Source organism: Bacteroides sp. D1 (assembly GCF_000157095.2).
GTDB lineage: Bacteria > Bacteroidota > Bacteroidia > Bacteroidales > Bacteroidaceae > Bacteroides > Bacteroides xylanisolvens.
Genome location: NZ_JH114343.1, coordinates 69,625 through 127,295 on the forward strand (window position 1 = coordinate 69,625; position 57,671 = coordinate 127,295).

The 57,671-nt window shown below is 42.8% G+C and carries 51 protein-coding genes (2 of these 51 only partly in view); 32 read left to right on the forward strand and 19 right to left on the reverse strand.

Annotation, left to right across the window (positions count from 1 at the left end; all coding sequences use genetic code 11):
* The 3 genes in view from BSAG_RS10565 to BSAG_RS10555 are tightly spaced (at most 38 nt apart) and all read left to right on the forward strand, a layout consistent with a single transcriptional unit that may run on beyond the window.
* On the forward strand, window positions 1-551 hold the 3' portion of the coding sequence (locus BSAG_RS10565) for a fumarylacetoacetate hydrolase family protein (RefSeq protein ID WP_004314720.1). Its footprint begins 64 nt before the window's first position; 551 of the gene's 615 nt are visible here — the last part of the coding sequence; its start codon lies beyond the left edge, outside the window; its stop codon occupies window positions 549-551.
* A gap of 38 nt (window positions 552-589) precedes the next feature.
* Window positions 590-1,072: a 2-C-methyl-D-erythritol 2,4-cyclodiphosphate synthase gene (ispF, locus tag BSAG_RS10560; protein ID WP_004308656.1), complete on the forward strand. Its 483-nt coding sequence runs from the start codon at window positions 590-592 to the stop codon at window positions 1,070-1,072.
* Between the two features lie 18 nt (window positions 1,073-1,090).
* Complete coding sequence (locus tag BSAG_RS10555; RefSeq protein ID WP_008771059.1) at window positions 1,091-2,098, forward strand: metallophosphoesterase family protein; 1,008 nt, start codon at window positions 1,091-1,093, stop codon at window positions 2,096-2,098.
* Here the strand turns inward: BSAG_RS10555 and BSAG_RS10550 are convergent.
* Window positions 2,088-2,951, reverse strand: a complete 864-nt coding sequence (locus BSAG_RS10550) for a hypothetical protein (protein WP_004314722.1) — start codon at window positions 2,949-2,951, stop codon at window positions 2,088-2,090. The two genes, BSAG_RS10555 and BSAG_RS10550, sit on opposite strands and share 11 nt — an antisense overlap.
* A gap of 110 nt (window positions 2,952-3,061) precedes the next feature.
* Here BSAG_RS10550 and mnmA point away from each other — a divergent pair, with 110 nt between their 5' ends.
* The 8 genes from mnmA (at window position 3,062) to BSAG_RS10510 (ending at window position 10,848) form a co-directional block, all read left to right on the forward strand.
* On the forward strand, window positions 3,062-4,147 hold the full coding sequence (gene mnmA, locus BSAG_RS10545; RefSeq protein WP_008016520.1) for a tRNA 2-thiouridine(34) synthase MnmA: 1,086 nt from the start codon (window positions 3,062-3,064) through the stop codon (window positions 4,145-4,147).
* Window positions 4,148-4,171: 24 nt separating this feature from the next.
* A complete protein-coding gene (locus BSAG_RS10540; RefSeq protein WP_004314725.1) occupies window positions 4,172-5,527 on the forward strand; it encodes a S8 family peptidase in 1,356 nt (451 codons plus the stop codon).
* A 12-nt stretch (window positions 5,528-5,539) separates the two neighbouring features.
* Window positions 5,540-6,772 carry an exodeoxyribonuclease VII large subunit gene (gene xseA, locus BSAG_RS10535; RefSeq protein ID WP_004314726.1) on the forward strand — a complete coding sequence of 411 codons (1,233 nt, stop codon included), beginning with the start codon at window positions 5,540-5,542 and terminating at the stop codon, window positions 6,770-6,772.
* A gap of 60 nt (window positions 6,773-6,832) precedes the next feature.
* Window positions 6,833-7,042: an exodeoxyribonuclease VII small subunit gene (gene xseB / locus BSAG_RS10530; RefSeq protein WP_004314727.1), complete on the forward strand. Its 210-nt coding sequence runs from the start codon at window positions 6,833-6,835 to the stop codon at window positions 7,040-7,042.
* A 39-nt stretch (window positions 7,043-7,081) separates the two neighbouring features.
* Entirely contained in the window at window positions 7,082-8,113 is a 1,032-nt protein-coding gene (locus BSAG_RS10525; RefSeq protein WP_255344345.1) for a branched-chain amino acid aminotransferase, read from the forward strand.
* 45 nt (window positions 8,114-8,158) lie between these two features.
* Window positions 8,159-8,782, forward strand: a complete 624-nt coding sequence (locus BSAG_RS10520; protein ID WP_004314729.1) for a DUF975 family protein — start codon at window positions 8,159-8,161, stop codon at window positions 8,780-8,782.
* A 112-nt stretch (window positions 8,783-8,894) separates the two neighbouring features.
* Window positions 8,895-9,653 (forward strand): tRNA (guanosine(46)-N7)-methyltransferase TrmB, encoded by a 759-nt coding sequence (trmB, locus tag BSAG_RS10515; protein ID WP_004314730.1) that lies wholly within the window; start codon window positions 8,895-8,897, stop codon window positions 9,651-9,653.
* A 94-nt stretch (window positions 9,654-9,747) separates the two neighbouring features.
* Window positions 9,748-10,848 (forward strand): Mrp/NBP35 family ATP-binding protein, encoded by a 1,101-nt coding sequence (locus tag BSAG_RS10510; RefSeq protein WP_004309381.1) that lies wholly within the window; start codon window positions 9,748-9,750, stop codon window positions 10,846-10,848.
* Window positions 10,849-11,179: 331 nt separating this feature from the next.
* Here BSAG_RS10510 and BSAG_RS10505 read toward each other — a convergent pair whose 3' ends face one another.
* The 3 genes from BSAG_RS10505 to BSAG_RS10495 all read right to left on the reverse strand — a co-directional run bounded on the left by BSAG_RS10505 (window position 11,180) and on the right by BSAG_RS10495 (window position 15,485).
* Entirely contained in the window at window positions 11,180-13,093 is a 1,914-nt protein-coding gene (locus BSAG_RS10505; RefSeq protein ID WP_004314731.1) for a redoxin family protein, read from the reverse strand.
* A gap of 190 nt (window positions 13,094-13,283) precedes the next feature.
* Complete coding sequence (locus tag BSAG_RS10500) at window positions 13,284-15,101, reverse strand: M56 family metallopeptidase (protein ID WP_004314732.1); 1,818 nt, start codon at window positions 15,099-15,101, stop codon at window positions 13,284-13,286.
* Window positions 15,102-15,119: 18 nt separating this feature from the next.
* Window positions 15,120-15,485 carry a BlaI/MecI/CopY family transcriptional regulator gene (locus tag BSAG_RS10495; protein ID WP_004305524.1) on the reverse strand — a complete coding sequence of 122 codons (366 nt, stop codon included), beginning with the start codon at window positions 15,483-15,485 and terminating at the stop codon, window positions 15,120-15,122.
* Between the two features lie 398 nt (window positions 15,486-15,883).
* On the opposite strand from BSAG_RS10495, the gene BSAG_RS10490 reads away from it, so the two are divergent.
* A complete protein-coding gene (locus BSAG_RS10490) occupies window positions 15,884-16,453 on the forward strand; it encodes a porin family protein (protein WP_004314733.1) in 570 nt (189 codons plus the stop codon).
* A 147-nt stretch (window positions 16,454-16,600) separates the two neighbouring features.
* Here BSAG_RS10490 and BSAG_RS10485 read toward each other — a convergent pair whose 3' ends face one another.
* The 5 genes from BSAG_RS10485 to mdh form a co-directional block, all read right to left on the reverse strand.
* Window positions 16,601-17,860 carry an ABC transporter permease gene (locus BSAG_RS10485; protein WP_008016531.1) on the reverse strand — a complete coding sequence of 420 codons (1,260 nt, stop codon included), beginning with the start codon at window positions 17,858-17,860 and terminating at the stop codon, window positions 16,601-16,603.
* Window positions 17,861-19,042 carry an ABC transporter permease gene (locus BSAG_RS10480; RefSeq protein ID WP_004315461.1) on the reverse strand — a complete coding sequence of 394 codons (1,182 nt, stop codon included), beginning with the start codon at window positions 19,040-19,042 and terminating at the stop codon, window positions 17,861-17,863.
* Between the two features lie 2 nt (window positions 19,043-19,044).
* Window positions 19,045-20,037 carry an HlyD family secretion protein gene (locus BSAG_RS10475; RefSeq protein WP_004315462.1) on the reverse strand — a complete coding sequence of 331 codons (993 nt, stop codon included), beginning with the start codon at window positions 20,035-20,037 and terminating at the stop codon, window positions 19,045-19,047.
* A gap of 106 nt (window positions 20,038-20,143) precedes the next feature.
* On the reverse strand, window positions 20,144-21,607 hold the full coding sequence (locus BSAG_RS10470; protein ID WP_008997570.1) for a TolC family protein: 1,464 nt from the start codon (window positions 21,605-21,607) through the stop codon (window positions 20,144-20,146).
* Window positions 21,608-21,876: 269 nt separating this feature from the next.
* Window positions 21,877-22,818, reverse strand: coding sequence for a malate dehydrogenase (gene mdh, locus BSAG_RS10465; protein WP_004297234.1), 942 nt, complete (start codon window positions 22,816-22,818; stop codon window positions 21,877-21,879).
* An 885-nt stretch (window positions 22,819-23,703) separates the two neighbouring features.
* Here mdh and BSAG_RS10455 point away from each other — a divergent pair.
* Window positions 23,704-24,576, forward strand: a complete 873-nt coding sequence (locus BSAG_RS10455) for a hypothetical protein (protein ID WP_004315464.1) — start codon at window positions 23,704-23,706, stop codon at window positions 24,574-24,576.
* 633 nt (window positions 24,577-25,209) lie between these two features.
* Here the strand turns inward: BSAG_RS10455 and BSAG_RS10450 are convergent.
* Window positions 25,210-26,079 (reverse strand): NAD kinase, encoded by an 870-nt coding sequence (locus BSAG_RS10450; protein WP_004305502.1) that lies wholly within the window; start codon window positions 26,077-26,079, stop codon window positions 25,210-25,212.
* Window positions 26,080-26,227: 148 nt separating this feature from the next.
* Here BSAG_RS10450 and BSAG_RS10445 point away from each other — a divergent pair, with 148 nt between their 5' ends.
* The 14 genes from BSAG_RS10445 to folE all read left to right on the forward strand — a co-directional run bounded on the left by BSAG_RS10445 (window position 26,228) and on the right by folE (window position 37,959).
* Window positions 26,228-26,944 (forward strand): pyridoxine 5'-phosphate synthase, encoded by a 717-nt coding sequence (locus BSAG_RS10445; protein WP_004297247.1) that lies wholly within the window; start codon window positions 26,228-26,230, stop codon window positions 26,942-26,944.
* Window positions 26,941-27,657: a MotA/TolQ/ExbB proton channel family protein gene (locus BSAG_RS10440; protein WP_004315465.1), complete on the forward strand. Its 717-nt coding sequence runs from the start codon at window positions 26,941-26,943 to the stop codon at window positions 27,655-27,657. The genes BSAG_RS10445 and BSAG_RS10440 overlap by 4 nt, the downstream gene beginning before the upstream one ends.
* Window positions 27,658-27,664: 7 nt before the next feature.
* Entirely contained in the window at window positions 27,665-28,081 is a 417-nt protein-coding gene (locus BSAG_RS10435) for an ExbD/TolR family protein (protein ID WP_004305499.1), read from the forward strand.
* Between the two features lie 6 nt (window positions 28,082-28,087).
* Complete coding sequence (locus tag BSAG_RS10430) at window positions 28,088-28,963, forward strand: cell envelope integrity protein TolA (RefSeq protein ID WP_004315466.1); 876 nt, start codon at window positions 28,088-28,090, stop codon at window positions 28,961-28,963.
* Window positions 28,964-28,990: 27 nt separating this feature from the next.
* On the forward strand, window positions 28,991-29,542 hold the full coding sequence (locus BSAG_RS10425; RefSeq protein WP_004297251.1) for a DJ-1 family glyoxalase III: 552 nt from the start codon (window positions 28,991-28,993) through the stop codon (window positions 29,540-29,542).
* A 7-nt stretch (window positions 29,543-29,549) separates the two neighbouring features.
* Window positions 29,550-30,209 carry a 2-C-methyl-D-erythritol 4-phosphate cytidylyltransferase gene (locus BSAG_RS10420; RefSeq protein ID WP_004297252.1) on the forward strand — a complete coding sequence of 220 codons (660 nt, stop codon included), beginning with the start codon at window positions 29,550-29,552 and terminating at the stop codon, window positions 30,207-30,209.
* Window positions 30,210-32,306: an ATP-dependent DNA helicase RecG gene (recG, locus tag BSAG_RS10415; protein WP_004315467.1), complete on the forward strand. Its 2,097-nt coding sequence runs from the start codon at window positions 30,210-30,212 to the stop codon at window positions 32,304-32,306.
* Between the two features lie 223 nt (window positions 32,307-32,529).
* A complete protein-coding gene (ndk, locus tag BSAG_RS10410) occupies window positions 32,530-32,994 on the forward strand; it encodes a nucleoside-diphosphate kinase (RefSeq protein WP_004305483.1) in 465 nt (154 codons plus the stop codon).
* A gap of 20 nt (window positions 32,995-33,014) precedes the next feature.
* Window positions 33,015-33,887, forward strand: a complete 873-nt coding sequence (locus BSAG_RS10405) for a peptidoglycan DD-metalloendopeptidase family protein (protein ID WP_004297256.1) — start codon at window positions 33,015-33,017, stop codon at window positions 33,885-33,887.
* A 122-nt stretch (window positions 33,888-34,009) separates the two neighbouring features.
* On the forward strand, window positions 34,010-34,552 hold the full coding sequence (locus BSAG_RS10400) for a DUF1599 domain-containing protein (RefSeq protein WP_004297257.1): 543 nt from the start codon (window positions 34,010-34,012) through the stop codon (window positions 34,550-34,552).
* Window positions 34,542-35,900 (forward strand): BT_3928 family protein, encoded by a 1,359-nt coding sequence (locus BSAG_RS10395; RefSeq protein ID WP_004315468.1) that lies wholly within the window; start codon window positions 34,542-34,544, stop codon window positions 35,898-35,900. Before BSAG_RS10400 ends, BSAG_RS10395 begins: the two co-directional genes overlap by 11 nt.
* Before the next feature lie 107 nt (window positions 35,901-36,007).
* Window positions 36,008-36,763, forward strand: a complete 756-nt coding sequence (gene tpiA / locus BSAG_RS10390; protein WP_004297259.1) for a triose-phosphate isomerase — start codon at window positions 36,008-36,010, stop codon at window positions 36,761-36,763.
* Window positions 36,764-36,917: 154 nt separating this feature from the next.
* Window positions 36,918-37,361 carry an SPOR domain-containing protein gene (locus BSAG_RS10385; RefSeq protein WP_004297260.1) on the forward strand — a complete coding sequence of 148 codons (444 nt, stop codon included), beginning with the start codon at window positions 36,918-36,920 and terminating at the stop codon, window positions 37,359-37,361.
* Window positions 37,362-37,368: 7 nt separating this feature from the next.
* Window positions 37,369-37,959 (forward strand): GTP cyclohydrolase I FolE, encoded by a 591-nt coding sequence (folE, locus tag BSAG_RS10380; protein ID WP_004297261.1) that lies wholly within the window; start codon window positions 37,369-37,371, stop codon window positions 37,957-37,959.
* Window positions 37,960-37,988: 29 nt separating this feature from the next.
* Here folE and dnaG read toward each other — a convergent pair whose 3' ends face one another.
* The 9 genes from dnaG to recJ all read right to left on the reverse strand — a co-directional run bounded on the left by dnaG (window position 37,989) and on the right by recJ (window position 50,187).
* Window positions 37,989-40,070 (reverse strand): DNA primase, encoded by a 2,082-nt coding sequence (dnaG, locus tag BSAG_RS10375; protein WP_004315469.1) that lies wholly within the window; start codon window positions 40,068-40,070, stop codon window positions 37,989-37,991.
* A gap of 106 nt (window positions 40,071-40,176) precedes the next feature.
* Window positions 40,177-40,950 (reverse strand): prephenate dehydrogenase, encoded by a 774-nt coding sequence (locus BSAG_RS10370; RefSeq protein WP_004297263.1) that lies wholly within the window; start codon window positions 40,948-40,950, stop codon window positions 40,177-40,179.
* A 57-nt stretch (window positions 40,951-41,007) separates the two neighbouring features.
* A complete protein-coding gene (locus BSAG_RS10365) occupies window positions 41,008-42,069 on the reverse strand; it encodes a bifunctional 3-deoxy-7-phosphoheptulonate synthase/chorismate mutase type II (RefSeq protein WP_004297264.1) in 1,062 nt (353 codons plus the stop codon).
* A gap of 87 nt (window positions 42,070-42,156) precedes the next feature.
* On the reverse strand, window positions 42,157-43,335 hold the full coding sequence (locus BSAG_RS10360; RefSeq protein WP_004307853.1) for a pyridoxal phosphate-dependent aminotransferase: 1,179 nt from the start codon (window positions 43,333-43,335) through the stop codon (window positions 42,157-42,159).
* On the reverse strand, window positions 43,310-44,158 hold the full coding sequence (locus BSAG_RS10355) for a prephenate dehydratase (protein WP_004315471.1): 849 nt from the start codon (window positions 44,156-44,158) through the stop codon (window positions 43,310-43,312). Before BSAG_RS10355 ends, BSAG_RS10360 begins: the two co-directional genes overlap by 26 nt.
* Window positions 44,159-44,635: 477 nt before the next feature.
* Entirely contained in the window at window positions 44,636-45,082 is a 447-nt protein-coding gene (locus BSAG_RS10350; RefSeq protein WP_004307855.1) for a transposase, read from the reverse strand.
* Window positions 45,083-45,569: 487 nt separating this feature from the next.
* Complete coding sequence (locus BSAG_RS10345; RefSeq protein ID WP_004314619.1) at window positions 45,570-46,532, reverse strand: tetratricopeptide repeat protein; 963 nt, start codon at window positions 46,530-46,532, stop codon at window positions 45,570-45,572.
* A 39-nt stretch (window positions 46,533-46,571) separates the two neighbouring features.
* Window positions 46,572-48,476 carry an ATP-dependent DNA helicase RecQ gene (locus BSAG_RS10340; protein WP_004314618.1) on the reverse strand — a complete coding sequence of 635 codons (1,905 nt, stop codon included), beginning with the start codon at window positions 48,474-48,476 and terminating at the stop codon, window positions 46,572-46,574.
* Window positions 48,469-50,187 carry a single-stranded-DNA-specific exonuclease RecJ gene (gene recJ, locus BSAG_RS10335; RefSeq protein ID WP_008016000.1) on the reverse strand — a complete coding sequence of 573 codons (1,719 nt, stop codon included), beginning with the start codon at window positions 50,185-50,187 and terminating at the stop codon, window positions 48,469-48,471. Before recJ ends, BSAG_RS10340 begins: the two co-directional genes overlap by 8 nt.
* A gap of 313 nt (window positions 50,188-50,500) precedes the next feature.
* On the opposite strand from recJ, the gene BSAG_RS10330 reads away from it, so the two are divergent.
* The 5 genes from BSAG_RS10330 to BSAG_RS10310 form a co-directional block, all read left to right on the forward strand.
* Window positions 50,501-51,031, forward strand: coding sequence for an RNA polymerase sigma-70 factor (locus BSAG_RS10330; protein WP_008016003.1), 531 nt, complete (start codon window positions 50,501-50,503; stop codon window positions 51,029-51,031).
* 179 nt (window positions 51,032-51,210) lie between these two features.
* Window positions 51,211-52,146, forward strand: a complete 936-nt coding sequence (locus BSAG_RS10325; protein WP_004314615.1) for a FecR family protein — start codon at window positions 51,211-51,213, stop codon at window positions 52,144-52,146.
* Between the two features lie 334 nt (window positions 52,147-52,480).
* Window positions 52,481-55,693, forward strand: coding sequence for a TonB-dependent receptor (locus BSAG_RS10320; protein ID WP_004314614.1), 3,213 nt, complete (start codon window positions 52,481-52,483; stop codon window positions 55,691-55,693).
* Window positions 55,694-55,708: 15 nt separating this feature from the next.
* Window positions 55,709-56,977 carry a RagB/SusD family nutrient uptake outer membrane protein gene (locus BSAG_RS10315; protein ID WP_004314613.1) on the forward strand — a complete coding sequence of 423 codons (1,269 nt, stop codon included), beginning with the start codon at window positions 55,709-55,711 and terminating at the stop codon, window positions 56,975-56,977.
* 37 nt (window positions 56,978-57,014) lie between these two features.
* Window positions 57,015-57,671, forward strand: the 5' portion of a protein-coding gene (locus BSAG_RS10310) for a phosphodiester glycosidase family protein (RefSeq protein ID WP_008997574.1). It continues 276 nt past the right edge of the window; the window shows 657 of its 933 coding nt (coding positions 1-657); its start codon is at window positions 57,015-57,017; the stop codon falls past the right edge of the window.

The following is a 57,671-nucleotide window of genomic DNA, read 5'->3' on the forward strand; positions in this document are numbered from 1 at the left end:
TAAATACGGAGCCGGTGATTTTTATGAAGCCTGATTCTGCTATTCTGAAAGATGGCAAACCGTTTTTCATCCCCGACTTTTCCAACGAGATACATTATGAAACGGAATTGGTAGTCCGTATCAACCGATTGGGGAAAAATATCGCTCCCCGTTTTGCTAACCGCTATTATGATGCTGTGACAGTCGGTATCGACTTTACAGCCCGTGACCTTCAACGAAAGTTCCGTGAACAGGGGAATCCCTGGGAGCTTTGTAAAGGTTTTGACTCATCGGCTGCTATTGGGACTTTTGTTCCGGTAGAGCATTATAAAGATATTCAAAATTTGAACTTCAATCTGTTGATCGACAGTAAAGAAGTACAGCGTGGCTGTACAGCAGATATGCTTTTCAAGATAGATGATATTATCGCTTATGTCAGTCGGTTTGTAACGTTGAAAATCGGTGATCTACTCTTTACGGGGACTCCTGTCGGTGTAGGTCCTGTTAGTATCGGACAGCGTTTGCAAGGTTATCTGGAAGAGGAAAAACTGCTGGATTTCTATATCCGTTGATCTTTTTTATTCATTAGTGCTCATTTGTTATACGAAATATGAAGATAAGAGTAGGCTTTGGCTTCGACGTACATCAGCTGGTCGAAGGGCGTGAATTGTGGCTGGGCGGTATTCTTTTGGAACATACCAAAGGATTGTTGGGACATTCGGATGCTGATGTATTGTTGCATGCGGTTTGCGATGCTTTGTTAGGGGCAGCGAATATGCGTGATATCGGCTATCACTTTCCCGATACGGCTGGAGAATTTAAAAACATAGATAGCAAAATACTGCTGAAGAAAACAGTGGAATTGATTGCTACCAAAGGATATAAAGTGGGTAATATCGATGCAACCATTTGTGCCGAACGCCCGAAGTTAAAGGCACATATTCCTTTGATGCAAGAGACGATGGCAACTGTCATGGGAATTGATGCGGATGATATTTCCATTAAGGCGACTACTACCGAGAAACTCGGTTTTACGGGTCGTGAAGAAGGTATATCAGCCTATGCTACCGTATTGATAGAGAAGATTTCTTAACCCCTAAAACAAATAAATATGATTCGGCTCTTAAAAATTTACTTAACACTTACCTTTTTGTTGGTAACAACTTTTGGTATGGCTCAAAAGAGTGAACTGAAATTTAGTAAAGATGGTAAATTCAAAATTGTGCAATTTACCGATGTGCATTTTAAATACGGCAACCGGGCTTCTGATATCGCTTTGGAACGCATAAATCAGGTGCTTGATGATGAACGCCCGGATTTGGTGATTTTTACCGGCGATGTTGTTTATTCTGCTCCGGCAGATTCCGGAATGTTGCAGGTATTGGAACCGGTAGTTAAACGCAAACTGCCTTTCGTGGTCACTTTTGGTAATCATGACAATGAACAGGGAATGACACGGGAACAGTTATATGATATTATCCGTAAAGTTCCCGGAAATTTATTGCCAGACCGGGGAACAGTCTTATCGCCGGACTATGTATTAACCGTGAAATCGTCTTCTAATGTAAAGAAGGATGCAGCTTTGCTTTATTGCATGGATTCTCATTCCTATTCTCCTTTGAAAGATGTGAAGGGATATGCATGGCTTACATTCGATCAGATAAACTGGTATCGCCAGCAGAGTGCAGCTTATAAAGCGCAAAATGGTGGACAGCCTTTGCCGGCTCTTGCCTTTTTCCATATTCCTCTTCCTGAATACAATGAAGCTGCCCGTACCGAAAACGCGATTCTTCGCGGAACTCGTATGGAGGAAGCTTGTGCACCTAAATTGAATACGGGAATGTTTGCGGCAATGAAAGAAGCGGGTGATGTGATGGGTATGTTTGTAGGACACGATCATGATAATGATTATGCAGTGATGTGGAAAGGTATTCTTCTGGCTTATGGACGCTTCACCGGTGGAAATACGGAATATAATCATTTGCCTAACGGGGCCCGTATCATCGTATTAGATGAGGGTGCTCGTACATTTACGTCCTGGATTCGTCAGAAAGACGGAGTGGTGGATAAAATTTCCTATCCGGCAAGTTTTGTCAAGGACGATTGGACTAAACGTTGAGGCTTGCGAACTTCACATGGCTAAGGCGCGTGTATTTTGAACCATAACTTTCGTATTGGCGTGATACTTTCGCCGATGCAATGTAGATAATATCTCCCAGTCGGTACTCATGTTCTATCCCTGATAGAGTGCATGAAACCGCACTGGGATTTTTTGATGGAATACTTATAATAACCAGGTTTCCACTGGCATCGGTTAAAGTCAGTATCTGCTTGACAAAAAACTGTGGGGTAGTGCCGTTCACTCTTGTTTTGTACGGATCGTCTTCCAGTCGTACGCGTGTGACTTTTAATTTTAAGTCAGTCAGTTTTTCCCCTAATTCTCCTAGATAGCGGCTTGATGAACGTTTCTCTCTCGACTTTCTGATCATGATATCCAAATGTATGGAATGATAAGCCTGTGCTATTTGGACGAAGCGTTCCTGTTTAGGTATTTTTGGGGTGAACTTGTAAGCTACCCAACTTAAATAGGCAGGATCTATCTTCAAAATTTCATGAAGAAAATGTCCCCGGTATTTTCCGAAGAAGATGAGGTCGTCACCGTTACTCTGCATTCTTTTTTCATTGTAATCCATGAGAATAAGACAACGCCTTGAATAGTAAAACATTGTACTGGCCATCCGGAGAGATTCGTTAATGTCCGGTGACAGGTCATGTATATAAAGAATAGATTGCTTTTCGGGCAGGGGAGAGTACAGCCAAAGGGAATAGTTTGGTTTCCCCGGTCGGGGCAACACCACCAAGTAGACTCCTGCCTCTTTAAAAGAGGCTCTGCCTCGGTTGTACTCATTCAATTTGGCATACAATAAGGCTTCTTCGTTTTCGGAAATGCCCGGTAATCTAGGGTTAGCCATAATTGTTCTCGCTTTTGGTATATTTCAAATATAAGGATTTTCTTTCAGAAAAGCAACTTTTCTCTTTGAAATCTCGTACATTTGTAACCATGTAAATTTTCAAAATTCGAATGGAAGAACGAAACAAGAGAGTATTGGTAGGTATGAGCGGTGGCATAGACAGCACCGCTACTTGCTTGATGCTGCAAGAACAAGGATATGAGATTGTAGGAGTTACCATGCGTGTGTGGGGAGATGAACCGCAGGACGCCAGGGAGTTAGCTGAACGAATGGGGATTGAACATTATGTGGCAGATGAGCGTATTCCTTTTAAAGAGACCATCGTAAAAAACTTCATAGATGAATATAAGCAGGGGCGTACACCGAATCCGTGTGTGATGTGCAATCCGTTGTTTAAGTTCCGTGTTCTGACGGAGTGGGCGGATAAGTTGAATTGTGCATGGGTAGCTACCGGACATTATTCGCGATTGGAAGAGAAAAACGGAAACATTTATATAGTAGCCGGAGACGATGATAAGAAAGACCAGTCGTATTTTCTCTGGAGATTGGGGCAGGATGTGCTGAAACGTTGCATTTTCCCGTTGGGAGATTATACGAAAGTAAAGGTTCGTGAGTATCTTGCGGAGAAAGGGTATGAAGCAAAGTCGAAAGAAGGAGAAAGTATGGAAGTCTGCTTTATTAAAGGAGATTATCGTGATTTTCTTCGTGAACAGTGCCCCGAACTGGATAGTGAAATCGGATCGGGATGGTTTGTTAACTCTGAAGGAGTAAAACTGGGGAAACATAAAGGAGCACCTTATTATACGATTGGCCAACGAAAAGGACTGGAGATCGCTTTAGGAAAGCCTGCTTATGTGTTGAAAATCAATCCGCAGAAAAATACAGTGATGCTTGGAGATGCCGACCAATTGGAAACTGAATACATGTTGGCGGAGCAGGATAAGATTGTAGATGAACGGGAACTGTTCGGGTGTGAGAATCTGACAGTGCGGATTCGTTATCGCAGTCGTCCGATTCCCTGCCGGGTGAAAAGATTGGAAGACGGACGTTTGTTGGTCCGTTTCCTCGAAACGGCTTCAGCCATTGCTCCCGGACAATCTGCTGTGTTTTATGATGGAAGACGGGTGCTGGGAGGAGCTTTTATCGCTTCCCAAAGAGGAATCGGGCTGGTGATTATAGAAAATGAAGAATTATGATTGATTAAAATAGAAAGATAACTTATGAAGAAGTTTATAGTATTGATTCTCGCTCTAAATATGTATCTGGGGGTATCTGCCCAATTTACTCCGGGAGATACCTTAAAATACCGGATTAGTCTGAAAGACAAAGCGGCTACGGACTATTCTTTGCAGAAACCGGAAAAGTATTTGTCTAAGAAATCTATTGAGCGGAGAAAAAAACAGGGATTGCCCATTGATTCTACCGATTTACCGGTTTGCAGGACGTATGTAGATGCCATACGAAAAACTGGTGTTCATGTACTTGTGACCGGGAAATGGGATAATTTCGTTACTGTTTCTTGTAATGACAGTACCTTAATCAGCGAAATAGCTCAACTGCCTTTTGTACGTTCTACAGAAAGAGTGTGGAAAGGTATCACGCAAAAAGCATTTCAAAGAGACTCATTGATAAATAAACCGTTGCGCACTGATAGTCTTTACGGTCCTGCAATCACGCAAGCGGCTATGAGCCGCGTCGATCTCCTGCATGATGCAGGCTTTAAGGGACAGGGAATGACCATTGCCGTGATTGATGCCGGCTTCCATAATGTGGATAAGATTGATGCCATGAAAAATATCCGTATTCTCGGTGTGCGTGACTTTGTGAATCCGGAGGCAGATATTTATGCAGAAAGCAGTCATGGAATGTCTGTATTGTCCTGTATGGCTATGAACCAGCCGCATGTGATGATTGGCACTGCTCCTGAAGCTTCTTATTGGTTGCTGCGTAGTGAAGACGAATATTCGGAAAATTTGGTAGAGCAGGATTATTGGGCGGCAGCCATCGAGTTTGCCGATAGTGTAGGAGTGGATTTAGTGAATACATCGCTTGGTTACTACTCATTTGATGATCCTACGAAGAATTATAGATACCGTGACTTGAATGGGCATTATGCATTGATGTCCCGTGAAGCTGCGAAGGCTGCCGATAAAGGAATGGTAGTTGTGTGCAGTGCCGGAAATTCGGGCGCGGGTTCGTGGAAGAAGATTACTCCTCCGGGAGATGCGGAGAATATCATAACTGTAGGAGCTGTAACAAAAAGAGGAGAACTGGCGCCGTTTTCTTCTGTAGGAAATACGGCTGACGGACGTGTGAAGCCGGACGTAGTGGCTGTCGGTTTAAATTCGGATGTGATGGGAACGGATGGAAATCTTCGTCGCGCCAATGGAACCTCTTTTGCTTCTCCGATTATGTGCGGTATGGTAGCTTGCTTGTGGCAGGCTTGTCCGAAGCTGACGGCAAAACAGATTATTGATTTGGTGCGTCAGTCAGGTGACAGAGCTGATTTCCCGGATAATATATATGGATATGGTATTCCCGATTTGTGGAAGGCATATCAATCAACTCAACGTTAACTGTTCTTTTTTATGGATTCTCTTTCCCTTTTAGAACTGAATTCACTTGTCCGCCGTAGTCTGGAGCAATGCCTGCCCGATGAATATTGGATACAGGCAGAGTTGAGCGATGTCCGTTCCAATACGACAGGGCATTGTTATCTGGAATTTGTGCAGAAAGATCCTCGTAGTAATAATCTCGTAGCCAAAGCACGGGGGATGATTTGGAATAATATCTACCGTTTGCTGAAACCCTATTTTGAGGAAAGCACCGGACAACTATTTACCTCCGGTATTAAAGTGCTGGTGAAAGTAACTGTTCAGTTTCATGAGTTATACGGTTACAGTCTGACGGTGCTTGATATTGATCCAGCTTACACGTTGGGAGATATGGCTCTCCGTCGTCGGGAAATATTATTGCAGTTGGAAGAGGAGGGAGTCTTGACGTTGAATAAAGAACTTGAAATGCCGGTTCTTCCCCAACGTGTTGCCGTCATTTCTTCGGCTACCGCAGCTGGATATGGAGATTTCTGCCATCAGTTACAGCACAATCCGGGGGGATTCTATTTTTATACAGAACTTTTTCCGGCTTTAATGCAGGGCAATCAAGTTGAAGAGTCTGTATTGGCGGCTTTAGACCGTATCAATGCCCGCATCAATGAATTTGACGTAGTGGTCATTATTCGTGGCGGTGGGGCTACTTCCGATTTATCCGGTTTTGATACTTATCTACTAGCAGCTGCATGTGCGCAATTTCCATTACCTATCATTACCGGTATTGGTCATGAACGCGATGATACAGTCCTTGACTCTGTAGCTCATACCCGGGTAAAGACTCCTACGGCTGCTGCCGAACTTCTGATTCATCAGGTAACGGAAGTCGCAGAGCATCTGGAAGAATTATCTGTACGTCTTCAACAGGGAGCTTATATGCTTCTTGAGCAGGAACAACGAAGGTTGGAGGCGCTCCAAATCCGTATTCCCAATCTTGTTCACCGCAAACTTGCGGATGCTCGTTTTTCTTTGCTGGCAGCAAAGAAGGATTTATCACAAGTGGCGAAAGCATTGTTGGCCCGTCAGTCTCACCGGTTGGAACTTTTGCAACAGCGGATAGCAGACGCCTCTCCGGATAAACTCTTGAGCCGGGGATACAGTATTACAATCAAAGACGGGAAAGCGGTGACGGACGCATCTTCGCTGAAACCGGGAGATCGCTTGACAACCCGGTTGCTGAAAGGAGAAGTGCAATCTGTGGTGGAAAAGTAACTATCCGTCGACTGTGTATTTGTAAGAACATTCATCATTAACCATTAAATATCAATCATCGTGGCAGCAAAAAAAGAAACATATTCCCAAGCAATGGAACGTCTCGAAAAGATCGTTCGCCAGATAGATAATAACGAACTGGATATCGACATTTTGAGTGAGAAAATAAAAGAAGCCAATGAGATTATTGCTTTTTGCAAGGATAAACTGACAAAAGCCGACCGGGAAGTCGAAAAATTATTGCAAGAAAAGAGGCTATCTGAAGAATAAAAGTTATTTTTGCGTTTCAATGCAATAGAAAATAAACTAATACATAACAATATGAAAGAAATAGACTGGGCGAATCTGTCATTCGGATACATGAAGACAGATTACAATGTGAGAATCAACTTCCGTAATGGTGCATGGGGAGAATTAGAGGTTAGTAGTGACGAACACCTCAATTTGCACATGGCGGCAACCTGTTTGCACTATGGTCAGGAAGCCTTTGAAGGGCTGAAAGCATTTCGTGGAAAGGATGGTAAAGTACGTATTTTCCGTTTGGAAGAAAACGCTGCCCGTCTGCAATCTACTTGCCAGGGAATTCTGATGGCAGAACTTCCGACAGAACGGTTTAAAGAAGCAATTTTGAAAGTCGTAAAACTGAATGAACGTTTTATCCCTCCTTATGAAACCGGTGCTTCTCTTTACATTCGTCCGCTGTTGATCGGAACAAGTGCCCAAGTAGGTGTACATCCTGCTGAAGAGTATATGTTTGTAGTGTTCGTAACTCCGGTAGGTCCATATTTCAAAGGTGGTTTCTCTACCAATCCGTACGTTATCATTCGTGAGTTCGATCGTGCCGCTCCTCATGGAACAGGTATTTATAAAGTAGGTGGCAACTATGCAGCCAGCCTTCGTGCTAACAAGAAAGCACACGATCTGGGTTATTCCTGCGAGTTCTATCTTGATGCGAAAGAAAAGAAATATATCGATGAATGTGGTGCTGCCAATTTCTTCGGTATTAAAGATAATACTTATATCACTCCGAAATCATCTTCTATCCTGCCTTCTATTACCAATAAGAGTTTGATGCAGTTGGCAGAAGATATGGGTATCAAGGTGGAACGCCGTCCGATACCGGAAGAAGAACTGGAAACGTTTGAAGAAGCAGGTGCTTGTGGTACTGCCGCAGTAATCAGCCCGATTCAGCGTATCGATGATTTGGAAAACGGAAAATCATACGTTATCTCTAAAGACGGTAAGCCGGGACCTATCTGTACAAAATTGTACAATAAGCTGCGTGGAATTCAGTATGGCGATGAGCCGGATACACATGGCTGGGTGACAATTGTGGAATAACTGTATATAATGAAATAACACATTTATCAATTAATATTATTCACTATGTTAAAACTAAACTCAGAACTGCGTGCTCAGGCGCGTGAGGCACTTCGAGGAAAGTGGCCTATGGCAGCCGTTGCTGCACTTATTTATTCAGTTATTGCCGGTGGATTATCTGCTATTCCTGTGATTGGCGGATTATGTTCATTGTTTGTCGGACTTCCGGTTGCATACGGTTTTACTATTGTAATGCTTGGTGTATGTAGAGGCAAAGACATTGACTTTGGTGTTTTGTTCGAAGGTTTCCAGGATTATGGGCGTATTTTTGTAACTATGTTGCTTCAGACTGTCTATACAGTTTTGTGGTCATTATTGCTGGTTATACCGGGTATCATTAAGTCTTATTCTTATGCAATGACATCTTTTATCTTGAAAGATGAACCGGAAATGAAAAACAATGCAGCTATTGAGAAAAGTATGGCTATGATGGAAGGGAACAAGATGAAGTTGTTCATGCTTGATTTAAGCTTCATTGGTTGGGCTATCCTTTGTATTTTTACTTTTGGTATCGGATTTCTTTTCCTGCAACCGTATGTTGCTATTTCCCGTGCAGCTTTCTATGAAGATTTGAAAGCACAACAAGGTGGAAATGTAGAAGTAAACGTTGAAGTGAATGTTGAGATTTAATAACACGAATCATTCAATATTATAGAAGAATGGAGCATAGAGAAATCTGTGCTCCATTTCTTTTTGTCGGTTGCGTCAAAATCAGTACCTTTGCGGCCTAATCAGGATTGATATGGGAAAGAATAAATTAGAAAAGTTTGCCGATATGGCGAGTTATCCACACGTGTTCGAATATCCTTATTCGGCGGTAGATAACGTGCCTTTTGACATGAAGGGAAAATGGCATGAGGAGTTTTTTAAAAACGATCATCCGATTGTGCTCGAACTAGGCTGCGGACGTGGTGAGTACACCGTCGGCTTGGGTAAAATGTTTCCCGAAAAGAACTTTATAGCAGTTGATATAAAAGGTGCCCGTATGTGGACGGGAGCAACGGAATCATTACAGGCCGGAATGAAGAATGTCGCTTTTCTGCGTACCAATATTGAAATCATTGAACGTTTTTTTGCCGAAGGCGAAGTAAGTGAAATATGGCTTACCTTCTCTGACCCGCAAATGAAGAAAGCAACCAAGCGGTTGACTTCTACCTATTTTATGGAACGGTATCGTAAATTCTTGCAGCCGAATGGTATTATCCACCTGAAAACGGACAGCAACTTCATGTTTACCTATACAAAATACATGATTGAAGCAAATCGTCTTCCCGTTGAGTTTATGACCGAAGATTTATATCATTCCGATTTGGTAGATGATATTCTCGGTATCAAGACTTATTATGAACAACAATGGCTCGATCGTGGTTTAGCTATTAAGTATATCAAATTCCGGCTTCCGCAGGAAGGTCAATTGCAAGAACCGGATGTAGAAATAGAACTTGATCCTTATCGTAGTTATAATCGTAGCAAACGTAGCGGATTAAGTACAAGTAAATAGTTTTGTGCAGTAACAATCGCCCTAAAAGTGAACAGACACTTAATCGAATGGTGATTTTAAATTGTAAATAGTAAATCGTCAAATAGTAAATAAAATGACTCTCTATCCTAAATTGATATTAGATGCATTGGCAACGGTGCGTTATCCCGGTACGGGAAAGAATCTGGTGGAAGCGGAGATGGTTGCCGATAATCTCCGTATTGATGGCATGACTGTCAGCTTCTCATTGATCTTTGAGAAACCAACTGATCCGTTTATGAAATCAATGTTGAAGGCTGCGGAAACAGCTATTCATACGTATGTTTCTCCTGATGTGCAGGTAACGATCACAGCGGAAAGTAAACAAGCTGCCCGCCCGGAAGTTGGCAAGCTCCTTCCGCAGGTGAAGAATATAGTCGGCATATCTTCCGGTAAAGGTGGAGTAGGCAAGTCTACGGTGTCTGCGAATCTGGCTGTTGCTTTGGCTAAATTAGGTTATAAAGTCGGTTTGCTTGATGCTGATATTTTTGGTCCTTCTATGCCGAAGATGTTTCAGGTGGAAGATGCACGCCCTTATGCTGAACGTATCGACGGTCGTGACATGATTATTCCGGTAGAAAAATATGGAGTGAAATTATTATCTATCGGCTTCTTTGTCGATCCGGATCAGGCAACTTTGTGGCGTGGTGGAATGGCTAGTAATGCGTTGAAACAGTTGATTGCTGATGCAGCTTGGGGAGAGTTGGATTATTTTCTGATAGACCTTCCTCCCGGAACCAGTGATATTCATTTGACAGTTGTTCAAACGCTGGCCATGACAGGGGCGATTGTTGTCAGCACTCCGCAGGCAGTGGCTTTGGCAGATGCCCGTAAGGGAATCAATATGTTTACCAATGATAAGGTAAATGTACCTATCCTTGGTTTGGTTGAAAATATGGCTTGGTTTACTCCTGCCGAACTTCCCGAAAATAAATACTATATCTTCGGAAAAGAAGGCGCAAAGAAACTGGCTGAAGAGATGAATGTTCCTTTGTTGGGACAGATACCTATCGTACAAAGCATTTGCGAAGGGGGAGATAATGGTACACCTGTTGCGTTGGATGAAGATTCCGTAACCGGACGTGCTTTCTTATCCCTGGCTGCCAGTGTCGTTCGCCAAGTAGATCGACGGAATGTAGAGATGGCTCCGACTCAAATCGTGGAAATGCATAAATAAGTGGAATCTGGAGTTGGATAGCTTTGTAGTAAGTTATCCATAGGATATAAAACGAGCCTCTGTAGTCTTTTCAAAGACTATGGAGGCTCGTTTATTTATTGATTTTTAGGATTGCGTATTCTTGCAAAATAATCTTATATTATAATCCGCGTAATCCATGCCTAAATATATTATATAAACTAATTATGATGACATACTTATATAGCAATTGTTGTTGGCGGATTTTCCTCTACAAGATAGTGACGCTATCCGATAGAAATAGTGACGGTATCATTATCATATACCGTCACTATCCTAAGCATATACCGTCACTATCTTTTTAACGTTCGAATTACTTATTCAAAGCTTTCATAAGCTCTTTTTTCATGGTGTCTACTCCGGGAAATCCAGTTTGCTTGAAAGTAATATTACCCTCCGGATCAACAACAAAATAAGTGGGAACTCCCCGGATATTGAAGCTGGACATCAGAAAACTCCATTGTTCATTTGTCACACGGAAATGCTCACCATGAATGTCGGTAATCATATTTTCCCAAGTGCCTTTGGGTGAAGTTTCGCCTGTGATGTAGAGGTAGATAATATCCTTGTCTTTTAATTCCTCTTTCATTGGAGTAATGGCTTTATTGGCTGTGCGACAAGGGCCACACCAAGTTGCCCAAAAATCGACTAACAACGTGTGTCCACGGAATTTAGAGATAATGGATGGGAATAAGTCCTCATTGGAGACTTGTCCCGTCTCGTTTACAGTGAAGCCTGTCTTTCTTTTGTTTAATTCTATTTTCTTTATTATTTCTTTGTTCGTTTGAGTAAGCATCTCTGCGTATGCCGGGGAAGAAAAAGTTTTTAGTTCGGCATTCTGCTCTGCTGTTAACGGGGTAAAATCCTTTATGGATTGATACAGTTTATTAAATTTAATGTTATCGAATAAGGGGCCCTGTCCCGTTCCCAGTGTCTCTTTAAGTACATCTAAAGAATTTGGCAGAAAACTTATCAAGTATATTGTTGATGCGTAATATTTACCGTATAGCGCTTTCAGAGTGTTGATAGAAGTGAACTCTTTCAATATGTCATAGTATCCTGTAGGAATGTCAATGCGGGTATTGTAGAAATAGTCGTCGGTCTGTTCTTTATTCAGTTTATTAACAGCGATATATGCTGATTTTAGTTCTCTCTCCGTCATGGCGATTTTACCAGTCGCTGCCAGATCTACCTGAATATTTAATAGCTCTTTACACGCATTGCTGTATGGGGATTGTGCAATTTCTTTTCGAATGGATGGAAGACGCTCCAATACATAAGCCTTGTATTCATCTGCGCTTTTCCCGGCAATGTCGTTATACATATCCATGTAATAAACGCTTTTCAATACAATATCTATATCTACGGAAGCTAATTCTTGTTGCAAGCTGGCCAGATAACCATTAAAGTATACAGGCTCTCCATACGTTTTATCCTTTCTTTGCAGATGCGCCTGTCTACGGCATAGTTCCTTTGTATTGATGATGAGCGATGTCTCTTCGTTGGGGGCTATCAGACACTCGATCCAACCAAAAGGTAGTTCTAATGCTACACTTGTAACGGACGCTACTTTGACCTCCGCCTGAAAAGTGCCGTCTTCTTTGATCTTTATGATATTCTGTTCATTGTGGATATTCAATGCAGGACTTTCTATATGCATCTTCATTTGTTGCATCATCTCTTTTTGATAGTCCAGTATTTTTCCTTTGAGTGTAGCGGTTCCAAAAGCCAACTGAGGAGTAGGCAATATCGCTTTCTTATTTATTTTGTGTATGACTGCTTCTTTGGGAAGTTTTTGTTTATAGGATGTCTCTTTGTCTAATTGTATTCCCCATATCTTATAGGCCCCGTCGAAGTCTCCTTCCGAGAAATCCAGACTGGTTACATTTTCAGGTATTGGGGGAAATAAGAGTTGAAACTCCGCTTCTCCCGATTCCGGCATCCAGAATTCCTTATCCAATGTGATTCCAACTCCCTTTCGGATAGGATAAAGCATTCCGTTATTATCTTTCAGAAAACTGCCCGTTGCTATTTTAATCCAGTATTTCGGGCGATAAAAAGCTTTTATATACACTGTTGTCACGGTATCACTCATGACAATTTTATCAATCTCAATACTATTGGAGCTCCATGCTAGAAAAGGAGGCCGTTCGATAACTCTGTCTTTGGCTTGTATGGTGCAGATTGTGCAGAATATTAAACCGATAATCCATGCGAATCTTTTCATGTGAATAATGTTTTATTACACGAACAAATATAAGGATCTTTTTATAACTATCCTTGTAAAAAACGGAAAAAGAAATGACTTTTTTCAGCACCGGGGAAAGATACGTCCGGCACCGGGAGGAGAGAGTTCCCCACCGATGAGCGCCCCTTTCCTCACCGATGAGGAAAGGGAGCGGTATCGGGGAAGTTATTTATTGTAACCGGAACGTGATAGGGAGGGTATACTTAACAGGAACAGCCTGTCCTTTTTGCATTCCCGGTTCCCATTTAGGCATGTTGCCCACTACACGGATGGCTTCTGCATCCAGTGACGGAGATACGCTACGTAATACTTTTACGTTTGACAAACTACCGTCGGTTCCGATAATCATTTGTATGATTACCCTGCCTTGTTCTTTGTTTTTTTGAGCAATGACAGGATATTTGATACTTCTAGCAAGATAACGCATCAACCCGGCTTGTCCCTCCGGGAATTTGGGCATTGTTTCTACTACAGTGAAAGCCTGAACTGCGTTTTCTCCTTTCACACCTACTGCACCGGGAGTTGAATCTTCCTGTGGACCGTATCCCACTACAACTACTTCGTCCAGATCAGACTGCTTGATCTCTTCCGCTTTGGGGGTGGGGGGATCGGATAGTCTGAAAGCAACGGGAACTGTAAATTTTACATTTACTGCTTCCCCTCTTTGTTTGCCAGGTTGCCATTTAGGCATGGCAGCAATGACACGCATGGCTTCTTTGTCGAGATACGGATTGACACTTCGTTCTACTTTTGTGTCGGCTATACTTCCGTCCTTTTTAACAGTAAAGCTTACAATTACACGTCCTTGTGCACCGATTGCATGTGCTTCAGCCGGATATTTGACATTTTTCGACAAGTAATCCATCAATGCCTTCATCCCTCCCGGAAAATCCGGCATTTCTTCTACAACCTGAAAAACAACAGAATCCGGTACACTCTTGATTTGTGTTTCCGTTACTTCCTTTTCTTTTGTACCTTGCGGAAGGCTGATTTCTTGAATTTCTCTTGTAGAAAGTTCGGGAATATTTGTGGTTTCAGCTTGCATGGCAACTTCTTCCGTTACTTGTCCCATCATTTCTTTTGCAAATTTTTCAGTAGTACGTGCTACCATTTCGATGTTACTGACAATCATCAAGATGCCAGCTAAGGGAAGAAACATCAGATATTTGGTTCTTCCTATTTCTTTCGTTCTTCGTTTATTCATCATTTTAATACGATTTTTGAGTGGTAAAACATTGAAACTATTTGATAAATTTGCTGCAGCCTTGTGATGTGCCAGTCCCAATAAGTGGTACTGGTATGATTTACTATCATGTCCCGTTTCTAATACACGATGGTCTGCCATGTATTCGAGGTTTCCTCTGACCTCCCGTTTCATTAACCAGATAAATGGGTTGAACCAGCAGAATATACACATTATTTCGCTGAAAAGCACATCCACCGAGTGGTATTGTCGGGCATGGGTCTCTTCATGCGTAATGATTTCACTGATTTCAGATTCCGTATGTGATTGCGGGTGTATGAATATCCAGTGGAAGAAAGAAAAAGGACCTGTTTCTTTTTTTAATAGATGTACGCGTACTCCTTGTATATTGCTTTTTGAGCATTGGAAATGCAATCGGATGATGCTACCCAGTTGTACGAAGAAACGTGCGGTAAGTAATAACATTCCGCTCCAATAAATAATTTTAGCGAACTGCGTGATAACCTCTTGCCAATTTATGACAGTCGCTTGTGTAGGAGTCACAACTTGCTCCGGAAGCAGGATGGTTGCATAAAGATCTGCCATTGCCACCATCGGTTCGTGAGCTTTTATCCATCCCTGAATATTCAATAGGGGATAAAGCATGGAGATGGCAAAGAAACATAGCAAAGCCATCCTACGCCAATGGAAGAAGGTGTCTTTATGGAAAAACAACCGATAGAATGCATAGAACAGAGCTATCGCTACATTTATCTTTAGAAAATAAGCTAGTTCCGGAGTCATGGTGATGAATGTTTTCTATTAATTTTCTTTTCCTTTTTCAATGAGTTCGATAATATCTTTGAGATCATCGGTCGAAATTTTCTGGTCTTTGGCAAAGAAAGAAACCATTTCTTTGTAAGAGTTCTCAAAGTAGTTACGAACTACGCCACTCATAAAATGGCGTTTATATTCATTTTCGCGAATGGCAGGAGTATATTGGTAGGTATTACCCACACGTTTCGGTGTGACATATCCTTTCCGCTCGAGGTTCTTTACGATAGATGCTACTGTGGTATAAGGAGGTGCCGGTTGCGTATACTTTGCAACAATGTCTTTTACGAAACAGCATTGTAACTCCCAAATGTAGATCATTACTTCTTCTTCTTGTATAGTTAACTTTTCCATGGAGATGTTGTTTAATTACGAATACTTCGCAAATCTACGAATATTTCGTAAACAAGCAATAGCTAGTCGGTTAATAATTGTAAATGTATAAATCTTGCAAGAATATTTTAATTGCATTGTTATTCGGAAATTATTTAAGCATAAAAAAAGACCGGATGAACATTATTTTTTTCTATATAGTCACTCTTTAATAACCTTTATGCAAAAAATAGACTATCAAGGATTTTTTTATATAAAATAAATGAAATATATTTGCGGCTACAAAACATACGTTAAATACGGAAGGGTGTGTTTCAATACTTTAACCGGTTGCGAATAATTCCCCACACTTCAAACAGAACTATTAACTAACAATGCCAACCAAAGGGAAGAGGAAGGCAAACTAAAAAATGAATGATATGAAAAAAGGTTTGATTTTTGTGCTATTTGCACTTGTTTCTATCGTTTCTTATTCTCAGATTTCTTGGAATGCCAAAGTTGGTATGAACATGAGTAACTTTACTGGGGATATGGATACTGACATGAGGATTGGATTCAATGTAGGCGTTGGCATGGAATATCAGTTCTCTGATATGTGGTCTATTCAACCTTCGTTGATGTTCACTCAAAAAGGTGCTAAACAGGATGAAGTGAAAATGAATCCAATGTATTTGGAGATTCCGGTATTGGCTGCTGCAAGATTTGCAATTGCTGATAACCAGAATATTGTAGTGAAAGCTGGTCCTTATTTTGCATTTGGTATTGCTGGTAAGTGTAAAATTGGTGATGAAAAAATTGATTTCTTTGGTGACGGTGATGATCAATTTGGAGCAAAAAGATTTGATGCAGGTCTCGGTGTAGGCGTTGCTTATGAAATTAATAAATTCTTTATTGACTTATCAGGAGAATTTGGTTTGGCTAAATTGGCTGATGGTGACGGTGCACCGAAGAACATGAACTTCTCTATCGGTGTAGGTTACAAGTTCTAAACTTATTATACTCTCTTTATAATATCTCTAAAATCCCTCGTTCTATACTCTCTTGGAACGGGGGATTTTCATGTTCTTATTTGAAAAAAACGGCATATCCCATTGAAAGGATACACCGTTAATTCTCTCTCTTGTAATTCTTACTCATTAATCACTTATCTGCTTGGATAAGTTTGCTTTCTCTTTTAATTCTTTGTATCTCTCTATTGCATGTTTGCGACTCATCAGTATTTGCCAGCGGTATACCCAACAGGTGGTCAGGAAATAAATGCCGGCTTGCAACCACAAAGCCTTATATTCAAAAGCTACTTCACTAAGAGTGGCTCCCATATTGTTGATTTTTACAAAGCCGTTAATTCCAAACGTTGAGGGGAAGATGTAGGATACATACTTCCAAAACGGAGGAATAGCTGCTCCCGGCCAGGAAATTCCTGAAATAAATAACAGGGGGACTGATGTGAATACAAAAATCAGCATACACGTTTCCCGATTGCGAATGGCAATAGAAGCTGTCATCGCAAAGAAGATACAAGCCGCAAGATAGGGGACAACGAATAATATTAATGAACTGGGTTGCCCAATTTGGTTGAGGCTAAACAATCTTGGAACGACATAAAGTACGTAGAAAGCTACCAATATATAAACTAGGAAATAACTCAATCCTTTTCCTAATACAATTCGTAACGTCCCGTTATAGTGACGATTAATAGGTACAAGATCCTTAAATCTGTTGTTCTCACGAGCAGTTCCTGCAGCGAGACCGATGCCGAGCAATAATGTCTGTTGGATAATCAATACCAATACAGCAGGAATCAGGAAAGCGGCGAATCCGGCAGTCGGGTTGAAAATGGAAATCTCTTCATATTCGATCGGATAAGCGGTGATTTCATCTTGACGGTCGGTCGTGTTTCCGCTACGTGCAATCTTGATATCCTTATTCATATTCAGAGAAACCGCTGTGTTGGCAAGAAGCATCGATTTATAATACAACAATCCGCTCATGTCGCAATAGATGCTCACTTGTGTCTGTTTTCCTTTGGCAATATTGTCACTAAAATCCGAAGGGATATAAATGATACCGTATGCACGCCGGTTTTTCAGCATTTGTTTGGCCTCTTCCATATCGGCACAGTAAGAGACGATTTTAATATCGGGCGTAGCATCTACCTTGCGGAGATATTCGCGGCTAAGAGATGAATGTGAATCATCTACAACAACAGCAGGAACTTCACGCACTACTTCGTTATCATAGATGAAACTATATAGCAACGGATAACCTAACGGGACGAGTATAAAGAATATTAGTACCCCCTGGTCGCGGAAAGTTGTCTGAAACTCCCGTTTCCAGATATAAAACAGGTCATTGATGCCTTGAGCTATCTTATCTTTTAATTTTATATCTTTCATTTAGGGTATATATTTATAGTAAACCAATGCTTCCTTCAGGCGGTGAACCACGAAGAAGGGGAGCATCATAAATATTAATAGTGCCATATAGTTGGTCCATGAGTAAGCCATACTATATCCGTTGAGCGCCTGATCCACGTAAATAAGGAAATAGTGCCGCAAAGGAAATAGATTGCTCAAAGCCTGTAAAACAGGATGCATAGCCATGACCGGGAATGAAAAACCGGAAATGGAGAACGATATGACTCCCCACAGGGAAGCAAAACTTAATCCGAGTCGTAGAGTCGGCAGGGTTCCTATCATAACAATACCACAACATTGGGATGCCAGTACAAGACAGAGTGTGGCAAATATCATCGGAAATATACCGCTGTTGCAAGGAAAATGCAGGAATCCATACAGGTATACATTATAAAATATACCCATGGTGAAAAAGACTACAGTGTGGGGAAGCAACTTCCCGGCCAATGCAATATAAATGGAGTTGTTACTCATTCGTAACCATTCGCGAGCCGTACGATCTTTGATTTCTACACCGATTGAATAGACAGTAACCATAAATATTAATAGCATGAGTACTCCCGGTATCAGTGTATTGCATAAGTATACCGAATAGTTCAGCCACGGATTATTCAGTGGGTGTGTATCGATAACAATCGGTTGCAGATATGCCATAGCCTGATCCTCTGTTGCACCTTTGGCATATAACATAGTCCTTGCAGCGGCTCCTGAAGTGAGTTCTCCCATCATTTTCATATCTCTGAACAATAGGGAGCCTGCAATCAGGTAGGAGTAATTGGTGTAGAAGGAGATTGTCGGTTGTCGTTGGCTCTGTGCCTCTGCCGATAAACCTTTGGGAAGGTAAAAGAATCCATAGATTTTTCCTTCTTGCATGGCAATGCGTGCATCTGTCACATTACTGTAATGAGCTACAACCCCTGTCTGTGAGAAAGCATCCAGGTTGCGGACAATATTACGGGAAGTAGACGAATCATCCATATCTACTACTCCCGCAGGAAGATCCTTGGGAAGTCCCGAATCCATTAAGGTGGTGAAGAATATATAGCAAAACAGTGGGGCAATGACCATACAGAAGAGGTAGAGCGGGCGTGAAACCAACCGCCGGCACTCTCTTTGCATGACCTGCCACAGGGCTATATATTTCTTTTCTCTCTCTCTCATGATTACTTGTCAATGATGACAGACATACCCGGACGGAGGTTTTCCACTTTCTCTATCGGAGAAGCTTTCACTTCGAATGTTTTCAGGTCGAACTGTCCGGTTGTTTTGGTTGCTTTCCAAGCGGCATAAGTCCCTAAGTCTTTCAGATAATATACTTTGAGTTTGATCTTTTTATTATCCAGAGCAGGAATGACTGCTTCGAATTCCGAACCCATCGTCAGGTTCTTGAGCAGATCCTCGCGTACGTTGAATGTTACCCACATATCGTTGAGTTCGGCGATATTCATGATGGGGGCACCAGTACCTACCAATTCGCCTACCTTCGGGAAAATCTCTGAAACTTCTCCGGCAGCCGGAGCTATGAGATAAGTCTCCTTTATGTACGATTCTACTTCGGCAACAGCACCTTTAGCCCGGTTTACCAAAGCTTCCGCGGCCATCTTGTCTTCACGTTCCGCTCCGTTCTTTGCCATGGTATATTGTGCTTTGGCTGCTTTCTCCGTAGCAATACTTGCATCCCGTTGCGCAGTGACTTCATCCAATTTCTGTGCAGGCATTACTCCCTGCTCATAGAGGTTCTTTACACGTTGATATGATTTTTCGGCAATGGTGACGCCTGCTTGGGCTTTTTGCCACATTTCGTATGCTGCCTGGATTTGTTCCTCACGCGCGCCTTTGATTGCTTTTGCGTTTTGTGCCTGTGCGGCAGCTTCGGCAGCACGTGCCTGTTCCATTTTTGCCACTACGTCAGGAGCTTCCAAAATAGCCAGCGTATCTCCGGCATTGACACTTTGTCCTTCTTTCACGCGAAATTCCAATATACGTCCCGGAACTTTGCTCGAAACGCGATACTCGGTAACTTCAGCCTGTCCCTGTATGATTTCAGGACCTTTGCGAAGCATGAAGAAGCCAACGACTGCAACGATTGCAATAACTCCCAGTAGAGTAAGGAATGCAAGCAGCATATTGCTGTTTTGTGATTTTATAGGTGCCATATGATTTATGAATTATGATTTATTATTTATGTTTTATGGATTGTGAGTTGGTTAGGGATTGGGTTGTTTCTGATTGGGTTCTTTACTTTATTTTTCTGCTTTTTATTTATTTCAGTGTTCCCAGAGATTTCTTCAGATAGATTTCTGTTAACTTCACATCTATTTGTGCGTCAATCTTTTCTGAATGAGCGGACAGCCATGCCGTTTGTGCTTCAAGAACATTACTGGTGGCAATCACTCCCTCTTTAAAACCAAGCGTTGCATAGCGCAGATTCTCTTCCGCTTTTTCCATGTTTTTGGAAGACATAACCAGTTTTTTACCTGCTTCTTTTACCTTGAAAGCGGCTTGATTGACTTGCAACTCTATTTTTTCGCGTGCGTCCTGAAGCTGGTATTGTGCAATGCGGGCTTCGGCTTTTGCCGCTTTCGTTTTATAAATACCTTCTCCCCAGTGCCATATAGGTATCTGTACCATCACTCCCACATTCCACATGCCTTTGAATTTGTTTTCAAAGCTGTTGAAGACAGAAGGGTTGGTTACCATATAATTCCCCATCAATGCGATAGAAGGAAGATGTTCGGCACGGGTTACGTTTACTTTCTGTTTATAAATCTGTGTCGCTAATTCGAGACTACGTATTTCCGGACGATTCTCATAAGCGGTAGATAAATCGAAATGAGGGTCTGTTGTCAGTAATGGAATATCTTCCATATTTTCATCTGCTAGCGTGATGGGGGAGCTAAGATCAATACCGCATAGTTGGCACAGCAACATTCGGGCAAGGCTCAATCCATCTTCCACTTTGGTGAGTGTCATTTCTGCTTCATTCACCTTGACGCGTACAGACAAGCCATCCGCTTTGGTGGCTACTCCTTCATTAATCATTTTTTCCACATCACCGTCCAGCTGTTGCAAGAGCTTTAAATAACCTTCCGCCAACTTCTTCTTATTAACCAGCGAAATAACTTGCCAATAAGCCTGGTCTGTACTCATGATTACTTCCTGCATGCCACCGTGGTGTTGTTCTTGAGCCAACTCTTCGGCATACTTTGTTATTTTGTTGTACGCCCGGATTTTTCCACCCATATATAAAGGCTGTGTCAATGTAAGAGCACCTGCATAGACATTCCTGGTGTCTGTGCGGAGCGCATCCACTAAAGAGTTTCCCGCTTGGTCGAGAGCAGGCAGAGCCGCTCCTAGTTTTCCGCTTAAGGAAGCAATAAGTGGTTTTAATTCAGGATGTGCTGTTGCAATCTCGGTTGCAGCCTGTTGGATAGGGCCTGCCAGATTAGTTCCTAGTCCTGAAAGCGCAGCTTTCTGGTCGTTGTTTAATAATGAAAACTCTTTCTGGTTTCTCATGTAAGCTCCGGTTGCCGAGAAATTGGGAAGATAATTCGTAAATGCAGCTTTCCGTTGATAATGAGCAGCATTTATCTTCTCATTGCTTATCAACAAATCTTTGTTGTTGGCAAGAGCTAATGCGCGGCAACTATCCAGACTTAGAAAGTTCTGCGCTTTTCCTATGAAAGTGAGACTTAGCAGAATTGTCAGAAGAAATACTTTTTTCATCGCATCTTGCATATTAATAAGGTGATACTTCTATATTTAATAACCCGGTTCTTATGTAATTTGTTTATTGAAGTAGTCTGTTTTTTTGAACTTGTTTACTTAAACAATAATTGCATAAACAACGATGCAAATGTATGAGCTTTACTTGAAAGTGCAAAATGAATTAGCTTTTTTTAAAATATAGTGGGGTAGGATTCTGTAGAAAAGAAAGAAGGCTGTTCCTCGTAGTGAAGAACAGCCTTTCTTGATATATAAAGTAAGGGGATTAATTACAGAGCACCTACTTCTTTCAAAGCAGCGTTCGTTCCGTGAACAGCTTTTGCGCTAGCTGCGAACTTAGCTTTTTCGTCTTCGTTCAGGTTCAGTTCAACGATCTTTTCGATACCGTTCTTGCCAAGGATTACAGGAACGCCGATGCAAAGATCTGATTCACCATATTCACCTTCCAATAATACAGAACAAGGAACCATCTTCTTTTGGTCGTGAAGGATAGATTCAACTACGAATGCTCCTGCTGCACCTGGTGCATACCATGCAGAAGTACCCAGCAATTTAGTCAGTGTAGCACCACCTACCATTGTAGCAGCGGCTACTTCTTCCAGTTTTTCGGCAGAGATGAAATTTGCTACAGGCATACCTTTGTAAGTAGCGAAACGAGTCAAAGGAATCATAGTAGTATCACCGTGACCACCGATAACCATACCTTCTACTTCGTTAGCGTTGCAACCGATAGCTTGAGACAAGAAATATTTGAAACGAGAGCTATCCAAAGCACCACCCATACCGATCACACGGTTTTTCGGCAAGCCCAAAGCTTTCAATGCCAAATAAGTCATTGTATCCATCGGGTTAGAGATAACAACGATGATAGCGTTAGGAGAATATTTCAACAGGTTTTCTGCTACCGATTTAACGATACCAGCGTTTACACCGATCAGTTCTTCACGAGTCATACCCGGTTTACGAGGAATACCTGAAGTAATCACAACAACGTCAGAGTTAGCAGTTTGAGCATAGTCGTTAGTGCAGCCTACCAATGTAGTGTCGAAACCCAGCAATTGAGCTGTCTGCATCATATCCATTGCTTTACCTTCTGAAACGCCTTCTTTAACGTCCAGCATTACTACTTCGTCTGCTACTTCATTAAAAGCAAGTACATTTGCACATGTAGCACCTACGTTACCTGCGCCTACTACGGTTACTTTTGACATAATACTATATATTTAAAAAGTTGATAATTTGTTTTATCTTTTAGCGCGACAAAATTACAACGATAATCCTGATTAAAGAAATTTTTCCGTAATAATTTTAGTTAAAGGTCTAAGTTCTCCGGAATGGATAGCTATCATGAAAAAAAAGTGGTCGAACAAGCCGTTGGCAAGCGTGGAAGAGAAGCGGAGAATAAACAACGAAAACGATACAAAAACGAGGGTGTTCGGAGAGGGTGTTACAAAGCGTTGAAACGCCCGCCAGTAAAGGGGAAAAACCCAATGAAAACCAGTAGAGTAGAGAAGAGTAAAGTAAAGAAGAGTAAGTAAAAGTATTATTTCTGTTATAAACAATAGCAATAATACTGGGCAGAGAAGATGGCTTTGGCTGCTGCCGTTGTCGGTTTGGATCACTTCGTCGGTGTCGTTTCTGTTCCCGTGTCCCTCATGAACTGTTCGTTCGGCAGATGACCGCCTTTTGTCTGGTAGGTTGTTGATGCTCGTCCGGTGGGTAACGGACATTCACACGGTAGATAACATACGTTTGTACGTTAGGTGAATTCTATATTATTTCTTGGGCTACCGCTTCACTAAAAAATAATTTCAATACTTGTTTGCTAAAGTACCATTTGCTTCAAAACTAGTACGTAAACAAGGTAAAAGTCGCAAATAAGGATGCTTCGATCAGGTAATGTCAGTGGCCGCTTAGGATCATAAAGGAGAATCAGTCGGGGTACTTTGCGTCTGTCGGTTCGGCCTAGTTGACTGGTTAATAAATTAAAATTGCATAGATTAGTCGGGAGTTTTTCAAAAACTCTCACTTTTTATACTTGACTTCTGTTGCGAAATGATTACTTTTGCGCACGTTATCAATTCACAACTGAAACTATGAGTAAAAAAAGCCTTCTTATTGCGGCCGTGGCTATCTTGGTGATAGCTATTATTGGTATTACTTATTTATTGTTTACCGAAAAAAAAGCTAATCGGGAGTTAGTGCAGGAATTCCAATTGGATAAGGAAGATCTGGAAAACGAATATAGTCGTTTTGTGCAAGAATATGATGAATTGAAGTTTAAGGTTACTAATGACTCATTAGGAGTATTGTTAGAACAGGAACAGTTAAAGACCCAACGTCTATTAGAAGAACTTCGTACTGTGAAGAGTTCGAATGCAACAGAGATTCGTCGTTTAAAGAAAGAATTGGCTACCTTACGTAAAGTAATGGTTGGTTATATTAATCAGATTGATTCACTAAATAAACTGGCTGCACAGCAGAAACAGGTCATTGCAGAAGTAACACAAAAATATAATCAGGCTTCACAACAAATCAGTAACCTTTCCGAAGAAAAGAAAAATCTGGATAAGAAGGTGACGTTAGCCGCACAACTCGATGCAACTAATATTCGTATCGAACCACGCAATAAACGCGGTAAAGTGGCGAAGAAAGTGAAAGACGTGGTGAAATTGGCTATTAGTTTCACAATCGTGAAGAATATAACTGCTGAAAACGGTGAACGTACCATCTATATACGTATTACCAAACCCGATAATGATGTACTGACCAAGAGTGCATCCAATACTTTCCCTTATGAAAACCGTACATTGGTTTATTCAATTAAGAAGTATATTGAGTATAACGGAGAAGAACAGAATATCAATGTGTTTTGGGATGTAGAAGAGTTTTTATATGCCGGAAATTACCGGGTAGATATTTTTGAAGGCGGGAACCTGATTGGTTCGCAGTCGTTTACATTAAATTAATATCGGGGTATTATTTTTCTCTACCGATATTTTAATTTTCTTCTATATTAACTAACCCGATGGTCTGTTTTTAATATTTCTTCGGGTAACAGCTGTTTTTTTATGGATGAACTGGGGAAAGAACTGCATAAATAATTGCAATAATATACAAAAAATAGGGTGAACGTAGCATGAATTTGCATGCAATATGCGGCTTTTTAATCGTAGAAGCCTTCGTTGGATTAAAATCAACGAGATGTCCCTCACCGAGGAAGGATAAGTTCTTCGGTGAGGGACATCTCGTTTCTCGGTGAGGAACTCATATGGGAATGATTGGAAGCAGTTTTTCTCTCTAGTTTGTATGCGAATAAAGATAAGGAAAAATTGATAAAATGAAGGACTGTTGTCTATAAAAGAATGATTTGCAAATGCAATCAGTATAATTTTAATCTTATTGAGTAAATATAGGGAGAAATCATGTTAATCTGATTTCTGAAGATAGTAAATCCCGGCCCTTTTTCTCTTTAGTTGGAATCTATACCCAATTTGTTGCATTCCCAACAACTTGAATGTCCCTTTTTTTAGAAGTTCTATTTTTAAGTATCGTATAGTTGAATCGTGTGATGAGGAATAACGGTGCATAATGTGAACTGCTTACCGTCTTCCGTCAGCTCCCCACATCATCTTGCTGCGGAGTGTATCGAAAAAAATGTGATTAAAACGTTTCACTACCTTTACGCTGTAATCTGCCCGGCGAATGGTTAGTTGAGTCGTTTCTTTGCAAGTTTCGCTCCTCCCGTCAATGGCGACGAGGAAGTTGTGACTTCTGCTTTCTACATCTAATGTAATCTCCCAATCATCCCGAATAACGATAGGGCGGACGTTGAGACTATGTGGAGCCACCGGAGTGATGGCAATAGTGTTGGAATGAGGAACGATGATCGGGCCTCCTACACTCAAAGAGTAGGCTGTGGAACCTGTTGGAGTGGCAATTACTAACCCGTCAGCTTGATAAGTATTCAGATACGCGCCATTAATTGCTGTCCGGATACTGATCATAGAGGAGCTGTCCCGTTTGAGAATAGCTATTTCGTTGAGGGCATAAGGAGAATCTTGGAGATGTTTGTCGTTGCAGATTAACTGAAGTACGCTCCGTTCCTCCACACTATATCTGCCGTTTTGGATTTCATCAAATGTTTCCTCCATTTCTTCCGGTGAAATATCTGCCAGAAATCCTAAACGTCCTGTGTTAATTCCCAAAATAGGGATCCCTTTTCTTCCTACGCGGCGGGCAGCTTTCAGAAACGTTCCGTCGCCTCCGATGCTGATTACCATATCGGCAGTAAAATCATCACCATCAAATAATTGATCTGCTTCAATATCCATATTTTCAGAAACTAGGAATTGATAAAATTCCCTGCACATACCAATCTCTGCTCCTTGTTTCTTTAAAAGTTTAAACAAGGTGACAGCATGAGAAGACTTTTTAGCCTGATAAGTATTTCCAAAAATGGCAAATTTCATAAGCAACATCATTAGTTCAGGATGCAAATTTGGCATTTTTTCTTGGATTTCTACTTTAAATAACCAAAAAAGAGTAGAGAATGCGTTTCGTATTATTAGGCAACTAATAATAATATTTGTATTTTTGCGGCAAATATAACGTAGAACTATGACTAAATTAAGTGTAAACATAAACAAGATTGCTACACTAAGAAATGCTCGCGGGGGAAATGTGCCCGATGTAGTAAAGGTAGCGCTTGATTGTGAATCTTTTGGGGCTGATGGTATCACCGTTCATCCCCGTCCTGACGAGCGTCACATTCGTCGTTCTGATGTATATGACTTGCGTCCTCTGTTGCGGACTGAATTTAATATTGAAGGTTATCCGTCTCCGGAATTTATTGACTTGGTGTTGAAAGTTAAACCTCATCAAGTAACTTTGGTTCCCGACGATCCTTCACAAATTACTTCCAATTCCGGTTGGGATACGAAAGCAAATCAGGAATTCCTGACGGAAGTTCTCGATCAGTTTAACAGTGCCGGCATTCGTACTTCCGTTTTTGTGGCAGCCGATCCTGAAATGGTGGAATATGCGGCAAAAGCAGGGGCGGATCGCGTCGAACTGTATACTGAACCTTATGCGACGGACTATCCGAAGAATCCGGAAGCAGCTATCGCTCCTTTTATCGAAGCTGCAAAGACTGCTCGTAAACTGGGTATCGGATTGAACGCCGGTCATGATTTAAGTCTGGTGAATTTAAATTATTTCTATAAAAACATTCCTTGGGTGGATGAAGTGTCTATCGGACATGCGTTGATTAGCGACGCACTGTATCTGGGACTCGAACGTACCATTCAGGAATATAAAAACTGTTTACGCTCATGAATGCAATGATCTTGTTAGCCCAAGAGGCTATGAATATGGCCGACTCACTGGCTACTGCCAACCCCGTGCTGACGGAGGTAAACGCTCCGGAAATGAACATGCTTGATATGGCTGTCAAGGGTGGATGGATTATGATTGTATTGGGCGTACTGTCGGTTATCTGTTTCTATATCCTGTTTGAACGTAACTACATGATTCGCAAAGCAGGAAAAGAGGACCCTATGTTTATGGAACGGATTAAAGACTATATTCATAGTGGAGAGATCAAAGCGGCTATTAACTATTGCCGTACGATGAATACCCCTTCGGCACGTATGATAGAAAAAGGAATCAGCCGTCTGGGACGTCCTATTAACGATGTGCAGGTAGCTATTGAGAATGTGGGTAACATTGAAGTTGCAAAATTGGAAAAAGGACTGACTGTGATGGCAACTATTTCCGGAGGTGCTCCAATGCTCGGATTTCTCGGTACGGTGACCGGTATGGTACGCGCATTCTACGAAATGGCGAATGCCGGAAGTGGAAACATTGATATCACTTTGCTTTCGGGAGGTATCTATGAAGCTATGATTACAACGGTCGGTGGTCTGATTGTCGGTATCATCGCTATGTTTGCCTATAATTATCTGGTGATGCTGGTAGACCGTGTGGTAAATAAAATGGAATCTCGTACAATGGAGTTCATGGACCTGTTGAACGAGCCTGCAAAATAATTGGCAGATGGGATTAAAAAGAAGAAATAGAGTATCGCCCAATTTCAGCATGGCCTCCATGACGGACGTCATCTTCCTGTTGCTGATATTCTTTATGATAACCTCTACGGTGGTGTCGCCCAATGCCATAAAGGTATTGTTGCCTCAAGGCAAGCAGCAGACTTCGGCCAAGCCGCTGACAAGAGTGGTTATCGATAAGGACTTGAATTTCTATGCCGCTTTCGGCAATGAAAAAGAGCAGCCGGTGGCGCTGAACGATCTGACTTCATTTTTGCAGAGTTGTGCAGAGAAGGAACCGGAAATGTATGTGGCATTGTATGCAGATGAATCGGTACCTTATCGTGAGATCGTAAGGGTATTGAACATTGCAAACGAGAATCATTTTAAGATGGTGCTGGCTACCCGCCCGCCTGAAAATAAATAAGAAACAATGGACAGAAGAAAAAAGGGTGAATACATAGGAGCGCTCGGTGCACTGTTGGTGCATGTGGCAGTGATTGCTCTTTTGATTCTGGTGAGCTTTACTGTCCCCCAACCGGATGAAGATGCAGGCGGAGTGCCTGTGATGATGGGAAATGTAGACGCAGCAAGTGGTTTCGATGATCCCTCTCTGGTAGACGTGGATATTATGGATGAAGATGCGGCAGCACCGCCTGCGGAAACAGAACCGCAACTCCCTTCTGAACAGGATTTACTGACACAGACTGAAGAGGAAACGGTCACTTTGAAGCCTAAGACGGAAGAACCGAAAAAAGAGACGGTGAAACCTAAAGAGATGGTCAAGCCGAAAGAACCGGTGAAGAAGCCGGAAAAAACGGAAGCGGAAAAAGCTGCAGAAGCGAAACGACTGGCAGAAGAAAAAGCGGAACGTGAACGTAAGGCTGCCGAAGAAGCTGCCAGAAAGAGGGTGTCCGGTGCGTTTGGAAAAGGAGCGCAAATGACAGGAAATAAAGGAACAGCGGCTAGTGGCACGGGAACCGAAGGTAGCAAGGAGGGTAACTCTTCTACCGGAGCGAAGACCGGAACCGGAGGTTATGGAACATTTGACCTTGGCGGACGTTCTTTAGGTACGGGCAGTTTGCCGAAGCCTGTATATAATGTGCAGGAAGAAGGACGTGTAGTGGTGAATATCACCGTGAATCCTGCAGGGCAAGTGATATCGACCAGCATTAGCCCTCAAACGAACACTGTAAATTCCGCTTTGCGTAAGGCGGCGGAGGATGCAGCTAAGAAAGCCCGTTTTAATACGATCGATGGAGTGAATAACCAGACAGGGACAATCACCTATTATTTTAACTTGAGATAGTATCATTAACCAAATATATTAAGCATTATGGGAACTGTATACGCTTTTTTTGCAGATGGTTTTGAAGAAATTGAAGCCTTTACTGCTATTGACACGTTGAGACGTGCCGGACTGAATGTAGAAATCGTATCCGTTACACCGGATGAAATTGTAGTAGGAGCACATGATGTATCCGTTCTTTGCGATATTAATTTCGAGAATTGTGATTTCTTTGATGCTGAACTTTTGTTGTTGCCGGGAGGAATGCCGGGAGCTGCTACACTTGACAAGCACGAAGGATTGCGCAAATTGATCCTTGATTTTGCTGCAAAAGGTAAACCTATTGCTGCCATTTGTGCTGCTCCGATGGTGTTGGGTAAACTGGGACTGCTGAAAGGAAAGAAGGCTACCTGTTATCCGAGTTTCGAACAATATCTGGATGGTGCCGAATGTGTAAATGCACATGTCGTACGTGATGGAAACATCATTACGGGTATGGGACCGGGTGCTGCTATGGAATTTGCCTTGACAATCGTTGACCTGTTGGTAGGTAAAGAAAAAGTAGACGAACTGGTAGAAGCGATGTGCGTTAAACGCTAAACCGTCCATGAAGAAATATGTAATCATTGTCGCCGGTGGAAAGGGCTTGCGAATGGGAAGTGATCTTCCCAAACAATTCCTTCCCATGGGTGATAAACCTGTGTTGATGCATACCCTGGAAGTCTTCAGGAGATATGACGAGGCGCTTCAAATCATATTGGTGCTTCCGCAGGAGCAACAAAGTTTCTGGAAGCAACTTTGCGATGAACATCATTTTACGGTAAAACATGTCCTTGCAGAAGGAGGTGAAACACGTTTCCATTCCGTAAAGAACGGGCTGGCACTGGTGCAAGAGCCGGGATTGGTGGGAGTGCATGATGGAGTACGCCCGTTTGTATCAGTAGAAGTGATTCGCCGTTGTTATGAGTTGGCAGAGGTGCAAAAAGCAGTGATTCCTGTGGTGGATGTAGTAGAGACGCTTCGCCATTTGACAGATGCCGGAAGTGAAACAGTCAGCCGGATTGATTATAAACTGGTGCAAACGCCGCAAGTGTTTGATGTAGAGTTGCTGCAACAAGCCTATGCCCAGGAATTTACCCCCTTCTTTACAGATGATGCTTCCGTTGTGGAAGCGATGGGAATGCCCGTTTATCTGGCAGAAGGCAACCGTGAAAATATAAAAATAACAACTCCTTTCGATTTAAAAGTAGGGAGTGCTCTTTTATAAATGTTCGATTTAGCCACACGCGACATAAAATTTATCTCCGGTGTAGGCCCTCAAAAAGCCGCTGTATTAAATAAGGAGTTGGAAATCTATTCCTTGCACGATTTAATTTATTATTTCCCTTATAAATATATTGACCGGAGCCGCATCTATTACATTCATGAAATAGATGGCAATATGCCGTATATCCAGTTGAAAGGAGAAATCCTCGGTTTCGAGACCATTGGTGAAGGACGGCAGCGCCGTTTGACAGCGCATTTTTCGGATGGTACAGGAGTCGTGGATTTGGTGTGGTTTCAAGGTATAAAGTACATCTTGGGAAAGTATAAACTTCACGAGGAATATATCATTTTCGGCAAACCTACTGTTTTCAACGGACGTATCAATGTGGCGCATCCTGATGTAGACAAACCGGATGATTTGAAACTTTCCTCGGTGGGGCTGCAACCTTATTATAGTACGACGGAGAAGATGAAACGCAGTTTCCTCAACTCTCACGCGATTGAGAAGATGATGGCAACGGTGATTCAGCAGATACAGGAGCCTCTACCTGAAACACTTTCTCCCAAGTTGCTGACGGAGCATCATTTGATGCCTTTGACGGAAGCGCTCCGGAATATCCACTTCCCAACCAATCCTGACGTCCTCCGTCGGGCACAATACCGTCTTAAATTTGAAGAACTGTTTTATGTTCAGTTAAACATTCTCCGATATGCCAAAGACAGGCAGAAAAGGTATCGTGGATACATCTTTGAAAAAGTGGGAGATGTGTTCAATACATTTTATGCAAAGAATCTTCCTTTCCAACTGACGGGTGCGCAGAAACGGGTGTTGAAAGAGATACGGAACGATGTCGGCAGTGGCAGACAGATGAATCGCCTTTTGCAGGGAGATGTAGGAAGTGGAAAAACACTGGTTGCCTTGATGAGTATGTTGCTGGCATTGGATAATGGCTATCAGGCTTGTATGATGGCACCTACCGAAATCCTGGCAAACCAGCACTACGAAACCATCAAGGAATTGCTTTTTGGCATGGACATTCGTGTTGAGCTACTGACAGGTTCTATTAAAGGAAAAAGGAGAGAAGCAATTCTGGCCGGATTGCTGACAGGAGATGTGCAGATATTAATAGGAACACATGCCGTTATTGAAGATACTGTCAATTTCTCTTCTTTAGGCTTCGTTGTGATTGACGAACAACATCGTTTTGGCGTGGCGCAACGTGCCCGTCTTTGGAGTAAGAATGTTCAACCTCCGCATGTGCTTGTAATGACTGCCACTCCCATTCCCCGTACGTTGGCGATGACTTTGTACGGTGACTTGGACGTGTCTGTTATCGATGAACTTCCACCCGGAAGAAAACCGATTACTACCATCCATCAATTCGACAATCGCCGGGAAAGCATGTATCGTTCGGTACGTAAGCAGATCGACGAAGGACGCCAGGTTTATATTGTCTATCCGCTGATTAAAGAGAGCGAAAAGATTGATTTGAAGAATCTTGAAGAAGGGTATCAGCATATTCTGGAAGAGTTTCCGAAGTGTACGGTTTGTAAAGTGCATGGCAAAATGAAACCTGCCGAGAAAGATGAACAAATGCAGCTTTTTGTCTCGGGGAAAGCGCAGATCATGGTAGCTACCACCGTCATTGAAGTGGGAGTGAACGTTCCGAATGCTTCGGTTATGATTATTGAAAATGCAGAACGTTTCGGGTTATCACAGTTACATCAGTTGCGCGGTCGAGTAGGGCGTGGAGCAGAACAGTCTTATTGTATTCTGGTGACGAATTACAAGTTGACGGAGGATACCCGGAAACGATTGGAAATCATGGTGCGCACCAATGATGGCTTTGAAATAGCAGAAGCCGATTTGAAATTGCGTGGTCCCGGTGATCTTGAAGGTACACAGCAAAGCGGTATCGCTTTCGATTTGAAGATCGCGGATATTGTCCGCGACGGTCAACTGTTGCAATACGTTCGTGCTATAGCTGAAAGTATTGTAGAACAAGACCCTGCAGCACAAAGTCCGGAGAACGAAATCTTATGGCGACAGCTTAAAGCCTTACGGAAAACGAATGTTAACTGGGCTGCCATAAGCTGAAAAACGGTTAAACATGCAGTTTATTTGCGTAAATGTGTTGCAAAACATATTTCGGCTCTATTCTCCCTATTTATAGGAGTTTAACGACCTGATTCCTCTTCCTTTTCGTTCTAAGCTTCTGAAAAATAGTTAATAACTTCCTTGCCATTTCGTAGGAAAACACTATCTTTGGAAGAATTTTTTTAGTAAATGTATTGTTTAACCATTTGCAAAGTCGAGTATTATGCTTGAAAAAACGCTGGTCATTTTAAAACCGTGTACCCTTCAACGGGGATTGGTTGGTGAGATTACTCATCGCTTTGAGCGTAAAGGATTACGGTTGGCTGGCATGAAGATGATGCAACTGACTGATGAATTGTTGAGCGAACATTATGCCCACCTTAGCGGCAAATCCTTCTTTCAGCGTGTGAAAGATTCGATGATGACAGCTCCTGTCATTGTTTGTTGTTTCGAAGGTGTGGATGCTATTCAAACAGTCCGTACGTTGGCGGGACCAACTAATGGACGTCTGGCTGCCCCGGGTACCATTCGTGGGGATTACAGCATGAGCTTTCAGGAAAATATAGTTCATGCTTCTGATTCTCCGGAGACTGCGGCTATTGAATTAAAGAGATTTTTTAAACCGGAAGAAATATTCGATTACAAGCAGGCGACATTTAACTACCTGTATGCAAATGACGAATATTAAATAGAATTGATAAAAAAGGAATGAATTTCAATTGCATTATTAAAACAGGATTGGTCGCTGTTGCGGCTATGGTCAGCTTGAGCTCTTTCTCACAAGACCTGATTGCCCGCCAGGCACCGATAGACAAAAAATTAAAATCAGTAGATTCTTTGGCATTGCAGAAGCAAATCCGTGCCGAACAATCCGAATATCCCGCTTTAAGTCTTTATCCGAATTGGAATAATCAATATGCGCATTCTTATGGAAATGCGATTATTCCGGAAACATATACAATTGACCTGACGGGTTTTCGTATGCCGACTCCGAGTACAAAAATAACTTCGCCTTTTGGCCCGCGTTGGAGAAGAATGCATAATGGCCTTGATTTAAAAGTTAATATCGGTGATACGATTGTTTCTGCTTTTGATGGTAAGGTACGTATTGTGAAATATGAACGCAGAGGGTACGGTAAATATGTAGTCATTCGTCACGATAATGGATTGGAAACTATATATGGACACTTGTCTAAGCAGTTGGTTGAAGAAAATCAGTTGGTAAAAGCTGGTGAACCGATCGGGTTGGGTGGTAACACCGGACGTTCTACAGGTTCGCATCTTCATTTCGAAACCCGCTTCCTGGGAATTGCAATTAATCCGATTTATATGTTTGACTTTCCAAAACAGGATATCGTTGCCGATACTTATACGTTCCGCAAAACAAAAGGTGTGAAACGTGCAGGCTCTCATGATACCCAAGTGGCTGACGGTACTATCCGTTATCATAAGGTGAAGAGTGGCGATACATTGTCCCGCATTGCTAAATTGCGTGGCGTATCAGTCAGCACGCTTTGCAAACTGAACCGTATCAAACCGACCACTACTTTGCGTATCGGACAGGTTTTGCGTTGTTCATAAAAAATATAGCTTATAAAACAGTAATACAATATCTTTAGGAGAGGGCACTTTAATATAATTTAGAGTGCCCTCTTTCTGTTTTTACTTAATTATTGTTACCTTTGCGCACTATTTGGAAGAAGATGAAAGATACCAAGCAACAATTTGAACATGTCATCGCTTTGTGCCGTGACTTATTTTCCAAGAAGCTGCACGATTACGGGCCTGCATGGCGTATCCTGCGTCCGGCTTCGGTGACTGACCAGATTTTTATTAAAGCCAATCGGATTCGTAGTATTGAAACCAAAGGAGTGACCTTGATTGATGAGGGAATCCGTGCTGAATTTATTGCGATTGTCAATTATGGCATTGTCGGGCTCATCCAGTTGGAACTGGGTTATGCCGAGTCTGCCGACATCAGCAATGAAGAAGCGATGGCTTTATACGATAAGTATGCAAAAGAGGCATTAGACCTGATGCTTGCCAAAAACCATGATTATGATGAAGCCTGGCGGAGCATGCGTGTCAGCTCTTACACAGACTTGATCTTGATGAAGATTTACCGTACCAAGCAGATTGAGAGCCTGGCCGGCAACACATTGGTGTCAGAGGGAATTGATGCCAATTATATGGATATGATTAATTACTCTGTTTTCGGACTGATTAAGATAGAATTTGAAGGATAAGAACTTACATATCATTCAGGAGGTAGTGGCGAATACGTGTCGCTTTCTTTTGGCGGCATCGTTCATCTTTTCCGGATTTGTAAAGGCAGTTGATCCACTGGGGTTCCAGTATAAGATCCAGGATTATCTGACCGCATTCGGAATGGCTTCCTGGTTCCCTTCATTCTTCCCTTTATTGGGAGGCATCATCTTGTCAGCCGTTGAGTTTTTTATCGGTATCTCCTTATTTTTTGCTACCAGAAGAACATTGGCTACTTCGTTGGCTTTGATGCTGATGATTTTCATGACACCACTGACCTTGTATCTTGCCATCTTTGATCCGGTTTCGGACTGTGGCTGTTTTGGAGATGCCTGGGTGTTGACGAACTGGGAGACATTCGGTAAGAATATAGTTCTGCTGTTTGCAGCAATGATGGCTTTCCGTCACAGAAGGATGCTGGTTCGTTTTATCAGTGTGAAAATGGAGTGGCTGGTTTCTCTCTATACGTTGTTCTTTGTATTTACTTTGTCGTTCTATTGTCTGGACCGTCTGCCTGTTTTAGACTTTCGTCCTTACAAGATCGGAAAGAATATTCTGGAAGGAATGACAATGCCCGAAGGAGCGAAACCGAGTGTATATGAAAGCATCTTTATCTTGGAAAAGAACGGAGAGAAGAAAGAATTTACGTTGGATAACTATCCGGATAGTACCTGGACATTTGTCGACACACGGACAATCCTGAAGGAAAAAGGATATGAACCGGCTATTCACGATTTCTCTATGATTGATCTGAATACGGGCGAGGATATAACAGACGATGTATTGACGGATATAGGATACACCTTCCTGTTGGTTGCCCATCGGATTGAAGAGGCGGATGATAGTAACATTGATTTGATTAATGAGATATATGACTATTCGGTGGAGCATGGCTATAAGTTTTATTGCCTCACTTCTTCACCGGAAGAACAGATCGAATTGTGGAAGGACAAGACGGGAGCCGAATATCCTTTCTGTCAGATGGATGATATTACATTAAAGACGATGGTTCGTTCCAATCCGGGATTGATACTGATTAAGAACGGAACAATTTTGAATAAATGGAGCGATGAGGATATACCGGATGAATATGTGCTGACGGACAAACTGGAAAATCTGCCGTTAGGAAAGCAGAAGGTGAGCAGTGACACTCATACGGTAGGATATGTATTCTTATGGTTTGTTATTCCATTGTTGTTAGTGCTTGGGGTGGATGTTTTGGTCGTTCGCCGCAGAGAACGGAAAAACGCGAAGCGGAAGCAACAAGAGGAAGAGATGAAAAGCAAAGAATTAAAAACGGAGAATCCGAAAATAGAAGAACAAGAATAAAAAAAATAAATGATAACGAGCGGCCTCTGTAACGAACGCTAATTCCGATCGTTCAATTGTCAATCGTGAAATCGTAAATTTATTAACCCTTTAAAATAAAAAACAAAATGAGAAAGAACATTGTTGCAGGAAACTGGAAAATGAACAAAACCCTTCAAGAGGGTATCGCTTTGGCTAAAGAATTGAACGAAGCATTGGCTAACGAAAAGCCTAACTGTGATGTAATCATCTGTACTCCGTTTATCCACCTGGCTTCTGTTACTCCGTTGGTAGACGCTGCAAAGATCGGTGTAGGTGCTGAAAACTGTGCAGACAAAGCTTCAGGTGCATATACAGGTGAAGTTTCAGCTGAAATGGTTGCTTCTACAGGTGCAAAATATGTAATTCTGGGACACTCTGAACGTCGTGCATACTACGGTGAAACAGTTGCTATCCTGGAAGAAAAAGTAAAATTGGCTTTGGCTAACGGTCTGACTCCGATTTTCTGTATCGGTGAAGTGTTGGAAGAACGCGAAGCTAACAAGCAGAACGAAGTGGTAGCTGCACAGATGGAATCTGTATTCTCTCTGTCTGCTGAAGACTTCTCTAAGATTGTATTGGCTTACGAACCGGTTTGGGCTATCGGTACAGGTAAAACTGCTTCTCCTGAACAAGCACAGGAAATCCATGCTTTCATCCGTTCTATCGTAGCTAACAAGTATGGTAAAGAAATCGCAGACAATACTTCTATCCTTTACGGTGGTAGTTGCAAACCTTCTAACGCTAAAGAACTGTTCGCTAACCCGGACGTTGATGGTGGTTTGATTGGTGGTGCTGCTTTGAAAGTATCTGATTTCAAAGGTATCATTGATGCCTTCAATTAAATGATGGTTGATAAATGATAGTTGATAAATGATAGTTGATAGTTGCTATGTACTATAGCCTGCTATCGACTATCGTTTATCTTTTCAACTATCATTTTCCGACTGTCATTCTCTAACTGTCATTTATCATTTATCAACAATCAACTGTTTAATAATGAAAGTTTTACTTACCCTATTGTTTGTTTTGACAGCTACTTTTGCGCAAGCGCAAAGTATTATCAAGAGTCTGGAACGTAACATTCCGGGGCAAGGAAAGGTGACTATCCATCAAGATCCCCGCATCGAGGCTCTGATAGGTATGGAACGTCCTGCAACAGGTGAACAGAAAGTAATAAAGACTTCCGGATTCAGAATCCAGGCGTATGCCGGTAACAATACTCGTCAGGCGAAGAATGATGCTTATCATGTAGCATCGCGTGTGAAAGAGTATTTTCCTGAATTGACGGTATATACTTCGTTCAATCCGCCTCGTTGGCTTTGTCGTGTAGGTGATTTCCGTAGCATTGAAGAAGCGGACGCAATGATGCGTCGGTTGAAAGCTACCGGTGTGTTTAAAGAGGTTTCTATTGTAAGAGACCAGATCAATATTCCTTTATAATTGTATCATGTTAGAAAAAGAAGAAATTGTTTCTCCGAATCTGGAGGAGTTAAAGAGTCATTATCGTAGTATTATAACTTTGTTGGGTGAAGATGCCGAAAGGGAAGGGTTATTGAAAACTCCGGAACGGGTGGCTAAGGCGATGTTAAGCTTGACGAAAGGGTATCACATGGACCCTCACGAAGTGCTTCGCTCCGCTAAATTCCAGGAAGAATATAGCCAGATGGTGATTGTGAAAGATATCGATTTCTTCTCTCTTTGTGAACATCACATGTTGCCGTTCTACGGAAAGGCGCACGTGGCTTATATTCCTAATGGCTATATCACAGGGTTGAGTAAGATTGCCCGTGTAGTCGATATATTCTCTCATCGTCTGCAAGTGCAGGAACGCATGACACTGCAAATCAAAGAGTGCATTCAGGAAACGCTGAATCCACTGGGAGTAATGGTGGTGGTGGAAGCCAAACACATGTGTATGCAGATGCGTGGTGTAGAAAAACAAAACTCTATTACTACTACTTCTGACTTTACCGGAGCTTTCAATCAGGCAAAGACTCGTGAAGAGTTTATGAATCTGATTCAACACGGAAGAGTATAATCTATTTTCTGCTCACTAAACAAATAAGTTTATCGTAAAACGACGCGATCTCCCAACCGCTTTGCCATGATGCTTTGTACGGTTCTCAACTCATTATAGCGTTGCATAAGTGAGTCGCATTTCTCATTATCATGGGCAAGAGCAGGATCTTGGAGGGCATAAAGCATGTGCTTCAATTCCTCTGTTACGATTGCATACTTGAAGTTAATCATTAACATCGGAACCATTTCATAGAGCCGCTCTTCATCCGTCACAATCTTTTGGGACTTGGAGTGATACTTACTAAGCTGATAACGCACATTAATCAAGTCTACACTCAATTTACTGATTACCGGATCAGGATGTGCCAGGAAATAACGTTCGGCAATGAAGTTGGAATCGTGCATGTGTGCAGCAGCTTCCGATAACATTTGGCGGTGCAGCGGATTATGGAAGGCTAACTCGTCCTCTTTCAAATCATTAACCACATACTCTATGACGGTTACCGGAATTTCGTTTCCTTCTTCATCGGTCAGGTTACACATGATTTTCTCTCCATAACGAACTACCGCCTGTAATATCAGTCGCTCGAATTTGTAGAATTCCTGCCCTTCCTTTCCTTCCTGTGGAATAAAGGAGGCATAACTGTCTTCCTGCAGAGCAGGAGGAACATCTGTATATCCGCCATCCACTTCAGGAGGTAACGGAATATCTCCATTAGGTATTGGAACATCTTCAGGAGATGTGCTGCCCTGTGACATCATAGCCGTTCTTTCAGCCATCCGGCGTTCCCGTTCCGTTTGTTCAGCTCGCTTCTCTGCTTGAGTTTCTCGCCTTTTGGCAACTTCTGATACTAGCAGCTTATCTTCTACATGAAGTAGCTGTGCGCATTCTTTGATATAGACGTCTCTGACAATTGCTTCAGGGATGACAGAAATACTTTGCACCAGATTACCAATCAGTTCCGCACGCTTGATGGGATCTTTTCCTGCATCCTCCAGTAGCAAGTTCGTTTTGAAGCGGATAAAGTCCGTTTCATGTTCCGAGATAAAAGTCTGAAATTCCGTTGAGTTGTGCTTGCGGGCAAAAGAGTCCGGGTCGTCCCCATCGGGAAGAAGACAGACTTTGATATTCATACCTTCCTCCAATAACATGTCAATTCCCCGGATAGAAGCCTTGATACCTGCTGCGTCGCCGTCGTAAAGCACAGTCATGTTGTTGGTAAACCGGTGAATCATACGGATTTGTCCCGGTGTAAGGGCTGTTCCCGAGGAAGCAACCACATTCTCTATGCCGGATTGATGCATGGAGATTACGTCCGTGTAGCCTTCAACCAAAAAGCAACGGTCTTGTTTTACAATAGCCTGTTTGGCAAAATATATACCGTATAACTCGTTACTTTTGTGGTAAATTTCCGATTCGGGCGAATTGACGTATTTGACTTTAACCCCTTTCGTTGCACTGGCAAGTACACGTCCGCCAAAAGCCACCACTTTGCCGGAAAGCGTATGTACAGGGAAAATAACACGTCCCCAAAAACGATCCCGTAACCGGTGGTCGTCCGTTTCGTAGCAAAGTCCTGTTTTTACCAAGTACTCTTTCTTATATCCTTTTTGGATTGCTTCTTTGGCGAATGCATCGTGGGCTTCAGTGCAGTAACCTAATTGGAATTTCTCAATGATGTCGTCGCGAAAGCCACGGTTGCGGAAATAGGCCATACCGATGCTACGCCCGTCTACATGATTTTTTAGTATATTCTGGAAATAGTCGCGTGCAAAGTTATTAACGATAAACAGACTTTCGCGTTCGCTTTGCACAAACTTCTCTTCATCGCTTAATTCCCGCTCCTTGATTTCAATATTATATTTCTTGGCAAGGTACTTCAATGCTTCCGGATAAGACATCTGCTCGTGTTCCATAATGAAATGCACGGCATTTCCACCTTTTCCACAAGCAAAACATTTGCATAATCCTTTAGCAGGAGAGACATAAAAAGAAGGGGTTTTATCACTGTGGAACGGACATAAACCGACATAATTGACACCACGTTTGCGCAGGGTGACAAAATCCGAAACGACATCCATAATTTGTGCCGCGTCCAATATCCGGTCTATGGTAATTTGATCTATCATTCTTTCTCCTGTGAATCCGTTTTTGCGGATACAAAGGTACACATAAAAAAATCCCCTGCAAAGAACTTTTTTGCAGGGGATCGTTAAATCTTGGCACCGGTATTGATTATTTAATCTTTTCCCGGATCTTCGTCAGATACTTTTTCATACCTTCCGCATCCTTGTTTTCGATGATTTCGAGAAGGTTTTTCAACTCTGTCCGGATATTAGTCACTTGTCCCGGAGTGCGTGGGTTGAACAGTATTTCCTGAAGCAGGTAATCATCTTCGCTTAGCAGCCCTTTGGCGATTGCCATGTGCTTTTTGAACGTAGTTCCCGGGGCTTCCTGATGTTTCATTACGGCAGCAAATACGAACGTCGATACGAACGGAATAGAAAGCGAGTAGGCTACTGTTTCGTCGTGCTCATCAAATGTATATTCGAAGATGTTCAACCGTAATGTCTGGTAGAGGTCTTTGAAGAATATTTTTCCCAGGTGGTCGCCTTCACTGATGATGATGGCATTTTCGCTGCTTAGATTGCTAAGACTTGCGAAAGTCGGGCCAAACATAGGGTGACTGGAAACGTAGCGGAAACCACTTTCTTCATAGAACTTCTTCAATCCTGTTTTTACAGAGGCAATGTCACTAATGATACAGTCTTTCGGTAATACAGGCAGTATTTTGCGAAAGGCATCCAACGTGTACTTCACTGTAACAGCATTAATAACCAGTTCCGGTTCAAATTCCTTAATCTCCTCCAATGTAGTGAAACGATACGTGTTATAGACGAAACGCAACTGGTGCGGGTTGACGTCGAACACGGCCGTCTCGTGTTGAAAGCTCAAAATATCAGTAAAGAAGGAGCCCATTTTACCAGCTCCAAGGATTAATATTCTCATAATGTTTATTATTTAGTAGTCAAGTAGTAAGTAGTAGATACTACTTGACTACTCTAACTACTTATTAATAATTTCCATCTGTTGACGAACTGATTCTTCGTGGATGGCCTCGAAAATCTTCTTCATAAACTCGCTGTCCATACCGCATTGTTCGCCCTGCGCGCCACGTTTTTCCAGAATCTCATTGTAACGTCCGGCTTGAAGGACTGTGATTCCGTGCTCTTTTTTGTAAGTACCGATTTCACGTGCCACACGCATTCTTTTTGCTAATTCCTGAATGATATTGTCGTCACATTCGTCAATCTGTTTACGGAGCTGTGCCAGACTTTCGGTAGACTGTGTTTCCGTACGGATTACCAACAGATTGAGGATATAGTCGAGTACGTCCGGAGTAACTTGTTGAGAAGCATCGCTCCATGCGCAATCCGGGTTGCAGTGGCTTTCTACAATCAGACCGTCGAAATTCAAGTCCATAGCCTGTTGGCAAAGCGGTGCTACCAACTCACGTTTTCCACCGATATGGCTCGGATCACAGAAAATCGGAAGATTAGGGATACGGCGGCGTAGTTCGATAGGAATATGCCATTGGGGAAGATTTCGATAGATCTTTTTGTCATAACTGCTGAAACCTCGGTGGATAGCACCCAGACGCTTCAAACCAGCGTTGTTGATACGTTCCAGTGCTCCGATCCATAATTCGAGATCCGGGTTCACCGGGTTCTTAACCAATACAGGGATATCAACCCCTTTCAGTGCGTCAGCGATTTCCTGTACGGCGAAAGGATTGGCAGTGGTGCGTGCACCTACCCAAAGAATATCGATTCCCGCTTTCAGACATTCGTAAACGTGTTTGGCTGTTGCTACCTCCGTAGAAACATACATTCCAGTTTCTTTCTTCACCTCTTTCAACCAGGCAAGACCTTCTACACCGATACCTTCGAAACCTCCCGGTTTGGTACGCGGCTTCCAGATTCCGGCACGATATATTTTTTGTCCTTTAGCAGCCAGTTGTTTGGCTGTATCCATTACTTGTTCTTCCGTTTCTGCGCTACACGGGCCGGCAATGACAATCGGTCTTTTAGCTTCAACGCCCGGTAATAAAATTGATTCGAGTTCCATATTCTTATTTGTTTTTATTCTTTTAATAACTTGTTTTCATTGAAATTGTTCTGTCTCATTCTACTGTCGTTCTCTCTTTGGGAGAGGTTAGATTCTTTTAATTCTTTCCAGAGCTTCTGCCAGCTTATTGTCCTTGCAACAAAGTGAGATACGGATATACCTTGCTCCGTTACTGCCGAAGATAAATCCCGGAGTGATAAACACTCTTGCTTCATGCAGCACCTTTTCTGTCAGTTCCTCTACATCTTTGCAGGAAGCGGGAATCTTTCCCCAAAGGAACATTCCTACTTGTTTTTCGTCGTAGGTGCATCCCAATGTTTTCATAATCTCACCGGCGAGGTGACGACGGTTGCGGTAATTCTCGTTATTGCCTTCATACCAGTCCGCTTCGGCTTCAAGAGCAGTTGCTGCAGCCAGTTGCATAGCACGGAACATACCACTGTCGATATTACTTTTCACTTTCAGTATCCATTGCACGAATTCCGCGTTTGACGCCAGCATGCCGATACGCCAGCCGGGCATATTGTGGCTCTTGCTCATAGAGTTAAACTCGATGCAACAGTCTTTGGCTCCCGGTACACTTAGGATACTGATAGGCTTATCGTTCAGGATAAAGCTGTACGGATTATCATTCACAATTACGATATTCTTACGACGGGCAAAGTCAACGAGACGTTCATAGATTTCCGGAGTTGCATTGGCTCCCGTCGGCATGTTGGGATAATTGGTCCACATCAGTTTTACACGGCTAAGATCCATTTTTTCCAGTGCCTCGAAGTCAGGCATCCAGCCATCCTCTTCTTTCAGGTCGTAGTTGATAACTTCCGCTCCGAGTATTTTACTCAAAGAAGTATAGGTAGGGTATCCCGGATTCGGGACTAGCACCTGCTCACCCGGATTGACGAATGCCAGCGTAACATGGAGAATTCCTTCTTTAGAGCCGATTAAAGGCTGTATCTCCGTATTCGGATTCAGTTCCACTCCGTACCAGCGTTGATACCAATTGGCGAAACCTTTGCGCAGTTCGGGGATACCTACATACGGTTGATAACCGTGTCCGTTAGGATCATGAGCATTGTTGCACAATGTTTCGATGGTTTCCCTTGAAGGAGGCATATCGGGGCTTCCGATACCGAGGCTGATGACATCTTTTCCTTCAGCATTCATCTGTGCTACCTCTTTAAGTTTCTTTGAGAAGTAGTATTCGCTAACACTTGCCAATCTGTCGGCAGGAGCGATTTTATACGTTTGACTTTCCTTCTGCATATTCGCCTAATAATTTAAGTTCTTTGGTTAATGGAGTGATTGCGGCAATAGATTGCTTGTATCTTAGATAATCGTTGAAAGCCACATCTACATAAAATTGGTATTCCCATTCCCGTCCGATGATTGGCAACGATTGGATTTTTGTCAGATTGATATTATAGAACGATAGAATAGACAAAACCTGCGACAGACTGCCTTCCGTGTGCGGAAGAGTGAATACCATACTTGCCTTGTTGGTTGCGTTGACATGATGTTGGCGGAGTTCGTCCACTTGCCAGGGATCGGCAACTACCAGAAAACGGGTGAAGTTGTGTTTGTTTGTTTCAATGCCTTCCTGAAGGATTTTCATGCCATAACGTTCGGCTGCTGCTTTGGAGCAGATAGCGGCATGGCCTTTCAGGTTTTCATTCTTGATGATTTCCGCGCTACGGGCGGTATCTTCACCTTCCACTACTTTCAACTGTGGATGTTGGTTCAGAAATTCGCGACACTGCATCAGGGCGATAGGGTGGGAGTTGACTTCAGTCAGATCTTCCCAACTCTCATCAGGGAGACAGACGAAGCTGTGCGAGATACGCAGTTTGTATTCACCAATGATCTGTGTGCCGCTTTGTCGCAGCAACTCATTGTTGTGCAGCAAGCTTCCTGCAATCGTATTCTCGATGGCTAGCATTCCGATAACCTGGCTGTCTTTTCGTATCGAAGTAAACACGTCTTCGAAGTTGGCACAACAGATTAACTCTATTTCTTCTCCCTCGAAGTACTTGTGTGCGGCGATATCATGATATGAGCCGAGTGTTCCTTGAATTGCTATCTTTTTCATTGTTCTAATGTATTATATAAAAAAAATCCCGCGTCCATATTGGAGCGGGATTCATATGATTGATTTCTCTATTCAGTCCTTAAGCATCACTGTCACTTGATACATACAAACTCCCGCTCTACTTTGTTGCTAAAGTAAAAGTAAAAAAAGAAGTAATATGCATAAGTAAATGATTTCATTCGAATCTTTGTTTTTTGCTTTGGTTTCTAATTCTGGGGCAAAAGTAATAATTTTCTGTTAGATGCAAACAAAAAACGATATTTTTTTTGTTTTTTCATCAAAAACAAATGAAAAGGTCATTCTGTTTTGAGCTTTACATGTCGTCTTTCTCTGGTTTGCGTGTAGCCTTTTCTTTCATTAAGGCTGAAAGCCTTCTATTATATAGCGTAGGGCATCGCCCTACGTAAAAGCATACACCTAACATAAGCCCTGAAAGGGCGGAACTGCTTGGACGTTTACGTCTTTCATGGTATGATTCTATATAAACTCTTCATTATATTCAACCTGATATTCTTTTAGAAACATTTTCAGTTCATCTTGGAAGGTCATTTTTTTGTGATGCTCTTTTTGTCCCAGAATATATCGAGTTACAGTCTCAACTTTTGATTGACTGACTGAGAAAGCTCCATATCCTTCTTGCCAGGAGAAATCATGATATGAGGGTCCTAAACTTTTTATCCATTTTGACGAACTACGTTTTACTTCTTCTACCATTTTGGATAATGCGATGTTTTTGTTGAGAATACATAGGATATGTATATGATTGGTAAATCCGCCTACTATGATAGGTGGGCAGTCTATGTTTTTCAGAATGCCGGAGATGTATTTGGATATTTCTGATAATTTATCCTCGTTTATACTGTCCTTTCTGTATTTAGTGCTGAAAGTCAGATGAATATAGTTCTTTGATAGGGATTGTGGCATATAGTTAGTTCATGTTCCGCCCTTTCAGGGCTTGTATTTGGGTTTTATAAATACGTAGGGCGATGCCCTACGCTATATAATGGAAGGCTTTCAGCCTTATCAATGTTGATGTCAATCCGTCCTGATGGTTTCTACGCTATATAATGGAAGGCTTTCAGCCTTATCAATGTTGATGTCAATCCGTCCTGATGGTTTCTACGCTATATAATGGAAGGCTTTCAGCCTTATCAATGTTGATGTCAATCCGTCCTGATGGTTTCTACGCTATATAATGGAAGGCTTTCAGCCTTATCAATGTTGATGTCAATCCGTCCTGATGGTTTCTACGCTATATAATGGAAGGCTTTCAGCCTTATCAATGTTGATGTCAATCCGTCCTGATAGTTTTTACGCTATATAATGGAAGGCTTTCAGCTTATCAAGCTGATATCAATCCGTCGTTTCTGATAGTTCCTACACTATATAATGATAGGCTTTCGGTCTTATTTTAAAAGATTCCCGGCAGTGCCTCCGGTTTCGGTCCCAAGTTTTTGAATTCTCCATTCAGACCAGCTTCCTCCTTCGGATTCAGTTCCAAAGATTTCTTCATGTCCTCTACAGAACCATCCTTATCACCATTCAGTAATTTAGCACGTCCGCGTTCTTTGTAGGCCTCTGCAAAGTTCGGATTCAGTTCGATGGCTTCATCAAACAGTCCGATGGCTTCCGTCAGCTTCTTCTGATTGATATAAAGTTGTCCTAAGTAAAGGTAAGCCTGTTCGTTGAACGGGTTTATTTCCGTCACCAGTTTGTAATCCTCTTCCGCTTCTTCGCCCTGACCGTTGGATTCTTTCACTTTTCCACGCAGGAGCATGGCAGTTTCTTCCTCCGGATTTTGAGCAAGTACAGCGTCTATATCCTCCATCATTTCTTTATACTGTTTCAGGTTCAGCAAAGCTTCTGCACGTAGCAGGCGGGCTTCGATGAAATCGTCTTTCAAAGTGATCGCTTTGGTGAGATGGGCAATGGTCATTAGGTCGTCGTTTTGTCCCTTACGGGCTTTTCCTAGCAGATAATGAGCTACGGCATTTCCTTCCTCAATGGCAATTGCTTTATTGGCAGCCTCTTCCATGGCCTGATAATCTTCCTGGATGAAGCATACATTTGCCAGTGTCAGGAAAGTACTCGTGAGATGAGGTTCCATGGCAGCCATTTTTTCCAACAGTTCGCGGGCTTTTGCCGTTTCTCCCATTTGAATGTAGAGTTGGCTAAGATAACCCATTGTTTCAAACTCTTTCTGGATGGCAAGAGCTTCTGTAAAACATTTTACTGCATAATCCGGACGTCCCATGCGTTGCGCACGTAAACCGTCGTATTTGAAAATCTCGAAATTTTTCTGATCGTTTTTCTGTTTTTCACTTTCCGGAGTTTCCGACTTACCGGAGAAGAAAGATTTAAAAAAGTTCGGCATGACTGTGTTATTTTTGAGTTACCTTGCAAAGGTAGTAACTTATTTTGAAATATGTATCATTCCATCCTGCATCTTCCATTCACCTTCCTCCAATAAATACTGGATGACTTCACTGACTCTCTCTTTCTCCGCTTCTATTTTCTCGGCTATTTCTGCCGGCGTATGCGGTTTTTGGGCAAGTAATTCTGTTATTTTCTTTTTCAGCTCTTCAAGAGACTTCCCGGTCAGCGTATCTGTTGCACGGTGACTAAGGCAAACATCACATTGTCCGCAGTTATGCTCGTTTTTCTCTCCGAAGTAGCGGAGCAGCATCCGGCTTCGGCACACATTCTCCGAAATGACATATTCTTCCATCGCCTTGATGCGAGCTTCATACCGAGCTTTACGCTCTTCGTAGACAGCAGGGGGGATGTGCACAAAACGAAGTTCCTGCCGTTCGCGCGTATATATAATATAAGGAGTCTTTTTGTGCGGAATATAATCCACGATGCGACGTTTGGTAAGCGTGACCAATATGTTATAAATCTGTTCACGGGTCAGTCCGGTACGTACGGACAGGGTGGCTTCGCTGATATAGGCATAATCGGTAAACACTCCGGTGTACGAACGGAGAATCATCTGTATCAGAGCTTCCGCTTCCGTTCCCATTTCCCGCAGTTTGTACAGTTCGTCCCGGCGAATCGTAAAAAGGATGCGTGAGGCGTTGTCCTGTTCGTCCGTATATTCCAGATAACCGGCTTGAGTCAGTATCTTCAGCGCACTGTCTACCGGAACCGGGAAGTATTTGAACTTCCGGCAAAACTCTTCCAGGTTAAATTCACGTACACATTGGAAACCGTCGCCCATTGCCATCTGATAGTAATATTGCAGATGCTCGTACACATTGAGGATATATTCTTTATCGGGAAAAGTATCCACTACACGCCTGTGTAACGTTGTTCTGTCCGTTTTAGTATATAAGATTACGGCATACGCTTTTTCACCGTCTCTTCCTGCACGTCCGGCTTCCTGGAAGTAGGCCTCGAGAGAATCGGGGAGGTCAAGATGTAATACGATACGCACATCGGGCTTATCGATCCCCATGCCAAAGGCATTGGTAGCTACCATCACGCGAACTTCTCCGCTTTGCCAACGTTTTTGACGGAGGTCCTTTACGGCATTATCCAGTCCGGCGTGATAAAAGTCGGCGGTGATATCTTCATTTACCAGTAATTCGGTGATTTCTTTGGTCCGTCGTCTGTTGCGGACATAGATAATGGCGCTGCCCGGTACCTTTCGTAAGATATGCAACAGTTCTTGAGTCTTGTTATCTGTTTGCCGTACCATATACGCCAAGTTTTTCCGCTCGAAACTCATGCGGAAAACATTCTCTTCACGGAAATCCAAGCGGGCTTGAATATCTTTCACCACTTCCGGAGTGGCGGTAGCGGTCAGTGCCAGTACCGGAATTCCCGGTAACAGCGCCCGTATCTCGGCAATTTTCAGGTAAGCGGGGCGGAAGTCATATCCCCATTGTGAGATACAGTGACTTTCGTCAACCGTAATCATAGAGACTTTCATTGACCGCAGTTTGGTGCGGAATATGTCCGTGTCCAGACGTTCCGGAGAAATATAGAGGAATTTGTAATCACCGAAGATGCAGTTTTCAAGTGCAGTGAGAATTTCCTGCCGCGTCATGCCGGAATATACGGCAAGAGCTTTGATACCGCGTTTGCGGAGGTTCTGCACCTGGTCTTTCATCAGGGCGATGAGTGGAGTAATGACAATGCAAATCCCTTCCTGGGCGAGAGCAGGCACTTGAAAGGTGATGGACTTACCGCCTCCGGTAGGCATGAGCCCCAGTGTATCTTTGCCTTCGCCGATACTGGTGATGATCTCCTCCTGCAAGTCGCGGAAGGAGTCATATCCCCAATATTGTTTTAATATCTCCTGATACTTATTCAATCGGCTTTATATCCTCGATTTGAAGTTGAACTTCGCCACGCTTATGCGTGTTTTCTTCAATGGTGTAACAGATGTCGAACGAACGTTTTGTTTTGATATAGCGCACGTGCGAACTCTGTCCGAACGCGATACCGTTCATTACATTATTCGATTTATTATCAACCAGTTCGAGCTTGATATGTTCCTGGTCGCGTCCCACTACTTTACTCGTTCCATAATCATAGACGTGATGAGTGCAGAAAATGGGTTTCGTGTTGTCGGGGCCGAAAGGATTAAATTTCTTCAGGTCGTTGAAGAACTTGGACGAAATATCCCTGAAGTCGATTTCAGCATCAATCTCGATGACGGCACTGGTTTGTTCCGGTAGGATATGCCGTGAAACGTAGTCTTCGAACCGTTTGGTAAAAGCATCCACATTCTCCACTTTCATTGATAGTCCGGCGGCGTATGTATGTCCTCCGAAGTTTTCCAGCAGGTCGCGGCAATGCTCGATTGCTTTATATACATCGAAGCCGGAAACAGAACGTGCGGAGCCTGTCGCCATGTCATCCGTTCGTGTCAGTACCACGGCAGGGCGGTAATACACTTCCGTCAGACGGGAAGCTACGATACCGATCACTCCTTTGTGCCATTCTTCGTTGTAGAGCACAATAGAGCGGCGGTCGGCTAATCCTTCCAGATTGGCAACGATGTTGTTTGCTTCCTCCGTCATACTCTTGTCGAGGTCTTTCCGGGTTTCGTTGTACTGGTTGATTTGTCCGGCTTTCTCAAGTGCCGCCGAGAAATCTTTTTCCGTTAGCAAGTCTACAGCTTCTTTCCCATTCTGAATACGTCCCGATGCATTGATGCGCGGTCCGATTTTAAACACAATATCGCTGACAGTAATTTCTTTTTCAGAAAGTCCGCATACATCGATAATGGCCTTCATGCCGATACTCGGGTTACTGTTCAGTTGTTTCAGACCGTGGTAGGCGAGAATACGGTTTTCACCCATAATCGGAACGATGTCCGATGCGATACTCACGGCTACGATGTCGAGCAACGGAATCAGATGATGGAATTCGATACCGTTACTAATGGCGAACGCCTGCATAAACTTGAAACCGACTCCACAACCGGAAAGGTGGGTGTACGGGTACGTGTTGTCCAGGCGTTTGGCGTTCAATATAGCTACGGCAGGCGGGAGAATATCATCCGGTACGTGATGGTCGCAGATGATAAAGTCAATCCCTTTTTCTTTGGCATACGTGATTTCCTCTACTGCTTTTATTCCGCAATCGAGTACAATAATCAGTCCCACACCGGTTTCAGCGGCGTAGTCCACTCCTTTTTTAGAAATGCCATACCCTTCGTTGTAGCGGTCGGGTATGTAATAATCAAGGTTCGAATAGAACTGTTGAATAAACTTGTAGACCAATGCCACGGCAGTAGTACCGTCTACGTCATAATCTCCATAAATTAGAATACGTTCTTTCTTTCCCATCGCCCTGTTCAGACGTTCTACTGCAATATCCATATCCTTCATCAGGAACGGATCGTGCAGGTCGGGCAACTGCGGGCGGAAAAACTTCTTGGCATCTGCTGCCTTCGTAATTCCCCGCTGTACCAAAAGTTGTCCAAGAATCGGGCTAATCCCTAATTCCTGGGCCAATGTCTGGCTTGTCTCTGCCTGTTCGGGTGTAATGGGTCGATAATTCCATTTGTGATTCATTTTATATATTGTTTTTTCTTTTTCTGTTCTCAAGGGTTGGAAAGGAACTTCTTCCCAACAAGGGGTAAAAGTACGAAAAAAAGCGGAAGTGAAAGGCAGATATTACGAAAATATTTCAGTGAAGTATGGATGAGGACTTTTTTGCAATAGAAATGTAGTGGCATCCGGACTTTTTTTTCTTTATGGTTTTACTTTTCTATACTGCTTTTTGGCAGCTAACTTCTTTTGGTTATCTTTGCTTCACCAACCAATATAAAAACTAGGAGAGAAATCCACAAAAATGGGAAGACTGGATGATACTATAAACACTGGAATGACATTTGATAATATCTATATGGAGTATTATCAACGCTGCTTCTTATTTGCTAAGTCTTATCTTCATGACGAAATGTTATCCAAAGATATAGCTTCCGAAGCCATGATAACTTTATGGACTACGATGAAAACCGAAGATGTGAAAAATATCCATGCTTTCCTGATGACCGTAGTAAAGAACCAGGCATTGAATCATATGCGAAATGAACATCTGCGAATGGAAGCCCGTGAAAGTATATTGGCTGATGAACTCTACGAACTTGATTTTCGCATCGCTTCTTTGGACTCTTCCGACCCGAACCGACTTTTCTCTGAAGAAATAACCGATATTGTGAACCGTACTTTGAACGGATTACCGGAAAAGACAAGAAAAGCATTTATGATGAGCCGGTATGAGAACAAATCGGTGAAGGAGATTGCCGAAGCGCTGAATGTCACAGTGAAAGGAGCCGATTATCATATCAGTAAAGCGCTGCAACAATTGAGAAAGAACCTGAAAGATTATCTTTATACCTTATTATTTTTCTAATAAAGTTATCCACCGGTGAAGCACTCCTTCGGCACCGAGGAACACACCTTCCGGTACCGGGGAACAAATAAACGGTTAATAACGCACTTTTTTTATTTTTTCCACTAGTGAACTTTGCAAGTGGCGTGTCTTATATATGTAAGCCCACAAAGAGTTTATATATAAACCTAAGAAAAGGTATGGACGCGAAACTATTGAATAAATATATTGCAGGTGACGCACTTCCCGAAGAAAAAAAGGAAGTGATACGCTGGATGAAGGAGAGCGAAGAAAATCGGGAACAGTTGATGCAGTTGCACCGTGTTTACAATGCCACTATATGGAATGGAAACTTACAGGCAGAAAAAACAGAGAACAAGAAACCTGTGATGCGTTACCTTTGGGCGTCTATAAAGATAGCGGCGGTCGTTGCCATGGTTGCTTTTATTATCCATAAGGAATATCAGGAATACCGGATAGAACATTCTGCCGAAATGCAAATTATGACCGTCCCGGCAGGACAAAGGGCTAGTCTGGTCTTGGCTGACGGAACAATTGTTTGGCTGAACTCCAACTCTACCTTGAAATATCCGGCAACCGGATTTCATTCCAAAGAGAGGAAAGTGATTCTGGAAGGAGAGGGATATTTCGAAGTGGCACATAACGAGAAGCATCCTTTCATTGTAGAAACGGAGAAATACGATATCAGAGTATTGGGAACCACCTTCAATGTCTCTGCCTACCCAAACTCCGGTTTATTCGAGACATCTTTGATTGAAGGTAAAGTTACCGTGTATCAGCCCGATACACAACATGAAATGACCTTGAAACCTCATGAAAAGGTAGAAGTTAAAGATGGCAAACTCTATAAGGAGACTTTCTCATCGGACAATGATTTCTTGTGGAGAATGGGTATCTATTCTTTCAAGGATGAACCGCTGGAAACTGTCTTCAGGAAATTGGAGCAATATTATGAAGTGAAGATTATTAATAAGAACGAGGAAATCGCTTCCCGCCCGTGTACCGGTAAGTTCCGTCAGAAAGAAGGAATCGAGCACGTGATGAAGGTATTGCAGAAGTACGTCAAATTCAACTATATACAGGACGATGAGAAAAATCAGATAATTATCTATTAAATCAACCCTAGTATTTAATCTAAAAAAGAAACACCCGGAATGAGAGCAAGAGAACCAGCCCTTTCAAAACAGAAATATCGGTAAATGCTGCAACACTTACCGATATGTGAGAAGTCAATAAAAAAGACTCGACATCTGTTACAAATCTTTATGTATTAACTTAATAACTCTAGGCAAAGATATGAAAAATAATCTTTGGTGTGGGCGTATTGTCCATAGAAAAACACACTGTACTCAAATTTTAAGAATTATGAGGTTAACTGTCTTTTTCCTGTTATTCATTATTCTTGAGACATATGCCCTGAACGGCTATTCGCAAAATCAGAAAGTTTCGATGAATAAAGGAACCGCAACATTGGCTGAAATCATCAGGCAGATTGAAAAGCAAACAGACTATTTGTTTATTTACAATGAACGTGAGGTTAGTCTGAAACGGAAAGTATCTATTTTCACTCAGAATGGGACAGTGGCAAGTCTGCTGCTGGATGCACTGAAGGGTACGGAGTTCTCCTATACAATGGAAGGGAAACACATCATCCTTACGAAAAAACAAGCTGAAGCGCTAAGTCCTGTGCAACACAAGAAAAGAATAACCGGTCTGGTGAAGGAATATTCGGGCGAAGCCATCGTAGGATGCAATGTGTCGGTTAAGGGCACTACCATCGGTACAATCACTGATATAAATGGCAAGTATAGCCTTGAAGTTCCCGATAATGCAACCTTGGTCTTTTCATTCCTCGGATATAAGAGTATGGAATATCCGGTGAAAGCACAGCAGACTATCAATGTGACCTTGGGCGAAGATTCAAAAGCACTTAATGAAGTGGTGGTTGTAGGATACGGCACACAACGTAAGGCGTTGGTGACTAATGCAATCAGTTCTTTTAAGCCCAGCGAATCGAATATGCGTCCGGTGTTGACTCCGAGCGAATTACTACAAGGACGAGTGGCGGGTGTTACGGTATCGACCGGCTCCGGCAATTTGGGAAGTTCCGAACGAATGAGTATCCGCGGTGCGGCTTCTTTGAGTGCCAGTAACGAACCTCTGTACGTGGTGGACGGAATTCCCATCCTTAACAGTAACGCTTCCTTATTCAATATGGGGGAAGATTTGAGCTCGATGGCAGTATTGAATCTGACGGACATCGAATCTATTGAAGTATTGAAAGATGCCGCTTCGGCAGCTATCTACGGTTCGCGGGCAACGAATGGCGTGGTGGTGATTACAACCAAATCCGGTAAGGAAGGCCGTTCGGATATTCGTTTGAATGTCAGTACGGGAATCTCCAAATTCGCCAATAAAGGACGCATTAAATATGCGGATTCTGACTTGTATGTGGAAACTTATAACGACGGAGTCGAACGTTATAACCGTCAGAATGGCTATACCGTAGGTTCTGCAGGGTATGTAGTGCCTATCTCCAACCCATTCCAGGGATTACCCGATACGGATTGGCTGGATTTGATTACTCAAGTGGGACATTCTTACAATGTAGACCTCTCCTTCTCCGGCGGAAGCAAGAAAACAAAATTCTATGTGGGAGCCAACTACAATTATCAGGAAGGTATAATCAAGACCAATGACATAACCAAAATCAATCTGAAAGCCAAGATTAGCCACGAAATGACTTCCTGGTTGGAAGTCGGCGCCAATGTCAGCGGTAATTATCTGAAAAACAACCGTGTTCCGGGAGCCAATATCGGTTCTACCATCGTAGCCCGTGCCGTTGAACAACGTCCTTTCGACCGTCCGTACAAACCGAACGGTGACTATTATTTAGGTGGAACCGACGAGTTGGCACGTCATAATCCACTTCAGATTCTGAATGAAGAAGTATCCTATATTGATACCTACCGTTATTTAGGAACGTTCAATGCAGACTTAAAATACAAGAAGTTCAGTCTGAAAAACTCTGTCAGCACCGACATCGGATATACGTATGACTATGTGTACTACAATGAGAATCATCCTTATGGAGCAGGCGGCGGACGTATTGTGGAGTACAACCGCCTGGTGAAGAACTTATTGATAGAGAATGTATTCAACTATAATGATAAGTTCGGTGATTTTGAAGCGGGTTTGATGCTAGGACATTCTTTCCAGAAGATGTCCACCCGTACATCTTCTATCGACGGACGCGGTTTTCCGTCTCCGGTATTCGATACGGTCGGCACGGCTTCCGAAATTTATAATGCTTCGGGCGGCATCTCCGAGTTTGCCATGGAGTCCTACTTCGGACGTATCAACCTGTCTTATTTAGACCGTTACATTCTGAATGTGACTATGCGTTCGGACGGTTCATCCCGTTTTGCCCCTTCCGACCGCTACGGATATTTCCCCTCTGTCTCTTTAGGTTGGAATGTTTCGAAAGAATCTTTCTGGAAATTCCCTCAGACAGACTTGAAGTTCCGCCTGAGTTATGGTAAGACCGGAAATCAGGATGGAATCGGCAATTATGCCTGGCAACCGTTAATGTCCGGCGGCATTAACTACGGCAATAATAGCGGTATGGCTGTCACCAGCATGGGAAACAACAAACTGACATGGGAAACTGCCGACCAGTATGACTTCGGCTTCGACCTGGGCTTTTGGAACGGCAAACTGAATATGATAGCCGATATTTATCTGAAGAATACGAACAACCTGCTTTATTCAATGCCCTTGCATGGAACAAGTGGTTTCACCAGTATCACCAGCAACATCGGTTCCATGCGGAACTACGGTGTGGAATTCTCCATCAACGGCCATTTGAATATAGGGAAAGTCAACTGGACTTCCTCTTTCAACATCTCCCACAACAAAAACAAATTGACTAAACTGCTGGGAGACGACTTGCTTCCGATAGGTTCTAACCGCGCCTTGAAAGTAGGTGAGGAACTGGGAGCTTTCTACCTGTTCCAGATGGACGGGCTCTACCAATATGACGGTGAAGTGCCGCAACCATTGTACGACCTGGGTGTACGTGCCGGTGACGTGAAATATCATGACGCGGATAATAATGGCATTATCAATGATAACGACCGTGTACTGACCGGTTCTTCCAATCCCGATTTCTTCGGTGGATGGAACAATACTTTCAAATACAAAGGTTTCCAACTGGATGTGTTCTTTACGTATATGTACGGAAATGATGTGTATGCCGAATGGGCGGTGACCGCTACCCGTCCCGGATACCGCATGGCCATTACGGAAGATGTCGCCAAGAATCGTTGGACGGCTCCGGGAAGTTCTGATAAATATCCGCGTGCGGTCAATACGCTGTGTGGGCATAACAGCAAGAACTCCACCCGTTTCCTTGAAGACGGCTCTTTCATTCGCTTGCGTTCTCTTACATTCAGTTATACATTCCCGCAAGTAATGTTACAAAAGATTTGTTTGAAAGGTCTGCGTCTCTATGTGCAAGGGGACAACCTGTTGCTGTTCTCCAAATACTCCGGCTGGGACCCTGAAGTGAGTAAGAACATGGACCCGCAGTACTTTGGCGTCGATTTGTATGGAGTGCCGCCTTCCCGTTCGGTCAATTTCGGAATAAACCTTAGTTTCTAATCATAAACGCTCACAATGATGAAAAAGATTATTACTATATTTCTGGGATGCCTGTTGCTGGCTTCATGCAGTGGCATGCTTGATATCGAATCCCACTCCGCCGTATCGCCGGGAAGTGTGACGCCCAAAGACTTATCGGCTTTACGCATGGGAATGTACAATAAGGTACAGAACTCTCCGGCGCGTGAGTCATATATTACATTCGATATATTGGGCGGAGACTTGACTCAAAGTACAGGGAATGCAAGGGACTTGATAAACTCTGTACTTTCCTCACTGAATTCGATCGTAGCCAACAGTTGGAACGGCTATTACAATGCTTTATATCAAGTAAATAATGTTATCTCCATTGTAGAAGACCTTCCCGAATCCGACCTGCGGAATCTGATTATCGGAGAAGCGCATTATTTCAGGGCATATATCTATCATTCACTGGTGACACGCTGGGGTGGTGTGCCTATCCAAAGAGTGAATACGATGGACAAGCCTTTCCGTGATTCGGAAGAAGCAGTGTGGGCATTTATTGAGGAAGAACTCGAAACAGCCCTTGCTTTCTTGGGGACTTCTTCCAGTTGTTACTATGTATCCCGCGATGCCGCCCTTGCACTGAAAGCCCGTGTGATGCTCGAACGTGGCAAAAAGACGGAAGCGGCTGCACTGGCGGAAGGTCTGATAAAGGATGGAAAATACAAACTGGATAGCTTCGACAAGATATTCCGTGGAAAGACCAACACGGAAGTTATCTTTTCCTTCCAATGTCTGGCGGAAGAATCGAATATCACCATTTCCACCTTATTCTATACATATGCTCATCCCAATCACGGCAGCTATGTGTATCGTCCCACGAACGACGTGATGAATATGTATGACGACAAGGATAAACGGAAAGAAGTTTCCATTATCAATGTAGGTGCCGAACCTTGTATCAATAAATATCCGAGCGGACAAACCGGTACCGACCCGGTAGTGATGAGCCGTCTGGCTGAAATGTACCTGATAAGTGCGGAAGCGCAAGGACTCTCCAAAGGTCTGGGACGGCTGAACGACTTGCGGAAAGAACGCGGGCTGGATGCCGTAAATCCGAAGGATGAAGACGAATTTATAGAATATATCCTGGACGAACGCCGGAAGGAACTGCTCGCCGAAGGTTTCAGATATTATGACCTCATACGTACGAATAAGGCAAAGACAATGCTTGGACTGAAAGATTACCAGTTGGTATTGCCTATACCGGGCAAGGAAATGATTTCGAATCCGAACCTGGAGCCGAATCCCGGATATTGATAATGATTGTATTTATACTTATTAAAGAGACAAAATGATGAAAAAACTGATATATGATTCCGCTCTTCTTCTTTTAGGGTGTCTGCTATGGACGGGATGCAATAATGATGAAGACCTGACCGTCTATTCCACCGAGGGCGCGAAAACGGAGTTGGGACAGAAGATAATTGTCGGAAGTGACGGATACGTCGGACAATATTTCTCGGACACTACTTACACGTTGGCTCCGGGTGTAAAGGCTTTGGAGATGGAAATCCTTTCTGCCACAGGTATGGCGGTAAAGATGTTTGTCCTGGAAGTCGATTTGAAAGACACGCATCTGACGATGAAGGCTTCGTCTCCCAAAGACGAAGGCAAGCTCAAGACGAAACAACAAATGACGTTGCAGGCATTGGCACACGACAAACAGGGCAGCCGTGTTCTGGCTGCCGTGAATGGTGATTTCTTTGCTACGGACGGAACACCGCAAGGCATTTACTACCGGAACGGGGTATGCTTGAAGAATACGATGACCGATAATGTATGTACTTTCTTTGCCGTCACGAAGGGTAAGAAGGCGGTGATTGGCTCGTATGACGAATATGATACTTATAAGGATGAGATTCAGGAAGCGGTGGGCGGTCGCGTGCGTTTGATGACGAACGGGAATGTGCTTCCTCAGACATTGACAGCACTGGAACCCCGGACGGCTATC

What these genes read in the sequence shown, in the direction of transcription:
- ispF (WP_004308656.1), top strand. Translation starts at nt 590, where the DNA reads ATGAAGATAAGAGTAGGCTTTGGCTTCGACGTACATCAGCTGGTCGAA.
- BSAG_RS10555 (WP_008771059.1), top strand. Translation starts at nt 1,091, where the DNA reads ATGATTCGGCTCTTAAAAATTTACTTAACACTTACCTTTTTGTTGGTA.
- BSAG_RS10550 (WP_004314722.1), bottom strand. Translation starts at nt 2,951, where the DNA reads ATGGCTAACCCTAGATTACCGGGCATTTCCGAAAACGAAGAAGCCTTA.
- mnmA (WP_008016520.1), top strand. Translation starts at nt 3,062, where the DNA reads ATGGAAGAACGAAACAAGAGAGTATTGGTAGGTATGAGCGGTGGCATA.
- BSAG_RS10540 (WP_004314725.1), top strand. Translation starts at nt 4,172, where the DNA reads ATGAAGAAGTTTATAGTATTGATTCTCGCTCTAAATATGTATCTGGGG.
- xseA (WP_004314726.1), top strand. Translation starts at nt 5,540, where the DNA reads ATGGATTCTCTTTCCCTTTTAGAACTGAATTCACTTGTCCGCCGTAGT.
- BSAG_RS10520 (WP_004314729.1), top strand. Translation starts at nt 8,159, where the DNA reads ATGTTAAAACTAAACTCAGAACTGCGTGCTCAGGCGCGTGAGGCACTT.
- trmB (WP_004314730.1), top strand. Translation starts at nt 8,895, where the DNA reads ATGGGAAAGAATAAATTAGAAAAGTTTGCCGATATGGCGAGTTATCCA.
- BSAG_RS10510 (WP_004309381.1), top strand. Translation starts at nt 9,748, where the DNA reads ATGACTCTCTATCCTAAATTGATATTAGATGCATTGGCAACGGTGCGT.
- BSAG_RS10505 (WP_004314731.1), bottom strand. Translation starts at nt 13,093, where the DNA reads ATGAAAAGATTCGCATGGATTATCGGTTTAATATTCTGCACAATCTGC.
- BSAG_RS10500 (WP_004314732.1), bottom strand. Translation starts at nt 15,101, where the DNA reads ATGACTCCGGAACTAGCTTATTTTCTAAAGATAAATGTAGCGATAGCT.
- BSAG_RS10495 (WP_004305524.1), bottom strand. Translation starts at nt 15,485, where the DNA reads ATGGAAAAGTTAACTATACAAGAAGAAGAAGTAATGATCTACATTTGG.
- BSAG_RS10490 (WP_004314733.1), top strand. Translation starts at nt 15,884, where the DNA reads ATGAAAAAAGGTTTGATTTTTGTGCTATTTGCACTTGTTTCTATCGTT.
- BSAG_RS10485 (WP_008016531.1), bottom strand. Translation starts at nt 17,860, where the DNA reads ATGAAAGATATAAAATTAAAAGATAAGATAGCTCAAGGCATCAATGAC.
- BSAG_RS10480 (WP_004315461.1), bottom strand. Translation starts at nt 19,042, where the DNA reads ATGAGAGAGAGAGAAAAGAAATATATAGCCCTGTGGCAGGTCATGCAA.
- BSAG_RS10475 (WP_004315462.1), bottom strand. Translation starts at nt 20,037, where the DNA reads ATGGCACCTATAAAATCACAAAACAGCAATATGCTGCTTGCATTCCTT.
- BSAG_RS10470 (WP_008997570.1), bottom strand. Translation starts at nt 21,607, where the DNA reads ATGAAAAAAGTATTTCTTCTGACAATTCTGCTAAGTCTCACTTTCATA.
- mdh (WP_004297234.1), bottom strand. Translation starts at nt 22,818, where the DNA reads ATGTCAAAAGTAACCGTAGTAGGCGCAGGTAACGTAGGTGCTACATGT.
- BSAG_RS10455 (WP_004315464.1), top strand. Translation starts at nt 23,704, where the DNA reads ATGAGTAAAAAAAGCCTTCTTATTGCGGCCGTGGCTATCTTGGTGATA.
- BSAG_RS10450 (WP_004305502.1), bottom strand. Translation starts at nt 26,079, where the DNA reads ATGAAATTTGCCATTTTTGGAAATACTTATCAGGCTAAAAAGTCTTCT.
- BSAG_RS10445 (WP_004297247.1), top strand. Translation starts at nt 26,228, where the DNA reads ATGACTAAATTAAGTGTAAACATAAACAAGATTGCTACACTAAGAAAT.
- BSAG_RS10440 (WP_004315465.1), top strand. Translation starts at nt 26,941, where the DNA reads ATGAATGCAATGATCTTGTTAGCCCAAGAGGCTATGAATATGGCCGAC.
- BSAG_RS10435 (WP_004305499.1), top strand. Translation starts at nt 27,665, where the DNA reads ATGGGATTAAAAAGAAGAAATAGAGTATCGCCCAATTTCAGCATGGCC.
- BSAG_RS10430 (WP_004315466.1), top strand. Translation starts at nt 28,088, where the DNA reads ATGGACAGAAGAAAAAAGGGTGAATACATAGGAGCGCTCGGTGCACTG.
- BSAG_RS10425 (WP_004297251.1), top strand. Translation starts at nt 28,991, where the DNA reads ATGGGAACTGTATACGCTTTTTTTGCAGATGGTTTTGAAGAAATTGAA.
- BSAG_RS10420 (WP_004297252.1), top strand. Translation starts at nt 29,550, where the DNA reads ATGAAGAAATATGTAATCATTGTCGCCGGTGGAAAGGGCTTGCGAATG.
- recG (WP_004315467.1), top strand. Translation starts at nt 30,210, where the DNA reads ATGTTCGATTTAGCCACACGCGACATAAAATTTATCTCCGGTGTAGGC.
- ndk (WP_004305483.1), top strand. Translation starts at nt 32,530, where the DNA reads ATGCTTGAAAAAACGCTGGTCATTTTAAAACCGTGTACCCTTCAACGG.
- BSAG_RS10405 (WP_004297256.1), top strand. Translation starts at nt 33,015, where the DNA reads ATGAATTTCAATTGCATTATTAAAACAGGATTGGTCGCTGTTGCGGCT.
- BSAG_RS10400 (WP_004297257.1), top strand. Translation starts at nt 34,010, where the DNA reads ATGAAAGATACCAAGCAACAATTTGAACATGTCATCGCTTTGTGCCGT.
- tpiA (WP_004297259.1), top strand. Translation starts at nt 36,008, where the DNA reads ATGAGAAAGAACATTGTTGCAGGAAACTGGAAAATGAACAAAACCCTT.
- BSAG_RS10385 (WP_004297260.1), top strand. Translation starts at nt 36,918, where the DNA reads ATGAAAGTTTTACTTACCCTATTGTTTGTTTTGACAGCTACTTTTGCG.
- folE (WP_004297261.1), top strand. Translation starts at nt 37,369, where the DNA reads ATGTTAGAAAAAGAAGAAATTGTTTCTCCGAATCTGGAGGAGTTAAAG.
- dnaG (WP_004315469.1), bottom strand. Translation starts at nt 40,070, where the DNA reads ATGATAGATCAAATTACCATAGACCGGATATTGGACGCGGCACAAATT.
- BSAG_RS10370 (WP_004297263.1), bottom strand. Translation starts at nt 40,950, where the DNA reads ATGAGAATATTAATCCTTGGAGCTGGTAAAATGGGCTCCTTCTTTACT.
- BSAG_RS10365 (WP_004297264.1), bottom strand. Translation starts at nt 42,069, where the DNA reads ATGGAACTCGAATCAATTTTATTACCGGGCGTTGAAGCTAAAAGACCG.
- BSAG_RS10360 (WP_004307853.1), bottom strand. Translation starts at nt 43,335, where the DNA reads ATGCAGAAGGAAAGTCAAACGTATAAAATCGCTCCTGCCGACAGATTG.
- BSAG_RS10355 (WP_004315471.1), bottom strand. Translation starts at nt 44,158, where the DNA reads ATGAAAAAGATAGCAATTCAAGGAACACTCGGCTCATATCATGATATC.
- BSAG_RS10350 (WP_004307855.1), bottom strand. Translation starts at nt 45,082, where the DNA reads ATGCCACAATCCCTATCAAAGAACTATATTCATCTGACTTTCAGCACT.
- BSAG_RS10345 (WP_004314619.1), bottom strand. Translation starts at nt 46,532, where the DNA reads ATGCCGAACTTTTTTAAATCTTTCTTCTCCGGTAAGTCGGAAACTCCG.
- recJ (WP_008016000.1), bottom strand. Translation starts at nt 50,187, where the DNA reads ATGAATCACAAATGGAATTATCGACCCATTACACCCGAACAGGCAGAG.
- BSAG_RS10330 (WP_008016003.1), top strand. Translation starts at nt 50,501, where the DNA reads ATGACATTTGATAATATCTATATGGAGTATTATCAACGCTGCTTCTTA.
- BSAG_RS10325 (WP_004314615.1), top strand. Translation starts at nt 51,211, where the DNA reads ATGGACGCGAAACTATTGAATAAATATATTGCAGGTGACGCACTTCCC.
- BSAG_RS10320 (WP_004314614.1), top strand. Translation starts at nt 52,481, where the DNA reads ATGAATAAAGGAACCGCAACATTGGCTGAAATCATCAGGCAGATTGAA.
- BSAG_RS10315 (WP_004314613.1), top strand. Translation starts at nt 55,709, where the DNA reads ATGATGAAAAAGATTATTACTATATTTCTGGGATGCCTGTTGCTGGCT.